Origin of the sequence: Mesorhizobium sp. M1273 (assembly GCF_040318195.1) — a bacterium.
GTDB lineage: Bacteria > Pseudomonadota > Alphaproteobacteria > Rhizobiales > Rhizobiaceae > Mesorhizobium.
Window position 1 is genome coordinate 1 of sequence record NZ_JAMYLV010000030.1, and the last position, 55,625, is coordinate 55,625.

A 55,625-nucleotide genomic window follows, 5' to 3' on the forward strand; every position below is an offset into this window, starting at 1 on the left:
CCGAGGCCACCGGCAGGATCGCCAAGACCGACCGGCTGGACGCCGCCATGCTGGCGCGCATGGGCGCTCTTCTCGACCTCGAAGCACGACCGGTGCGCAGCCCGATCCTCAATAATCTCAAGGACCTGCACATGGCGCGCGAGGCGCTGGTGAAGAACCGGACGGCGGCGAGGAACAGGGCCAAGGCGCTAACCCTTCCCATCCTCAAGCGCCACAATGCCCAGCAGCTCAGGCAGATCGAACGTCAAATGGCTGCTGTCGAAAAGGAGATCACGGCGCTCATCCAGTCCGATCCCGATCTCTCCCGTCGCTTCGCTATCCTCGTCTCGATCCCGGGCGTCTCGGCAATCACCGCCTTCGCGCTTCTCATCGAAATGCCCGAACTCGGCACGCTCGGTCAGGGTCAGGCTGCTTCCCTCGCAGGCCTCGCTCCCGTCGCACGACAGTCCGGCAACTGGATCGGCCGCGCCTTCATCCGCGGCGGGCGAGCCAATGTCCGACAGGCACTCTACATGCCCGCCCTCGTCGCCATGCGCTTCAATCCCGATCTAAAGGCAAAATACCACCAGCTCACGGCCGACGGCAAAGCCTCAAAACTCGCCATCACAGCCATCATGCGAAAGCTCATCATCCTCGCAAACGCACTATTCAGGGACAATCGGACCTGGACACCATCTCTCCCTTGACCAACACGGATACTCTATTTGCCGGCCTTCTCTTCCTTGCCGGCCTTGTCCTCGAGCGAATGGCGCAGGATCAACGGCATTTGGCTTAACGTGAAGACAAGGGTAATGGGAATCGTGCCCCAGACCTTGAAATAAAGCCAGGCTTCCTCAGAAAAGTTGCGCCACACGATCTCGTTCAGCGCAGCCAGAAAAAGGAAGAAGAGTCCCCATCGGAAAGTGAGCTTGCGCCAGCCTTCGGCGTCGAGATTGAAGGCGGAATCAAAGACATAGCCCAACAGCGATCTGCCAAACGCCAACCCGCCAAGCAACGTGATGCCGAACAGGCTGTTGATGATTGTCGGCTTCATGAAAGCGAAGGTCTTGTCCTGCAGCCACAGCGCCAGCGCGCCAAACACAAACACCACGATGGCCGAGACCAACGGCATGATCGGCCAGCTGCGCGTCAAAATCCACGAAACGCTGAGCGATAGCGCCGTCGCCACCATAAAGAACGCTGTGGCAATCAGGATAGGCTCGCCGATATGGCCGAGGATCGGAAACTTCCCGACAAGCCACGCGCCGCGGATGGTGGTGAAAAAGAACACCAGGCCAGGCCCGAGTTCGAGCAGGAATTTCAGGCCGGGGTTCAACGCCCTGCGTCGCGGATCGGACGGGTCGCCTTCGAGGATGGGTGGGTTCATAGCGTCCTTCTTACGCATGATCCAATCCAAAGAGCCTGCAACTTTTCGGAATCATGCTCGTCAAGCCACTCCAGCGATCGCCCTGGCGAATTCGCTTGCGGAAAAGGGTTCGAGGTCGTCGACCTGTTCGCCGACGCCGATGAAATAGACCGGCAATTTGTGCTTTGCCGCGATCGCCACCAGAATACCGCCGCGCGCCGTGCCGTCCAGCTTGGTCATTACCAGGCCGTTGACGCCGGCGACATTGCGGAAGATCTCGACCTGGTTGAGCGCATTCTGGCCGGTGGTGGCATCGACCGTCTGCAGCACGGTGTGCGGCGCTTCCGGATCGAGCTTGCCCAGCACCCGGACGATCTTTTCCAGTTCCGCCATCAGTTCGGTCTTGTTCTGCAGCCGCCCGGCGGTGTCGATGATCAGCACGTCGGAGCCGGCCTCCTTCGCGCGCTCGAATGCATCGTAGGCGAGGCCGGCGGCATCGGCGCCGAGCTTCGAGGCAATGACCGGCGAGTTGGTACGCTCGCCCCAGATCTTCAGCTGCTCGATCGCGGCGGCGCGAAAAGTGTCGCCGGCGGCGAGCATCACCGAGAGGCCGCCATCGGTCAGCTTTGCCGCCAGCTTGCCGATGGTTGTGGTCTTGCCGGTGCCGTTGACACCGACGACCAGGATGACATGCGGCTTGTGGCTGAGATCGAGTTCCAGCGGCATGGCGACATGGGTCAGCACCTTCTCCACCTCGGCCGCCATGATGGCCCGGACTTCGGTGTCGGAGACGTCCTTGCCGTAGCGGCTGGCGGAGAGCGCGTCGGTAACGCGCAAAGCCGTCTCCATGCCGAGATCGGCGCGGATCAGCACATCCTCCAGATCCTGCAGCGTGTCCTCGTCAAGCTTCCGCTTGGTGAAGACGCCGGCGATGTTGCCCGACAACTCCCGGGAAGACCGGGCAAGCCCGTCTCGCATGCGCTGGAACCAGGAACGCCTCGGCGCCGGTTCGGGCGCCTTCTGCGGCTCGGCTTTCTGCTCGACCTTCTTGGTTACGGTGACTTTGCCGGGGGCGGGCTTTGGCTCCGGCGCTGGTTGCGGAACGGCTTCCGGCTCGGGCTTTACCTCCCCCCCGATGGGAGGGTGGGGCGCCGGCACGACCTCCGGTTCGGGCGCGATCTCGGTCAAGATCGGTTTCGTCTCGGCCGGCGCTGGCTGGCGGATCGGGGGCGGTATTTCGGCGGGCGGGACTTCGTGCACTGGCGCTGCCGAGGGAGCCTCGGTGGGCACTACCGGCGCTTCGACGGGTGCAGGTTCCGGCTGGGAGGGGACGATTTCTGGCTGCTGCGGCTCGGCCCGGATCTCCTCCGGTTCCTCAGCAGGCGTTTCCGGCTCGGGTGGAATGGTCGGCGGCGGCTCAGGCTTCAGCTCTTCCGGCGCCGGTTGCGGTGCCGGAGGCAACTCTGGTTCGACTGGAGGTACGGCTTCGACTTCGGGCCGCGATTCTTCGCGTTTCAAAAACTCCGGGACGGCCTGCTCGGCGGCCGGTTTCAGCGCCTCCAGTTCGTCCCATTTGATCGGCGGCAGCGGCGCGGCCTCGTCGGGCCGCTCCTCGACGACTTCCTTCTTGCCGAACGAAAATATCTTCTTGAAAAACCCAGCCATGTCTTGCGCTCTCAGGCGGCGCGGGCGGCAAGCGGCGCGGCGATCAGTCGGATACCGTCATGGCCGGCGATATCAGCCTCGACAATGTCGCCCGGAGCGCCGGCAGAGACCGCGGCCAGCGTAAACCCTTCGGTGCGGCCAAGGCCGTCACGCTCGACCAGGATCGACTGATGCGTTCCAGCGAGCGAGGCAAGATGGCGGCGATAGGCGGCCTCGCCGGCGGCGCGCAGGCGTGCCGCGCGTTGCTTGACGACGTCGCGGCGGAGCTGCGGCATGCGCGCGGCGGGCGTGCCATGGCGCGGCGAAAACGGGAAGACGTGGAGATGCGTCAGGCCGCATTCCTCGACGATCTCCAGCGAGTTTTCGAACATGGCGTCCGTCTCGGTCGGGAAGCCGGCGATGATGTCGGCGCCGAAAACAATGCCGGGGCGCAGTTTGCGCACATCCTCGCAAAAGCGGATCGACTGGTCGCGGCTGTGCCGGCGCTTCATCCGCTTCAGAATCATGTCGTCACCCGATTGCAGCGACAGATGCAGATGCGGCATCAGCCTCGGCTCGGTGGCGATGGCGTCCAGCAGATCGTCGTCGGCTTCGATCGAGTCGATCGAGGAAAGCCGCAGGCGTTTCACGTCTGGCACCTGCTTCAGGATGGTCTTGACCAATTTGCCGAGCTTCGGTGCGCCCGGCAGATCGGCGCCAAAACTGGTCATGTCGACGCCCGTCAGCACGATCTCGGCATAACCATTGCCGACGAGTCGCTTGATCTGCTCGACCACGGCGCCCATCGGCACCGAGCGCGAATTGCCGCGACCGTACGGAATGATGCAGAAGGTGCAGCGGTGGTCGCAGCCGTTCTGCACCTGGACAAAAGCGCGCGCCCGGCCCTCGATGGCGTCGACCATGTGGGCGGCCGTCTCGCGCACCGAAAAGATATCGTTGACGCGCGCCTTCTCAGTGTCGTTGACGCCGAAATCCGGCAGCGCGCGATAGGAATGCGCCTTCAGCTTTTCCTCATTGCCGAGGACGAGATCGACCTCGTCCATGGCGACGAAATCCTGCGGGCCGGTCTGCGCGGCACAGCCGGTGACGATGATGCGGGCGGCCGGGTTCTCACGGCGGGCTTTTCTGATCGACTGCTTGGCCTGGCGTACAGCCTCGCCGGTGACGGCGCAGGTGTTGAAGATGATGGCGCCGCCTTCGAGGCCGCCGAGGCCCGCAATTTCGGCTTCACGCCGCATCACCTCGGATTCATAGGTGTTCAGCCGGCAGCCGAAGGTGACGACCTCGATACCCTTGTTGCCAAGAGGAGCCATCAGGCGGCGCTTTCGGTGTCGCGCGCCCACGCCCCGGTCGACGGATCGAAGCTGCCGGAAAATTCCCATTCGGCGGCACCGGTGAGGATGACGTGGTCGTCGTCGCGCCACAAAACATGCAGCGAGCCGCCGCCGGGCGTCATCAGCGTGACGCCGCGGCCGGTACGCCGGGTGCGGGACGCGGCGACTACAGCGGCGCAAGCAGCCGTGCCGCAGGCCTTGGTCAGGCCGGCGCCGCGCTCCCAGGTGCGGATGGCCATGGTCTCCGGCGAGGTCACCTGCGCGATGGTGATGTTGGCGCGCTCGGGGAAGATCGGGTGGTTTTCGAGCAGCGGGCCGAAGCGCTCGAGCTCGTACGACCAGACGTCGCGGTCGACCCAGAAGATGGCGTGCGGATTGCCCATCGAGACGACCGACGGCGAATGCAGCACCGGAGCATCGATCGGGCCGATCTGCAGCTCGATCATGCGGGTGTCGCGGAATTCCTCGGCCAGCGGGATGTCCTGCCAGCCAAAGCGCGGCCTGCCCATGTCGACCGAGATCATTCCGTCGGCATGTTCCTCGGCATTGAGGATGCCGGCGACTGTTTCAAAGGCAAATGTCTTCTGGCCGGTCTCGGCGGCGAGCGCCTGGACGACACAACGCATGCCGTTGCCGCAGGCTTGCGCCCTGGTTCCGTCGGAATTCAAGATGTCGATGAAAAAGGCGGTGCCCGGCGTCCTGGGGTCGTGGATCGCCATGATCTGGTCGAACCTGGTCGCCGCATCGGCATTAAGCGCGACGGCTGCCGCAGGCGTCACGCGATCGGCACGGCCACGCATATCGGCAACGATGATTTCGTTGCCAATGCCGTTCATCTTGGCGAAAGGGGCCGCGCTTGCCATCGATCGAAAGGTCTCTTGCCGTTTGGCGCCTATATGGCGGATAGCGGCAGAAATTACCAGCGCGGCGTGATTTTCAAGTCACCGCGAAGACGCCAAGCACGATCAACAGGAAGATGATCAGCACGATGCCGATGAGGATGCGCGCGCCGGTGGCGGCGGCTCCGGCCAGTGCCGGCATGCCGAGCAGGCTCGCCGCGGCCGCGATAATCAAAAGAATGATGATCCACCTGATCATGAGAGACACCTCGCAGGCGACAAGTTTGAACACCTACAAACGTCTATGTGATGCCTTAGGTTCCGCCGCGCTAGACCGCCGGCACGTCCCAGACTTCGCCCGGCCGCAAGGCGCGAAAACGTTGCCGCGGCAGGCCGGCAGCATCGAGCGCTTCGCCGAGCTTTCTGGGCGGCTCGTCGATCGGCTCGTTGGTGAGCCGGAACGTGCCCCAGTGACAGCCGGCTGCATAGGCGGCGTTGCACAAAAGCATGCCTTGCACCGCCTCCTCCGGATCCTGGTGATGTGGCGCCATGAACCAGCGCGGCTCGTAGGCGCCGATCGGCAGGATGGCGAGGCGGAAGCCGCCGTGCTTTTGCGCCATCAGCCGGTAATTGACGCCACCGTGGAAGCCGGTATCGCCGGCGAAATAGATCTTTGCGTCGGGTGTCTCGACGACGAAACCCGCCCACAGCGCCATGCGCCGGTCGCGAGTACCGCGGGCCGACCAGTGGTGCACCGGCTCGACATGGACGGCGACGCCATCGCCGATATCGACCCGGTCGCCCCAGTCATGCGCGGAAAGCCTCATACGGGGCACGGCAGCGCCGATGATCGTGTCGTTGCCGAGCGGCGTCAGCAGCAGCGGGTCGTGTCTTGTCTTCAGGCGCTTCAGCGTGGCGAGGTCGAGATGGTCGTAATGGTTGTGACTGACCAGCACGAGGTCGATCGGCGGCAAATGCGAAAACGCGATGCCCGGCGGATTGACGCGTTTCGGCCCGGCGAAGGAGAGCGGCGAGACGCGTCGCGACCAGACCGGGTCGGTCAGGATGTTCAGGCCGGCTGTCTGGACGAGCAGCGAGGAATGACCGACCATGGTGAGGCGCAGCGCAGAACCATCGATGCGCTCGACCGGTCTTGCCGGTGGAAACGGGCTCGGATCCGCCGCCGGCCATTTCGAGCGCTCGCGGCTCAATTGCCATTTCAACAGATCGGCAAAGCGACCGGGCGGCCGTCCGTCGGGATTGAAGAACAAGGTGCCGTCGAAATGATCGCTGGGCGGCCCGCTGTAATAGCGGTTGGCGGCTCTCTTTCTCGCGGCCAAGAAATCGGCTCCCTGCAGTTTGCTGATCGCCAAGAGATAATGCCGGCGCCGGCCCGCACAAGCATTTGAGGTGAACGCCAGGGATTTGGCGCCAGCGCGCCGTATCGAAATCAACCGGAGGTGTCGGCCAAACGGCCAAGGCGTAACGCAATTTCAGGCAATGTGCATTTTGCGACAAATTTGCAACATTACCGGCGCAAACCGTATTTTAACCATATCGGGTTGAAATTTCGCCACCTTCTCCATCTTGGTGAGGGGGACATTGCGCGGACGGCACCCCCAGCCCGATCCGACGGAGGTTGAAGAATGAAATTTTCGAAAACCGGCCTGCTGGCCGTATCGCTGGCCGCGCTCGTTGCGAGCGGCTGTTCAACCTCACGGTTCACATCGATGGACGAGCAGCAGCCGGCGCCGCTGGAAGCTGCGCCCGCCGGCAAGGTGACCGCAAACCAGCTGCCGCCGCCGGCGACACCCGGCCCGGCCGATCCGTCGAAATTTCCGACCGCGCCGCAGAACACCCAGGTCGCCTCGCTGCCGCCGGACGGGACGGCGCCGGCCGGTGCGGCCGACCTTACCGCGTCCAGCGTCGCCGGCGTGTGGAAGGCAAGCGTGTCCGGCCAGAGCTGTCAGGTGGCGACGCCGCAAACCAAATTCGGTTCGGGCTACCGCGCCGGACCGCTGCATTGCCCGGCGCCGCTCGATGGCATCAAATCCTGGAACGTCGCCGGCAAGCAACTGACGCTCTACGACGAGAATGGCGGCACGCTGGCACGGCTTTATTCCTCAGGCGGCGAGAAATTCGACGGCCAGACTTCCAACGGCCTGCCGATCTCGCTTACAAGGTAAGAGAACGGCCCCCCATTGTTACGCAATTCCGGACAGAAAACCGCTGCACACTTTTCTTGGAATTGCTCTCTTTTGTTTTTTACGCAATTCCGGACAGAAAACCGCTGCACACTTTTCTTGGAATTGCTCCGGAACGACGTGACCAATGCATCTGCGTGACGGCCTCCAGACTCATGCGACCGTCAAGCAGCGCTATGACCATCTAGTCGAGACGGGCGCCATCGGGCGCGATCCGGCGCAGGAGCGGATCGCCGCTGCGCTCGACCGGCTGATCGAAGAGATATCGGCAAAGCGGCTGGCGCAGAAATCAAGCGCGCTGGGGTGGTTGTTCGCCCGCAAGCGCGAGGTGCACGAGGCGGTCAAGGGCCTTTATATCCATGGCGGCGTCGGCCGCGGCAAGACCATGCTGATGGACATGTTTTTCGAGCTGCTGCCGGTGCGGCGCAAGCGCCGGGTGCATTTCAACGACTTCATGGCCGACGTGCAGGACCGCATTCAGAAGCACCGGCAGGCTCGCAAGAACGGCACGGCCAAGGAGGACGACCCGATCCCGCCGGTGGCGCGCGCGCTGGCCGAGGAAGCCTGGGTGCTATGCTTCGACGAGTTCTCCGTCACCGACATCGCCGATGCGATGATCCTGTCAAGGTTGTTTTCGGCGTTGTTTGCCAATGGCGTGGTGCTGGTTGCCACTTCCAATGTCGCGCCGCAGGATCTCTACCGCGACGGCCTGAACCGTCAGTTGTTTTTGCCGTTTGTCGCTATCCTGGAGCGCCACGCGCAGGTGCTGGCGCTGGACGCCGACAAGGATTACCGCCTCGACAAGCTCAGCCGCATGCCGGTCTACATCACCGCGGCCGATGCCGCCGCCGACCATGCGCTCGACGACGCGTGGGCGGTGATGACGCATGGCAGGCCGACGGCCGAGACGATGCTGACGGTGAAGGGCCGGCACGTCATGGTGCCGCGGGCTGCAGGGGAGGCTGCGCGGTTTTCCTTCGCCGATCTCTGCGAGAGGCCGCTCGGCGCCCGCGACTATCTTGCCATTGCCGCCCGCTTCTCGACCATCTTCATCGACCATGTGCCGGTGCTCGGCGAAGGCAAGCGCAACGAAGCCAAGCGCTTCATCCTGCTGGTCGATACGCTCTACGATCATCATGTACGGCTGGTGATGAGCGCCGCGGCACCGCCGGCGCAGCTCTATACGGCCAAGCGCGGCAACGAAGTCTTCGAGTTCGAGCGCACCGCATCGCGGCTGATCGAGATGCAGAGCCACGACTGGCTGGAGGACTGGGCGAAGAGGCAGAGGGCGCAGGGATCATCGACGGAGGCACGGCAGGCACAGGCGTGAGGGATAGTACCGAAGCGGGCGCTGCCGCCGGCGCCTATAATCGATAAACATACATGACAAACCCCTCCGCCGGCCCATGCGGCTCTTTTCGCGACTCGTAAAGTGCGCGAGCAGCGACATTGTCCGGCTCGGTGCCGACCCACGCCTCCTCACAGCCATGCTCGCGACCGAGTACCAACATGGCGCCAAGCATCCTCGTCGCAACGCCCAGGCGTTGAAAGGCCGGCGCCACGCCGACCTCGTCTATGTAGAGTTCGCTCACCTTGTCCGGGTGGCGGTGGATGACGGCTGCGCATTGGCCAACGACGATGTCGTCGGCGAGGGCCACGACCATGAAATGACCGGGCTCCGCGAGATAGGCGGAGAGCCGATCCGGCCTGACCGGCTCGTCGAAGACTTCGTCGGCAACCCGCATCACAAGGGCGTCATCGCCAGGAAACAGCCTTCTGATTTCCAGTGCCATTGTGTAGAATTCCTCTAGTCGGCTTCAGAATTTTGACGTTTACGTAATTCCCATTGTTTCTAACCGATTGAAATTACTCACTCCAAAATAATCGTTTGAATTTTTGTGCGGCCGGGGCTATTGCGTGCGGCGAATTTCGCGGTTCCGCAGCATTCCGGCCTCTTCCTCCGACGCCGTCATCAAATCGTCAAGGATTTGGGCGCCGTCATAGTCAAAGGGAAAACATCCTGACATGGCACGCAACAAGATAGCGCTCATCGGCTCGGGCATGATCGGCGGCACCCTCGCCCACATGGTCGGCCTCAAGGATCTCGGCGACGTCGTGCTGTTCGATATCGCCGAAGGCATCCCGCAAGGCAAGGGACTGGACATCGCGCAGTCGTCGCCGGTCGATGGGTTCGACTCGAGGCTGACCGGCGTCAACGACTATGCCGGCATCGAGGGCGCCGATGTCTGCATCGTCACCGCCGGCGTGCCGCGCAAGCCCGGCATGAGCCGCGACGATCTTCTAGGCATCAATCTGAAGGTGATGGAGCAGGTCGGCGCCGGCCTCAAGAAATACGCGCCGAAAGCCTTCGTCATCTGCATCACCAATCCGCTCGACGCCATGGTCTGGGCGCTGCAGAAGTTTTCCGGCCTGCCCAAGAGCCATGTCGTCGGCATGGCCGGCGTGCTCGACAGTTCGCGCTTTCGTTATTTCCTGGCCGAGGAATTCAAGGTCTCGGTCGAGGACGTCACCGCCTTCGTGCTCGGCGGCCATGGCGATTCCATGGTGCCGATGATCCGCTATTCGACGGTTGCCGGCATCCCGCTGCCCGACCTCATCAAGATGGGCTGGACCTCGAAAGAGCGGCTCGACCAGATCGTGCAGCGCACCCGCGACGGCGGCGCCGAGATCGTCGGCCTGCTCAAGACAGGCTCCGCCTTTTATGCGCCGGCCGCCTCGGCCATCGCCATGGCCGAAGCCTATCTCAAGGACAAGAAGCGGGTGCTGCCCTGTGCGGCGTACCTCTCCGGCCAATATGGCGTCAAAAACACCTATGTCGGCGTTCCCGTGGTAATCGGCGCCGGCGGCGTCGAGCGGATCATCGAGATCGAGCTCGCGAAGAGCGAGCAGAAGATGTTCGACAATTCGGTCGCGGCGGTGCAGGGCCTGTGCGACGCCTGCGTCAAGATCGCTCCGCATCTCGCGGCCAAGTAAGCCGGTAATCAAGCCCGCCAAGCAAGCTGGAGACATAGCGCATGAACATCCATGAGTATCAGGGCAAGGCGCTGCTGAAAGGCTTTGGCGCACCCGTGGCCGAGGGCGTGCCGGTGTTCAAGGCGAGCGAGGCGGAAGCTGCCGCCAAGGCGCTGCCCGGCCCACTCTATGTGGTCAAGAGCCAGATCCATGCCGGCGGCCGCGGCAAGGGCAAGTTCAGGGAGCTCGGGCCCGATGCCAAGGGCGGCGTCAGGCTGGCGAAGTCGGTGGCCGAGGTCGTCGCCAACGCCAAGGAGATGCTCGGCCATACGCTGGTCACCAAGCAGACCGGCCCGGCCGGCAAGCAGGTCAACCGGCTCTATATCGAGGACGGCGCCGACATCGAGCGCGAGCTCTATCTGTCGATCCTGGTCGACCGCTCGGTCGGGCGCGTCGCCTTCGTCGTCTCGACCGAGGGCGGCATGGACATCGAGGCGGTCGCCCACGACACGCCGGAAAAGATCATTACCGTCGCCATCGACCCGGAAAAGGGCGTGACGGCCGACGATGTGAAGAAGCTCAACGCCGCACTGAGACTCGACGGCGACGCCGCCAGGGATGGCGCGACCCTGTTTCCGATCCTCTACAAGGCGTTTGTCGAGAAGGACATGAGCCTGCTCGAGGTCAACCCTTTGATCGTCATGAAGAGCGGCCGGCTGCGCGTGCTCGACGCAAAAGTGTCGTTCGACAACAATGCGCTGTTCCGTCACCCGGACGTGCTCGAATTGCGCGACACCACCGAAGAGGACGAGAAGGAGATCGAGGCATCGAAATACGACCTCGCCTATGTCGCGCTCGACGGTAATATCGGCTGCATGGTCAACGGCGCCGGCCTTGCCATGGCGACGATGGACATCATCAAGCTCTACGGCGCCGAACCCGCCAACTTCCTCGATGTCGGCGGCGGCGCGTCGAAAGAAAAGGTGACGGCGGCGTTCAAGATCATCACCAAGGATCCGGCGGTCAAAGGCATCCTGATCAACATCTTCGGCGGCATCATGAAGTGCGACATCATCGCCGAGGGCGTCATCGCCGCGGTCAAGGAGGTCGGCCTGCAAGTGCCGCTGGTGGTGCGGCTGGAAGGCACCAATGCCGAGCTCGGCAAGAAGATCATCAACGACAGCGGGCTGAACGTGGTGTCGGCCGATGACCTCGATGACGCAGCCAAGAAGATTGTCGCGGCGGTGAAGGGCGACTGATGCATCGGTTGCTGGCCATAGCGCTCTGCGGCATGGCCTTTTGGGCCAGCGCTGCTGCGGCCGCGGATAGTTCGAAGTCGCCCGCCTGGATCGGCAAGAGGGTCAATCTCTTCATGAACTTATGTCCGGCAACGGCGCCCAGCTTCGGCCGGTTCAACGCGGTTGCCCGGCAAAGCGGGTTCAAGGCCGGATCCGACGGGCTACAAGTCTACAAGGCTACGGAAATCGTTGCCTCAATCAAGAGTTCGAACGGTCGCTGCGACTGCCTGGTCTCCTTCGGCACCAACGATCCGAAGCTGGCCGCCAACATGATCCTGAAAAGGCTTCTGACCAAATATGGCAGCAGTTTCCAAGCCGATGATGACCCCAAGTCCCTTGGTGAATTGAGAACGTCTGGCGGCAATTTATCGGTGCAGATCGTGACGATCCGGCGCGCCGGGGGCCGATGGATCGGTGCTGTCGTTCACGGAAACCAAAAATGCCCAGCTTGAAAACAGAACTTCAGGGTCAAGGTTGATAGGCGATGCCTCCGCACAAGATAAACCTCGTCGAGGCGGCGGATCAGAAGATCAAGAAGGTCTTCGATCCGCATATCGCCGGCGACGTGAACGACAGCCAGGTCAAGATCGCCAAATTCGGCGATGTCTTCGACTGGCACGCGCATGACAATGAAGACGAAGCATTCTTGGTGCTGCGCGGCCGCATCGCCATCGATTTCCGCGACGGCACGGTTGAGCTTGGCAGCGGCGAGTTCATCGTTGTGCCGCGCGCCGTCGAGCACCGGCCGCGCTCGCTCAGCGAACAGCCGGTGGTGCTGATGTTCGAGCCGGCGACGACGCTCAACACCGGCAACGCTAAGAGCGACCTCACCGTCGCCGATCTCAAGCGGCTCTGACCATGAACGCTGCGCCCTTCTCCTCACTCTCGGCCGATCACCAGCGCCTGCGGGCGCTGGTCGGAGCGTGGCGCGGCGAGGAAGAGGTGTCGGCCACGAAATGGGCCGACGGCGGAACAGCGAGTTCGGAAATACTGGCAGAGGCACAGTTCGGCGGCCTGTTCGTAGTGCAGCGCTATCGCCAGCGCCGCGACGGCACGGTTTCGTTCGGCGCGTACAGCGTGTTCGGCTTCGACCAGCAAAACAAAATCGTCACCATGCACCAGTTCGATTCGATGGGTTTCGTGCCGATGTCGCCGGCCAAAGGCAGCTGGAACGGCACGGAGCTGGTTCTGGAGCGGTCGTCGCAGCGCGGCTCCGCGCGTGTGACTTATATTTTCGACAATGCCGATGCCTTCGGCATGCGACTGCATTTCAAACCTGCCGGCGGCGATGGCTGGCAAGACATGGTGAGCGGCGTCTACCGGCGCGTCTCGCCTTCCTCGATCAATGGTTTTTAGAAAAGGGCTCCGATGTCCATTCTCGTCGACAAGAACACCAAGGTGCTGGTGCAGGGCCTGACCGGCAAGACCGGCACGTTCCATACCGAACAGGCGCTCGCCTATCACGGCACAAAGATGGTCGGCGGCATCCACCCCAAGAAGGGCGGCGAAACCTGGACCGGCGCCAAGGGCGAGGCGCTTCCGATCTTCGCCACCGTAGCCGAAGGCAAGGCCAGGACCGGCGCCAACGCTTCGGTCGTCTACGTGCCGCCGGCGGGTGCTGCCGAAGCGATCCTGGAAGCGATCGAGGCCGAGATCCCGCTGATCGTCTGCATCACCGAGGGCATACCGGTGATGGACATGATCAAAGTCAAGGCAAGGCTCGACCGTTCGACATCGCGGCTTATCGGCCCCAACTGCCCCGGCGTGCTGACCCCCGATGAATGCAAGATCGGCATCATGCCCGGCAACATCTTCCGCAAGGGCTCGGTCGGCGTTGTTTCCCGCTCGGGAACGCTTACCTATGAGGCGGTGTTCCAGACCACGAATGTCGGCCTCGGCCAGACCACTGCCGTCGGCATCGGCGGCGATCCGGTCAAAGGCACGGAGTTCATCGACGTGCTGGAGATGTTCCTCGCCGACGACGAGACCAAGTCGATCATCATGATCGGTGAAATCGGCGGTTCGGCCGAGGAAGACGCCGCGCAATTCCTCAAGGACGAGGCAAAGCGCGGCCGCAGCAAGCCGATGGCCGGCTTCATCGCCGGGCGCACCGCACCGGCGGGCCGCACTATGGGCCATGCGGGCGCGGTCATCTCCGGCGGCAAGGGCGGCGCGGAAGACAAGATCGCGGCGATGGAATCGGCCGGCATCAAGGTTTCGCCGTCGCCGGCCCGGCTCGGCACGACGCTGGTCGAGGCGATCAAGGGTTAGGGGAGTAAGGGAGTACGGGAATAGGGGAGTAGGGAACAAGACGAGGGCATTTGCCCTACTCCCTTACTCCCCTATTCCCTTACTCCCCTCCAACAAAGGAGACGAAGCAAAGGCTTCGACAGTGACATGGCAAGACAAGATCAGGCCAACGACCAATTTTCGCTTACCTCTTTCCTCTATGGCGGCAATGCCGATTATATCGACGCGCTCTATGCCGCCTATGAGGACGATCCCGCTTCGGTCGATCCCGAATGGCAGGACTTCTTCGCGGCGCTGAAGGATGACGCCGGCGACGTGCGCAGGAACGCCAAGGGCGCCTCTTGGGCCAAGCCCACCTGGCCGATGCAGGCCAATGGCGAGCTGGTCTCGGCGCTGGACGGCAATTGGGGCCTGATCGAAAAGCACATCGAAAAAAAGGTCAAGGACAGGGCGGCCGGCAACGGCGCAGCGCTTTCCGACGCCGACGTGCATCAGGCGACGCGCGATTCCGTCCGCGCCATCATGATGATCCGCGCCTTCCGCATGCGCGGTCATTTGCACGCCAATCTCGATCCGCTCGGCATCGCCAAGCCGCTCGAGGACTATAACGAGCTGTCGCCGGAGAATTACGGCTTCACCGAAGCCGATTACGACCGGCCGATCTTCCTCGACAATGTACTCGGGCTGGAATTCGGCACCATCCGGCAGATGCTCGATATCCTGACCCGGACCTATTGCTCGACGCTCGGCGTCGAATTCATGCATATTTCCGATCCCGAGGAGAAGGCCTGGATCCAGGCGCGCATCGAGGGTACCGACAAGGAGATCTCCTTCACCGCCGCCGGCAAGAAGGCGATCCTGCAGAAGCTTGTCGAGGCGGAAGGCTTCGAGCAATTCATCGATGTCAAGTACAAGGGCACCAAGCGCTTCGGCCTTGATGGCGGCGAGTCGCTGATCCCGGCGCTGGAGCAGATCATCAAGCGCGGCGGCCAGCTCGGCATGAAGGAGATCGTGCTCGGCATGGCGCATCGCGGCCGGCTGAACGTGCTGTCGCAGGTGATGGCCAAGCCGCACCGCGCCATTTTCCATGAGTTCAAGGGCGGCTCCGCTGCGCCCGACGAGGTCGAGGGCTCGGGCGATGTGAAGTACCATCTCGGTGCCTCGTCGGATCGCGAGTTCGACGGCAACAAGGTGCATCTGTCGCTGACCGCCAATCCCTCGCATCTGGAAATCGTCGACCCGGTGGTGATGGGCAAGGCGCGCGCCAAACAGGACTATCTGTTCGGCCGCAGCCGCGAGGAGATCGTGCCGCTGGAAGAGCGTGCTAAGGTGCTGCCCTTGCTGCTGCATGGCGACGCCGCCTTTGCCGGCCAGGGCGTGATTGCCGAAATCCTCGGCCTGTCGGGCCTGCGCGGCCACCGCGTCGCCGGCACGCTGCATTTCATCATCAACAACCAGATCGGCTTCACCACCAACCCGCGCTTCTCGCGCTCGTCGCCCTATCCGTCCGACGTGGCCAAGATGATCGAGGCGCCGATCTTCCACGTCAATGGCGACGATCCGGAAGCCGTGGTCCATGCGACCAAGGTGGCGATCGAATTCCGCATGAAGTTCCACAAGCCTGTCGTGGTGGACATGTTCTGCTACCGCCGCTTCGGCCACAATGAGGGCGACGAGCCCGCCTTCACCCAACCGATCATGTATCGCAAGATCCGCAACCAGAAGACGACGGTGCAGATCTATGCCGACCGGCTGATTTCCGAAGGCCACATCACCCAGGCCGAGTTCGAAAAGATGAAGGCCGATTGGCGGGCGCATCTCGAGCAGGAATTCGAGGTGGGCCAGCATTACAAGCCGAACAAGGCGGACTGGCTGGACGGCGCGTGGTCCGGCCTGCGCTCGGCCGACAACCAGGACGAACAGCGGCGCGGCAAGACCGCCGTGCCGGTCAAGATGCTGAAGGAGATCGGCAAGAAACTGACCGAGGTGCCGAAGGATTTCGAGGCGCACAGGACGATCATCCGCTTCCTCGACAACCGCCGCCAGGCGATCGAGTCCGGCGAAGGCATCGACTGGTCGACGGCCGAGGCGCTGGCCTTCGGCGCCATCCTGCTCGACGGCAATCCGATCCGGCTGTCCGGACAGGATTCGGAGCGCGGCACCTTCTCGCAGCGCCATTCCGTGCTCTACGACCAGCGCGACGAGACACGCTACATTCCGCTCAACAATCTGTCGGCGGCGCAGGCCGGCTTCGAGGTCATCAACTCGATGCTGTCGGAAGAGGCCGTGCTCGGCTTTGAATATGGCTACTCGCTGGCCGAGCCGAAGGCGCTGACGCTGTGGGAAGCGCAGTTCGGCGACTTCGCCAACGGCGCCCAGGTGGTGTTCGACCAGTTCATCTCGTCGGGCGAGCGCAAATGGCTCAGAATGTCGGGCCTCGTCTGCCTGCTGCCGCATGGCTATGAAGGCCAGGGGCCGGAGCACTCGTCGGCCCGGCTCGAGCGCTTCCTGCAGCTTTGCGCCGAAGACAATATGCAGGTCGCCAACGTCACGACGCCGGCCAATTACTTCCACATCTTGCGCCGGCAATTGAAGCGGGACTTCCGTAAGCCGCTGATCCTGATGACGCCGAAGTCGCTGCTGCGCCACAAGCGGGCGGTATCGACGCTGCCGGAGATGTCGGGCGAAAGCGCCTTTCACCGGCTGTTGTGGGACGATGCCCAGCTGCTGTCGGGCCAGGCCATCAAGCTCACCAAGGATTCGAAGATCCGCCGTGTCGTGATCTGTTCGGGCAAGGTCTATTACGACCTCTACGAGGAGCGCGAGAAGCGCGGCATCAACGACATCTATTTGCTGCGCGTCGAGCAGCTCTATCCGTTCCCGGCCAAGGCGCTGATCACCGAACTGTCGCGCTTTCGCAATGCCGAGATGGTGTGGTGCCAGGAGGAGCCCAAGAACATGGGCGCATGGTCGTTCATCGACCCGTATCTCGAATGGGTGCTGGCGCATATCGACGCCAAGCATCAGCGGGTGCGCTATACCGGCCGGCCAGCCGCCGCCTCGCCGGCGACCGGATTGATGTCGAAGCATCTCGCCCAGCTTGCCGCCTTGCTCGACGACGCGCTTGGTGAATAGAACAGAACCGAAAGAAACGGACAGGCACAATGGCAACCGAAATCCGCGTCCCGACACTTGGTGAATCCGTCACCGAGGCGACCATCGGCAAATGGTTCAAGAAGGTCGGCGACGCGATCGCCGCCGATGAGCCGCTGGTCGAGCTCGAAACCGACAAGGTGACGGTGGAAGTGCCGGCCGCCGCCGCGGGCACGCTCGCCGAGATCGCCGTCAAGGAAGGCGAGACGGTCGGCGTCGGCGCACTGCTCGGCACGATTTCGGCGGGCGCCGGCGCGGCAGCCAATGCCGCCGCCGCTCCGGCGGACAAACAGGATGCGGTATCGCAGGCTTCGGCTCCCACCGCAGCCTCGAGCGTCAAGCAGGCCGCTGCCGAGACGGCCAAGATCGCCGGCGACGCCGGCGCGATCGAGACGCGCACCATGCCGCCGGCGCCGTCGGCGGCAAAGCTGCTGGCCGAGCACAATCTCGCGGTCGACCAGGTGTCGGGCTCGGGCAAGCGCGGCCAGGTGCTGAAAGGCGACGTGCTCGACCTTATCGCCAGGGGCGCGCCGTCGCAGCCGGCCGAAATGCCGAAGGCAGCGCCTGTACCGGCACCCGTTGCCGCGCGCGCGCCGTCCCCGGCCGACGATGCGTCGCGCGAGGAGCGCGTGCGCATGACCAAGCTGCGCCAGACCATCGCGCGCCGCCTCAAGGAAGCGCAATCGACCGCCGCCATGCTGACCACATTCAACGAGGTCGACATGAGCGCGGTGATGGCGCTGAGGGGCAAATACAAGGACGTGTTCGAGAAGAAGCACGGCGTGAAGCTCGGCTTCATGGGCTTCTTCACCAAGGCCGTCACCCATGCGCTGAAGGAGATCCCGTCGGTCAATGCCGAGATCGACGGCACCGACATCATCTTCAAGAACTACGCTCATATCGGCGTTGCCGTCGGTACAGAGAAAGGCCTTGTCGTGCCGGTTGTGCGCAATGCCGACCAGATGTCCATCGCCGAAATCGAGAAGGACATCGGCAGGCTGGGGCTTGCGGCGCGCGACGGCAAGCTCTCCGTCGCCGATATGCAAGGCGGCACGTTCACGATTTCCAACGGTGGCGTTTACGGGTCGCTGATGTCGACGCCGATCCTCAATGCGCCGCAGTCGGGCATTTTGGGCATGCACAAGATCCAGGAGCGGCCGGTGGTGGTCGGCGGCCAGATCGTGATCCGGCCGATGATGTATCTGGCGCTCTCCTACGACCACCGCATCGTCGACGGCAAGGAAGCGGTGACCTTCCTGGTCCGCGTCAAGGAAAGCCTGGAGGACCCTGAGCGGCTGGTGCTCGACCTCTAGGGGGGCTCCGGTGGCTGAGCCGATCGACCCGATAGATCTGTTCGAACTATTGTCGACAGGCCGTGCTGGCCCAATCGAGCTCGGCAAGAGCGACCGCGAGACGGTTCGCAGCTTGATAGATCCGGAGGATCTGCGGGCGGACAATCATTATCGCCACGGAGACGCCGGATCGGCGTGGTGCATCTATGGTGCCAATTGCGAGTTCTTCTTCAGTCCCGATTTTCGTCTGAGGTCGATTAGTGTCGAGCCTGTCTTCGGAAGACTGGAATCGGGTGGAACGATTGCGACTTGGTACGGCCATCTTAACGTCGATGTGGGCCGGCATCCCGTGACTTTTGCAGGCACACAACCGATTGCCATACATACCTTGCCCAAGGCACTGCAGTTCCTGAACAAGAGCGAGTTCAAGTGGGCAATCGGCGGCGGTCGTGAGCGCGACGTCTATATTGAGCTGGCGGAGAGTTCTCGCATCTTGACCCTCAAATACGAGGTGAACGCGGTTCCGGTCGACAGGAATGAAAACGTAGCGTTTGAGATAGACTATTTTCTTTCGACGGTCTTCATCCTCGATCAAGCTGTTCAAGGCGGATAGCAGTGACGATCCGTTCTTTCTTGTCCGAAAGCCTGTCGACCGCATCGATAGCGGTCGGCGCGGCGATGATCCCGGCGGCCGCGCACGCCGCCTGCCCGCTCGAGCTCGCCGTCTATGGCGATCCTGAAGACGCCGCCGAGATCGATTTCAGGCCGACCGGCGAGTCGGCCGCCGTCACCAACAGCTTCAAGATGGTGCTCGACAAGCGCATCGTGCTCGACGGCATCGTCATGTGGACCGAGAGCGCGGCGCGGCCGCATGGCTCGCTGATGTACAAATGCCCGGCCGGCGACGTCACCGGCGACGAGCTCGCCGCCTGCACCGTGTGGGAGGGCGTCATCTACACTGCCGACGACCAGGGCAATATCGCGTTGCTGCCGGGCGAAGGAAAGGATGCGCCGAAGAAGCTGATCCTGCCCGATCTGGGAGCGTCGTTGCAGATGTCGGCGGCCTACGGCGCCAACGGCTTTTCCAAGGTGCCCTGGGACGTCTTTGCCCTGAAAGGATGTCAGGAATGAGCGCGAGCGGAAAGATCCTGCTGGTGACTGGCGGCAGCCGCGGCATCGGCGCCGCTACATGCAGGCTTGCCGCCAGGGCCGGTTATCGCATTGCGGTCAATTACATGTCGAATGCAAAAGCCGCCGAAACGGTGGTCGCCGACATCGAGGCTGCTGGCGGAGAAGCCTTTGCGGTCAAGGGCGATGTCGGCAGCGAGACGGACGTGTTGGCCATGTTCGAGGCTGTCGATGCCCGTTTCGGTCGGCTCGACGCGCTCGTCAACAATGCCGGCGTGGTCGACCAGAGCGCGCGCGTCGACGAGCTGAGCGCTGCGAGGCTGGAGCGCATGATGCGCATCAATGTGATCGCGCCGATGCTTTGCGCCCGCGAGGCGGTGAAGCGGATGTCGACCAGGCATGGCGGCAAGGGCGGTGCCATCGCCAATGTTTCTTCGATCGCGGCAAGGCTTGGCGGGCCGGGTCAATATGTCGACCACGCCGCCTCCAAGGGCGCGGTCGATTCCTTCACCGTCGGGCTTGCCCGCGAAGTGGCCGGCGAAGGCATTCGTGTCAACGCGGTCAGCCCGGGCATCATCGACACCGAAATTCATGCCTCCGGCGGTCAGCCGGATCGGGCCGAGAGAATGCGCAAGGTGGTGCCCATGCAGCGCGTCGGCACCGCCGAGGAAGTCGCAGCCGCAATTCTCTGGCTGCTGTCGGACGAGGCGTCCTACACAACCGGCGCCAATCTGGAAATCGGCGGCGGCCGCTAAAGCAAAAGGGACAGTATCATGGCCTATGACGTCGTTATCATCGGATCGGGACCAGGCGGCTATGTCTGCGCCGTCAAGGCGGCGCAGCTCGGTCTGAAGACGGCGGTGGTCGAAAAGAACCCGACCTTCGGCGGCACCTGCCTCAACATCGGCTGCATCCCGTCAAAGGCGCTGCTGCATGCGTCCGAGATGTTTGCCGAGGCCGGCCATTCCTTCGAGGCGCTCGGCGTCGAGATCGGCGCGCCCAAGCTCAACCTTGGGAAGATGATGGCACACAAGGATGCGACGGTGACGGCCAACGTCAATGGCGTCGCCTTCCTGTTCAAGAAGAACAAGATCGACAGTTTTCGTGGCACCGGCAAGGTGGTTGCGGCCGGCAAGGTGTCGGTGACCTCCGATGACGGCAAGGTCGAGGAGATCGAGACCAAGAACATCGTCATCGCCACCGGCTCCGACGTCGCCGGCATTCCCGGCGTCAAGGTCGATTTCGATGAGAAGGTGATCGTCTCGTCGACCGGCGCGCTGTCGCTGGACAAGGTGCCGGGCCATCTGGTGGTGGTCGGTGGTGGTGTCATCGGTCTGGAGCTCGGCTCGGTATGGGCGCGGCTCGGCGCCAAGGTCACCGTGGTCGAGTTCCTCGACACCATCCTGGGCGGCATGGATGGCGATGTCTCCAAGCAGTTCCAGCGCCTGCTGTCGAAGCAGGGCTTTGAATTCAGGCTGGGCGCCAAGGTGACCGGCGTCGCCAAGGCCAAGAAGGGGGCGACGGTTACCTTCGAGCCGGTCAAGGGCGGAGCAGCCGAGACGATCGAGGCGGACGCGGTGCTGATTGCGACGGGACGACGGGCCTATTCGGACGCTCTCGGGCTGAAGGAGGCCGGCGTCGACGTCGACGAGCGCGGCCGGGTCAAGACCGACGGCCATCTCAGGACCAACGTGCCCGGCATCTACGCCATCGGCGATGTCATCGCCGGGCCGATGCTTGCCCACAAGGCCGAAGACGAGGGCGTGGCGGTGGCCGAGACCATCGCCGGCCAGGCCGGTCATGTGAACTATGACGTGATTCCGAGCGTCGTCTACACCACGCCGGAAATCGCCACGATCGGCAAGACCGAAGAAGAATTGAAGAAGGCCGGCATCGACTACAAGGCCGGAAAATTCCCGTTCAGCGCCAATGGCCGCGCGCGCGCCATGCTGCACACCGACGGCTTTGTGAAAATCCTGGCCGACAAGGCCAGCGACCGTGTGCTCGGCGTCCACATCGTCGGCTTCGGGGCCGGCGAGATGATCCATGAGGCGGCCGTGCTGATGGAATTTGGCGGCTCGTCGGAAGACCTAGCCCGCACCTGTCACGCCCATCCGACAATGTCGGAAGCGGTAAAGGAGGCGGCATTGGCGACGTTCTTCAAGCCGATCCATATCTGAGCGGTTGAATCGCAGGCGACGGTGGCGATTGGCGAAATAGCCAATCTCCCCCCAAGTGGCCCCAAGTGGGGAGATGTCCGGCAGGACAGAGAGGGGCGCGAAGGATCACCACAGACGGCTTCCATTCTCAACCGCAGATGGATTCCAGGGTCTCCGCGATGTCGCTTCGCTCCTGCTCCGCGCTGGATGACGAAGATGAAGTTAGCCCATGGCTAATCGCAGCTCAGAGCATCGACGGCTGCTCTCAAAAAAACGGCCCGCCTTTCAGCGGACCGTTCATATATTAAATCAGCAGTCTGATCACTGAGCCGGTGCCGGCGCTGGTGCTGGTGCCGGGGCCGGGGCCGGGGCCGGGGCGGGCGCAGGGGCCGGAGCCGGAGCCGGAGCGGGTGTTGCCGGAGCTGGCGCAGGAGCCGGTTCGGCTGGTTTCATCGGCTCGGCGGGCGCTGGGGCGGGAGCCGGTGTGCTGGCTGCGGGCGGTTCGGCAGGCGTAGGTGCCTCGCTACGTCTTCCAAAAACATAATAGGCGACAATTGCCAGGATAACGACGACCAGGGCAATCAGCCAGCCGCTGCCGCCGCCGCTTGGCCGTGCGGAGCCCGGCGAGGTGAATGGGTCGTTCGGATTGGGTGTGTTCGCCATAAAAGTGTCCTCCGTGGATGAAAAACATCAAGTAATAGCCATCAACGTACAATCGTTGAATCGGTTTCACATTAGGCGTTGAAAACGCCGAAAACAGGGCAATTCTGATCCGGAATCGCTCGCAGGCATGCATTTCCACCGCAAAATGGGTTCGATCGAGCCAAACCGAACCTTTTTCGGTTTCTTGGCACGAAGCGCGGCTGGTCCGCCGTCGCGCCACGCGTAAGGGCTGATCCCGCCTCGGCAATGATTCGGTGTGCAACTCCGCCGTGTCGTTCAGTTGACGGCGGTCACCGTATAGCCGGTCTTGCGGAAACCCTCGACCAAGCCTTGCGCTCCGGGAAGGTGCATGGCGCCGACCGCCATGAAGACATTGCCGTGGGCGAGGATCGGCGCTGCACGATCGACCATCACCTTGTTGCGGCTGGTGATCATGGTCTGCTCGAATTCGGCGTAACCCGATTCGTCGTCGACCTGATCGGGGACGACAGCCCGAAACAGCGGTACATACATGCCAGTGTCGCCACGCCGGTAAAGCACGATCATGGTTTCGTTGACGTCGTTCACCTTGTCGCCAAGCTTCAGCGTATCGACCAGCCCCTTCAGGTGAAAGGCGATCGGCAGCGAAGCCATGGCGCGCAGCTGGTCGGCGATTGTCTCCAGCCCCTCGACCGATTTGCCCGAAGCCTCGGCGTCCTTGGCAAGCTTGACGTCGAGCACCGGCGCACCGCCAGCCTGGCGAGCTACTTCGCATGCAGGTAGCGCGACCATCGCCGACAGCAACCAAGGTTTCATCTTGGCGACGGTCGCTGGCGGGATGCCACGCGCATCGAGCGCCTTGTTGACCACCGCCGCATCCTCCGGCGACAGCAGCGACGAAAGCGTCGTCTTGTCGGTGAACATCATCAGATCCGGCTCTTTCAGCATTGCTGCCATCATCTTCTGCTTGTCGAGCACTTCGGTGGTCTCGATGATGACGGTGCCAGCCGCATCGAATGCCTTCTGCGCGGCGGGTGGCAGCGTGGTGACGCGCGGGTCGGTAACGTGCATGGTGCCGAACAGGAAGGACGGTTTTTCGCCCGATTTTTCGAGCTTCCACAGCAGGCCCTTGCCGTTCGGCGTCGCTGCCGCCTCCGCCTCGATCTTGCGGTAGGCAGCCGGGTCGTCCTTTTGCAGCGCGCTCAGCATATCGCTACCGGTGCAGGCCGAAGTCTCGGCGCGTGCCTTGCCCGCCGCGAGCAGCGCGACGATGAGGAAAGAGAGGAAAAACAGGGCGTTCAGCGCGACGAGCAGCTTCAGCGACACATGGGTCGCGCGGTCGGCGATGGCGATGAGGCGTTTCATGCTGCGGTTCTAGGCGCAAAAAGCGGCAAAACGGTTAACCGGCGCATCAAAATTGTTGCGAGATGGCCACCGACACATGCATCGATCACGCACGAGGATGAGCTGCTTCGTAAATCTCGAGCAGCCTGGCGGTGTCGACGCCGGTGTATATCTGGGTTGTCGACAGGCTGGCGTGGCCGAGCAACTCCTGGATGGTGCGCAGGTCGCCGCCGCGCCCTAGCAGATGCGTGGCGAAGGAATGGCGCAGCGCATGCGGCGTCGCCGTGTCGGGCAGGTTGAGCGCCGAGCGCAGCTTGGCCATGTCGCGCTGGACGATTGCCGGGTTGAGTGGGCCGCCGCGGGCACCGCGAAACAGCAGGCCCTTGGGATCGAGATGCCAAGGGCAGAGGCGGCGGTATTCGGCAATCGCCCGCAGCGCCACCGGCAGCACCGGCACAAGCCGGGTCTTGCCACCCTTGCCGGTGACGCGCAGCACGGTATCACCAGGTGAGGAAAGATCGGCGCTCGACAGGCCGAGCGCCTCGGAAATCCGCAAACCGGACCCATAGAGCAGGGTCAGCACGGCGGCGTTGCGCGCGGCAATCCACGGCTCCTCCGCCAGTTGGCCTTCCACCGAGACGACGTGTTTTGCATCGCTTGCGGTCAGCGGCTTGGGCAGCGATTTCGGCTGCCGCGGCGCGCGCAAGGCTGTCGCACCTGCCGCATTGGCGAGGCCGCGCCTTTCCAGGAAACGCAACAGCGAGCGGATGCCGGCCAGCCCGCGCCCGAGCGTACGGGCGCCGGCGCCCTCGGCACGGCGGGCAGCGAGAAAGCCGCGCAAATCGGCGGGGCGCAGATCGGCGATGTCGGAAATGCCGGGCGAGCCGCCGCAATGGCCGGTCAGGAAATGCAGGAACTGGCGTGTGTCGCGCTCATAAGCCTCGACGGTTTCGGGCGATAGCCGGCGTTCGCGCGCCAGCATCTTCAGCCAGGCCTCGCGCGCCGCCTGCAGGTCGGGTTTTGCCGATATGAGGAATTCCTGCATTGCACTCTTCCAGTTCCCCGCCATCTTCCGGCACGCGGGTTAGGAAGCGGTGAAGAGCGGCGTCATTGAAATGACGACGGGCTGGGGTTAGAGCAAAGCAAAGGATTTTCCGCAGATGAGCAAGCCGCAAAACCCCGTCCAGATGGCCGTGATCGGTGCCGCGCACGGCATCAAGGGCGAATTGCGCGTCAAGAGCTTTACCGGCGACCCGCTGGCGCTGGCCGATTACGGTCCCCTCTACGCCAGGGACGGCCGCGCCTTCCAGATCGTTGACATCAGGCCCGCCAACACCGTGGTGGTGGTGCGCTTCAAAGGCGTCAACGACCGCAATGCCGCCGAGGCGCTGGCCGGCACCGAATTGTTCGTCGATCGTTCGGTGTTGCCCGATGAGGGCGAAGAGGATGAATTCTACCATGCCGACCTCGTCGGACTGGAGGTCAAGGACGACACCGGTGCGGTCGTCGGCAAGGTCGTCGCCGTGCACAATTTCGGCGGCGGCGACATTCTCGACGTGACGCTGGCGGGGCGCAAGGGCGTGCTCATCCCGTTCACTCAGGCCGCCGTTCCGGAAGTGTCGATCGCCGGCGGCTTTGTCCGCGTTGATCCAGCCGCCGCAGGTTTGGTCGAGGATGAGGACGGCGAGCCTCCCGCTGACGACGGTTTCGACCCCAGGGGCAGGCCGCGCGGGCCGAGGGACGCCGGAGGCAACCGGTGAGTTTTTCGGTTTCGGTGCTGACGCTCTATCCCGAGATGTTTCCCGGCGCGCTTGGCCTGTCGCTGGCCGGCCGCGCCCTCGAGACCGGCATTTGGTCGCTCGAAACGATCCAGATCCGCGACTTTGCCAGCGATCGTCACCGTACCGTCGATGACACGCCGGCCGGCGGCGGCGCCGGCATGGTGATGCGGGCAGACGTGCTGGCCAGCGCCATTGACCATGCCTCGCCGGCAGCCGATCCACGTCCGCGCCTGCTGATGAGCCCGCGCGGCAAGCCGCTGAACCAGGCACGCGTGCGCGAACTCGCCGCTGGGCCGGGTGCGGTGATCGTCTGCGGCCGCTTCGAAGGCGTCGACCAGCGGGTCATTGAGGCGCGCGGCCTCGAAGAAGTTTCGATCGGCGACTTCATCCTGTCCGGCGGCGAGCCGGCGGCACTGGTGCTGCTCGACGCCGTGGTGCGCCTGCTGCCCGGCGTCATGGGCAATGCGGTATCGGGCGAGGAAGAGAGCTTTGAAAACGGCCTGCTCGAACATCCGCATTATACGCGGCCGCAGGAGTTCGAGGGCCGGCCGATTCCCGAAGTGCTGATTTCGGGCAATCACAGGAAGATCGCGGCGTGGCGGCGGGCCGAAGCGGAGAGGCTGACGAAGGAGCGACGACCGGATCTTTCAGCCGCTCAGCCCTTATCGAAATAGTAGAAAGCCAGGAACAGGCCGACGGCGATGACGAAGCCGCGCACCGCGTTCTGCGGCACGCGCCTGGCGATCCAGACGCCGGCATAGCCGCCCAGCGCGCCACCCGGGATCATGATGATCGCCTGCAGCCAGGCAATGACGCCGCCCGAGACGAAGACGAGGATGGCAACCGCAGCGATGACTACGGCCAGCATGTTCTTCAGTGCGTTCAGCCGGTGATAGTCGCCGGACTGGGTGAGACCGAGCGTCGCCAGCATCATGACGCCCATGCCGGCGCCGAAGAAGCCGCCATAGACGGCGGTGGCGAACTGCGCCAGCGACCCGACCAGCGAACCTACCGCGGCCTCATGCCCCGGCTTGGGCGCCGGCTTCAGCCATGGCCCGGCAGCGAACAATGCGGTTGCCGCCAGCAGCAGCCACGGCACCAAGGCGCGGAACAACGGGTTGTCGAGCCCTAGAAGGATGAGCGCGCCAGACAGCGCACCGAGAGCCGAAATGAGGCTGAGCAGCAGTGCGCCACGCCAGAAATGCTTGATGTCGTGCCAATAGGCGAGCGTCGAGGTGATGTAGCCAGGAAATTGCGTCACCGACGATGTCGCATTGGCGACGATCGGCGGCAGGCCGGCCAGGGTCATGGCGCCAAAGGTTATGAACGTGCCGCCGCCGGCAACGGCATTGACCGCGCCTGATAGAAAGCCGGCGAGAAAGAGCAGGACCGCGTCCAAGATTGGCATGAGGGTGTCGTCGCTGGAGGAAAATGCTTATCTTCCGGCTTAGGAAGCTTGACGCGCGGGCGCAACCCCCTGGACCACAAGCGATCACGGGATTGCCACAGCGGCCTCAGCCAAAAAGAAACAGCGCCAAAAAAGAAACAGCGAAGACGTGACAAAGCGCCGAAATAGCTGTATGTGCGCGCCGAACCGGAAGAAAATATGCCAAGAGCGATCTTCTGGCCCGTCAACAATGACGGTGTAGTCGCCCCTGCCCGATGTTCTCGAACAGACGTTCTCGAACGAAGGGCATAGCCGAGCGGTCGATGCGACTGCAAGGCGAGTGTCGGACGCTCTGACTGTCGGAAGAACAAGAAGTGGATTATTGAGATGGACATCCTCCGTCAGCTCGAGGCCGAGCAGGCCGCCAAGATCGAAGCCAAGCGCAAGCTCCCCGAATTCCAGCCCGGCGATACCGTGCGCGTCCAGGTCCGTGTGACCGAAGGCACCCGCACCCGCGTCCAGGCCTATGAGGGCGTCGTCATCGCCCGCGCCGGCGCCGGCTTCCAGGAAAACTTCACCGTCCGCAAGATCTCCTACGGCGAAGGCGTGGAGCGGGTGTTCCCGGTCTATTCACCGATGGTCGAAGGCGTCGAGATCGTGCGCCGCGGCAAGGTGCGTCGCGCCAAGCTGTACTATTTGCGTGACCGTCGCGGCAAATCGGCCCGCATTTCGGAAAACACCGGCGTGCGCGCCCGCAAGCTGAACGACGAAGAGCGCGATGCGCTGAACGCCGAGAAGGCGCGCATCGAGGCCGAGAAAGTGGCCGCCGCCCAGGCGCTGGCCGCCGAGAAGGCCGCGCAGGACGCCGCCGAGAAGAAGGCCGCCGACGAGGCCGCCAAGGCCGCGGAAGCAGCTGCCGCCGAATAAGGCTCTTCAAGAACGTATTTTCGGAAAGGCGGCTTCGGCCGCCTTTTTGTTTCGCGAGGCGGATTCTATTTTGCCGGGCTGCATCGGCCGCAATCGATACGGATCGTTCCGTAATGCCGCCGTTGAAAGCATTGAAATCCATTTTCGTGCCGAACGCCGCATCGGAGCGGCTTGCAAGGCGCCGGCGGAAAGCTAAAGTCGGCGCCGGATTTCCTGCATGCCTCGGCCGATCGAGGCGGTTCAGTTCCTGGGGAGCATCGTCATGATCAATTCGAAACTGCTGCTGGCCGGCCTGCTGGCTTGCCTTCTCGTGCCTGTCGCGGCTCTGGCGCAGGCGCTGCCCGACCTCGGCGGCAAGAAAGTGGTGGTGGTGACCGAAAACGCCTATCCGCCGCTGCAGTTCATCGATGCCAAGACCGGCAAGCAGATCGGTTGGGAATATGACGCGATGAACGAGATCGCCAAACGGCTGAATTTCAAGGTCGAGTACCAGAATACCTCCTGGGACGCGATGATCCAGGCGGTTTCCGACAATCAGTACAACATCGGCATGACCGGCATCACCATCAAGGACGACCGCAAGCAGAAGGTCGATTTCTCCGATCCGTATATGCGCTCGGAACAGTTCATGCTGGTGCGCGGCGACGAGAAGCGCTTCACCGATGCAAAGACGTTCGCCGCCTTCAAGGACGGGCTGATCGGCGCGCAGGCCGGCACCACGCCCTTCTACACCGCCGTCTACAGCGTGCTCGACGGCAACGAGCAGAACCCGCGCATCAAGCTGTTCGAGACATTCGGCGCGACGGTGCAGGCGCTGAAGGCCGGCGACGTCGACGTCGTGCTCACCGACGGCACTGCCGGCAAGGGCTATGTCGATGCGTCCAATGGCGGCCTTAAGCTGATCGGCGGCCCACTCGGCACCGAGGATTTCGGCTTCATCTTCCCCAAGGGCTCCGACCTGGTGAAGCCGGTCAACGCGGCAATCGCCGCGCTCAAGGCCGACGGTACGCTCGACGCGCTCAACAAGAAGTGGTTCCTTGATTACAAGATGGGGCAGTAGGCCCGCTTGTTGCGCGCATTTCATGACGATTGTGCGCGGGAACTCGCGCTGACTCTGCGCTCGTACACCCCCCTCTGTCCTGCCGGACATCTCCCCCTCAAGGGGGGAGATCGGATTTCGCATCGGCTTTCGCCAATTTTCAGTGTTGCAGAACGGGCCGCGAGGTCAAAGCTGCCGATCTCCCCCCTTGAGGGGGAGATGGCCGGCAGGCCAGAGGGGGGTGTGACAGAACGCTGCCTTCGTGACTCTGTTATCGGTACCGCTTGATGCCGTCGGCGCCTCTCGCCTCAGCCAAATCCGACTTCCCGTGGTGGCTTGCCGTGGCCGTGGCGATCGCCTTGGCCGCCGCCATCTTCATCGCTGCCAGCGACCTCTATGCCCAGGTCTTCGCAACCGTCGCCAAGGGCATCGGCGTCACCATCTTCGTCACGGTGGTCGCCTTCGCGCTGGCTTGCGCGATCGGGCTCGGCGTCGCGCTGATGGGTCTGTCGGGCTCACGCTGGCTCAGCCAGATCGGCCGCTTCTACGTCGAGATCATCCGCGGCGTGCCGATGCTGGTGCTGTTGTTCTGGATCGCCTTTGCCGGGGCGCCGGCCTTCGTCGCGGCATGGAACGCGCTGACGGCGCCGCTGCAAAGCGCCGGCCTCGTCGGTGAGCTGCTGGTACGCGACGTGTCGTTGCTTTGGCGCGCCGTCATGGCGCTGACCATCGGCTATTCCGCCTTCATCTCGGAGGTGTTCCGCGCCGGTATCCAGGCGGTCGAGAAGGGGCAGATCGAGGCGGCCAAGGCGCTCGGGCTGACGCGCACCCAGCGCTTCCGGCTGGTCATCTTTCCGCAGGCGATCCGCACCATCCTGCCGCCGCTCGGCAATGATTTCGTCGCCATGGTCAAGGATTCCTCGCTGGTCTCGGTGCTGGGCGTCGCCGACATCACCCAGATGGGCAAGATCTACGCCGCCGGCTCGTTCCGCTTCTTCGAAACCTATTCGATCGTCGCCTATATCTATCTCATCCTGACCGTTGGCCTGTCGTTGGCCTTGCGGGCGCTGGAGAAGCGGCTCCGCCACCAGCATGGGGAATAGAAGGCAGGCGAAAACGGCGCTACCATCGAGCGGACGCGACCGGGGAGGACCCATGATCATCGACAAGGCCAATGCGGCGCTGGAAGCGGTCTATACGGCCGACACGCCCGAGACGCTCGCCAAGGCCTATGCGCAATGGGCCGCGACCTATGACGGCGAAACCGCGGCGCTCGGCTATCTCCTGCCGTTCCTGATCACCGCCTGGGTGGCGCGCCATGTGCCGCCGGGCGAAGGGCCGCTGCTCGACGCCGGTTGCGGCACCGGCCTGTCGGGGCCGTCGCTCAAGGCACTTGGCTACCACGATATTGCCGGGCTCGACCTGTCGCAGGACATGCTGAAAATCGCCGGCAGCCGGCAGGCCTACAGCGAGCTGAAACAGGCGATGCTCGGCGGGCCATTGCCTTGGGCGGACGGGTATTTCCGCGCCTTTTTCTCGACCGGCGTGTTCACCATCAGCCACGCACCGGCGTCGGGCCTGCATGAACTGATACGCATCACCAGGACGGGCGGCCACGCCATCTTCACGGTCCGCGACCAGGTGTTTGAAAACGGCGGGTTCAAGGCCGTGTTTGGCGAACTGGAGCAGGCGAAAAAATGGCGGCCGGTCGAGGAGAGCCCGTGGTTCCGCTGCTATGCAATCGCCGAGCCCGACGCGCTGGTGAAGACCTTCGTGTTCAAGGTGCTGTGAAGCGCCTGCGAAGGCAGACGCGATTGCTGAAAAGCCAAAACATTGATATGAGCAGCGCCATGGAAGAGCTTTTTGGCGATCCGGCCTATAAAGGTTTCGTGCTGCAGGACAGGAAACGCCTGCCGTCGCGATTTTCCGCGCGCGTTTCCGGCGCTCTGACCAGCCGACTTCGCTAGGGCAGACTCGCCAGGCTGCTTCGCCGGGCCGACCGGCGTCCTTTTCCCTTTTTAAATCGACGGATTTACGCACATGAGCGCACCGCGCACCCTCTACGACAAGATTTTCGACGACCATGTCGTCGACCGCCAGGACGACGGCACCTGCCTGCTCTATATCGACCGCCATCTGGTCCACGAAGTCACCAGCCCGCAGGCTTTCGAAGGCCTGCGCATGACCGGCCGCAAGGTTCGGCATCCGGAAAAGACGCTGGCCGTGGTCGACCACAATGTGTCGACCTCGCCCGAGCGCAAGTTCGGCATCAAGAACGAGGAAAGCCGCATCCAGGTCGAGGCGCTGGCCAAGAACGCCAAGGATTTCGGTATCGAATATTATTCCGAGAAGGATATCCGCCAGGGCATCGTCCACATCATCGGTCCCGAGCAAGGCTTTACGCTGCCCGGCATGACCATCGTCTGCGGCGACAGCCACACCTCGACGCATGGCGCGTTCGGGGCGCTGGCGCATGGCATCGGCACCTCGGAAGTCGAGCATGTGCTGGCGACGCAGACGCTGATCCAGCGCAAGGCCAAGAACATGCTGGTGCGCGTCGACGGCGCACTGCCGGAAGGCGTCACCGCCAAGGACATCATCCTTGCCATCATCGGCGAGATAGGCACGGCCGGCGGCACCGGCTATGTCATCGAATATGCCGGCGAGGCAATCCGTGCGCTGTCGATGGAAGGCCGCATGACGATCTGCAACATGTCGATCGAAGCCGGCGCGCGCGCCGGCCTGATCGCGCCCGACGAGACCACCTTCGCCTATGTCAAGGACAAGCCGCGCGCCCCCAAGGACGAAGCCTGGGACGCCGCGCTCGCCTACTGGAAGACGCTGCAGTCCGACGAAGGCGCGCATTTCGATAAGGTGGTCGTGCTCGACGCGGCAAAGCTGCCGCCGATCGTCTCCTGGGGCTCCTCGCCCGAGGACGTGGTCTCGGTGCAAGGCATCGTGCCGAACCCGGACGACATCACTGATGAGAACAAGCGCACCTCCAAGCAGCGCGCACTCGACTATATGGGCCTGAAGCCGGGCACCAAGATCACCGATATCGAACTCGATCGCGTCTTCATCGGCTCCTGCACCAATGGCCGCATCGAGGATCTGCGCGCCGCCGCCAAGGTGATCGAGGGCAGACAAGTCAATCCGCGGGTCAGTGCGATGATCGTGCCGGGCTCCGGCCTGGTCAAGGAACAGGCAGAGGCCGAAGGCCTCGACAAGATCTTTGTCGCCGCCGGCTTTGACTGGCGTGAGCCGGGCTGCTCGATGTGCCTTGCCATGAACGACGACCGGCTGAAGCCGCATGAACGCTGCGCCTCGACCTCGAATCGCAATTTCGAGGGGCGCCAAGGCTTCAAGGGCCGGACGCATCTGGTGTCGCCGGCAATGGCCGCGGCGGCGGCGATCGCCGGCCATTTCGTCGACATCCGCGAGTGGAAATAGGGCAGGCGCGCGCAGTCGGATATGAGGAGCCCGAGCCGCAATGCGGTTCGGGCATTCTTCAGTCGGGCCGCCTGACGAATTCGTGGAATCCCTCACGGCGGCCGGGTTGGTCCTTTGCGACGACCAGCGCCAGTTGGCGCTCGTCGAAGAGTTTGAACCATTCGTCCCATTCGACCAGTTCGTAGCCGCCGGCATTGACCGGGCGTTCGGCCTCATCCTGGTCCTGGTAGGCATGCTGGCCGAAGACCAGCCTCAGCATGGGCTGCGTTCCGGCTTCGGGCGACACGTCGACGATCGCCGGAAAGCCGGCGCGTGCCGCGGCCCATGAGCGAATTGCATCGTGATCGGTCAGCATGATCGTGTCGGCCATCGGAGCGTCTCCTGGTTGCCGTCGTGAAACGCCGCTCGCCGTTCGCGGTTCCGCCCAGCGGCTTTGTCGACGCACCTGTCGTATATTCGCTTTCGCTTAACCGCTTGTTTGGGCTTCCGCTCTAAGGTCCTCCAAGGGAAGCGAGGGGAAATTACAGCGCTTGGACACCGGCCTGCTCATAGCGCTGCTCAATCCAGGCATCGCCCTCACACTCGGCGCGGCATTTCTCGTGCTGTGGTTCTATCAGCGCCACCGTCCCTATCTGGCTGTGCTGGCGGCGGGCTACTCGGCCTCGGCCGCAGGCTTCCTGCTCCAGTATTTCACGCTGCCGGTCGGCATGGCACCGACCAAGCTCATCTCGATCCTGTGCTTCACCTTCGCCACCTGCTGTCTTGCCGGCGCGGTCATTGCGCGCTATGGGCGGCGCGTGCCTTACCCGGCGGTCGGCATTCTGGCCTGCGGCGGCCTGGCCGCGTTCTCGTGGTTTCTTTTTGCCCGGCCGGATCTCACCTGGCGCATCCTTGCCATCAATTTCAGCTTCGGCGGCATCAGCCTGGTTGTCGCCGCCGAGTTGCGCGTGGTGCGCAACAACGGCCCGACAGAAATGATCCTGTTCGTGCTGTCGCTGCTTTCCGGCCTGAACTTCCTGGGGCGGACGCTTGCCGTCGTCATCGCGCATGGGCCGTTCACCAGCTATGAAGGGCTTTACTCCTCGTCCTACTGGACGACGGCTCTGCTGTCGCATGCATTGCTGTCGCTGCTTATTGCGCTTTGCCTGTTCGGCGCCGCCGCGCTCGATGTGATGAAGGCCCTGAAGACCGAAACCCTGACAGACCCGCTGTCGGGCCTGCTCAACCGCCGCGGCTTCGAGGAGCGCGCCATGCTTGTCCTGCAGCACTGTGCCACGGCGCAATTGCCGGTTGCTCTGGTGCTGTCCGATCTCGATCATTTCAAGGCGCTCAACGATCAACATGGCCACGCGGCCGGCGATCGCGTCATCGCCGATTTCGCCGCCAAGCTTCTGTCGGCTGCAGGTACGCGCGGCGTTGCCGGCCGCATCGGCGGCGAAGAGTTCGCCGTGCTTTTGCCGCTCAGCGACCTTGGCGCGGCAAGACTGTTTGCCGAAACCATTCGCACGCTCTATTCGGCGGACAGAATCGACGGGCTTCCGCCCGAGACAAGAGTGACCGCCAGCTTCGGCGTGGCCGCCCGCGCCAGCGACGAAGGGCTGGACCCGCTGATGCGCCGCGCCGACGAAGCGCTCTACAGAGCCAAAAGGAGTGGCCGCGACAGCGTATGCCTGTCCTATCAGCGGCCTGAGACGGTCGTCCTTCCCAATAGGACCAGTGCTGGCTGAGCGTCAGCGACGGCTTCGAATTAACGTCTTTTTCGCGCGTTGGTGATTTGCTGTTCGGGGGAGTGCCAAAACGCCATGGGCAGCGCTAATTTCATCCTGCTGATCAACCTGTTCGTTGCCGGGCTGCTGGCGGCGGCCTTCATGACGATCGCGGTCTATGACGCCGGCCGGGTGTCGGCACGCTGGCTGGCGTTCGGCTATGTGCTCGGCACGGCTTATTTCGCGATCGAGTTCAGCATTCCTGCCTTCGACAATGCGCGCCCCGTGGTTGTCGCCGCCTTTGCCGCCTTCCTTGGCGCTACCGTCGCCTTCAATGGCGGGCTTGCCCATAAATACCGCGTTTCGCCGCCTTGGCCGCCGATGCTGTTCTTCCTGGTCTTCGCCACCCTCGCGGTCTACTTCGTGCAGGACCTGCCACGCCAATCGTTCGTGCGAATGGCGGCCTACCAGCTTCCCTATGCGGCCATGCAGTTCACCGGGCTGGCGATCGTCTTGTCGTCCAGGCAAAGACGCGAGCGGCTCGACTATATGCTGATGGCTGTCCTTGCGGCCAGCACCTTGCAGTTCGCCAGCAAACCCTTCATCGCCCATGCGCTTGGTGGCTGGGGCGCCAACCCGCAATCTTATGCGCAGACCAGCTATGCGTTGGTGTCGCAGTCGGTCGGCACCGTGTTCGGCCTGGCGCTTGCGCTGGTGACATTGGCTATCCTGGTCCGCGACGTGCTCGCCGAGGCGACGTCGAAATCGGAAACCGACACGCTTTCGCGGCTGCTCAACCGTGGGGGCTTCGAGCGCCATGCCGAGATCGCACTGCGTGACGCCATGCGGCGCGCCGTTCCAGCGGCACTGGTCATTGCCGATCTCGACCATTTCAAGCGCATCAACGATACTTACGGCCACGCGTCGGGCGATCGGGTCATCGAGACCTTTGCCGGTTTTCTCCGCGATGCCGCGGCCGACCATCATGTCGCCGGCCGCATCGGCGGCGAGGAATTCGCGATTTTCCTGCCGGGGACCAATCTAGCCGCCGCCCGGCTCTTTGCCGAGGGTACGCGGAGCGCCTTCGGTGCCACGCCGATCGACTGCCTGCCCGCGGATCACCGCTGCAGCGCCAGCTTCGGCGTTGCCGAGCTTGGTCCGGGCGAAAGCTTTTCCGACCTGTTGCGGCGCGCCGACAAAGCGCTCTATCAGGCGAAGGGCAGCGGTCGCGATTGCGTGCGTGTCTCGGTGGGGCCGGCTGTTGCCCTGCCGGCGCCGTCAACCAAGGGCGGCGTGGCCGTCAGCGGCAGGGGCTGAGCTCCGGCATTTCGCCGTCGGAGAGGCCGTACATATAGCTGCGGCCCTTGACGAAAACCGGCGGCCTATAGCAGTCGCCGCCGCGGACATCGTCCGATTCGTTTTCGTAGATCACGTCGGGCTGGCCGGCGCTGGTGTAGTCGGACAATTCCTTGGCCAGCTTGCCCTCGCCAACGAGGATACGCTTGTAGCCGGCGGCGCTGTCGATGACGAGATTGCCGAAGGAATCGGCATAGACGCGGTCATGATGGCGCGTCCCGGCGAATGCCGGTGCGACGACGCCGACGGCGAGCGCCGCCAATAGGAACCAGGGAAGGCGCGATCCTGCTGAATTCGAATGCATGGCGTGCTGCTCCAGTTGCTGAGAGGCAAGCCTCCTCGAATCAGAAGTTAACCTTTTATTAACCTTTGTTAAGAGGGCAACCGCAGCACGGGCGAGGTCTCGGAAAATATGGTTAATACCCGATCGCCCACCGGCCATCATTCGGCCATGCCTTGTTCCCACCATCCCCAGCATCGGGCGCGACTCAAAAAGCATGAAATCCGGTGGCTTGCCGGAGCATCGCGGCGGGCTCGATGCGCGGGGAAAGCAGCATGAGATTACGCCGCACGTTTCGGATGGCGCTGGCCATTCCGCCGCTGCTGGCTGCAGCCGCCTGCGCGCCGCAGACCAGCGCGCCCAAGCTCGGCAACACGGCCGCCGCTTCCGTGTCGCTTGCTCCCGCCGCTAGTGAACCGACGGCACCGCAGCCGCGCACAGCTACTTACAACTGCGCCGACGGTAGCGTGATGACCATCGAGAATCTCGGCACGTCGGTGCGCGTCGTCGGCCAGAACGGCGCCAGCGCCGAGCTGCCGGCGTCACCGGCCAATCAGACCAGCCGTTACGGCGAGGCGCATGACGCAATCGTGATCGATGGGCGTGAGGCGCTGGTGATGAAGGGCGGTGCACCACCGCTGGCCTGCAAGCGCTGATCCGCCCCTTGCGCCAGCCATATTTTGCAGTGCGGCGACATTGTGCCGGCGCAAGGCGACAGCCCTAATCGATTGAAGCTGAAAGCCTCGCTTTCATCAGACTAAATTACGTTTTCGAAACGGTTTTCCGGCTTTGACGCGGTGCAAAAAGAGCATTAGAAACCGGCTGTCCGAAGTCGCAACCGGAAGCGGTAATGCCGCATTCCCACCTGAGGCTCCAGAGACGCCGAACTGGGGGAGCCATGAGCAAATCACCAGCCACCCGCGAATTTGCCAGGCGTGAACGGCCGCTTTCGCCGCATCTGACCGTCTATCGGCCGCCGATCACCATGACGATGTCGATCGTCCACCGCATCACCGGCGGGGCGCTCTATTTCGGCACGCTGCTGGTCGCGCTGTGGCTGATGGCGGCGGCGAGCTCGGAGGCGACCTTCAACGCCGTCAACTGGGCCTTCGGCTCGTGGCTGGGACGGCTGGTGCTGTTCGGCTACAGCTGGGCGCTGATGCACCACATGCTGGGCGGTGTGCGCCATCTTATCTGGGACACTGGGGCAGGGCTGGAAAAGCATACGGCATCGAGGATCGCCTGGGCGACGCTTGCCGGCTCGGTCGCGCTGACGCTGCTGATCTGGATCGCCGGCTACATGGCGCGGGGAGCCTGACATGAACGGCAAGAACCCCGACATGCGCACGCCGCTGGCCAAGGTCCGTGGCCTCGGTTCCGCCCGCGAGGGCACCGGCCATTTCTGGCGCCAGCGGCTGACGGCGATCTCCAACATCCCGCTGGTCCTGTTCTTCGTCGGCTTCCTGATCGCACTCAACGGCGCCAGCTATCTCGAGGTGCGCGCCGCACTTGCCAATCCGTTCGTTGCACTGGTGCTGGCGCTGGTGCTGTTGTCGGTGCTCTACCACATGCGGCTCGGCATGCAGGCGATCATCGAAGACTATGTGCATGGCGAAGGCACCAGGCTGGCGCTGCTCGCCCTCAACACATTCTTTCCCGTAGTCGTCGGCGTCGCTTCGGTCTTCGCCCTGCTTAAACTGGCATTTGGAGGCTGATTTTTTGGCCAAGGACGCGAAGAACGCCAACACGGCTTCCGCCTATAGCTATGTCGATCACAAATTCGACGTCGTGGTCGTCGGCGCTGGCGGCGCCGGCCTGCGCGCCGCGCTCGGCATGGCCGAGCAGGGCCTGCGCACCGCCTGCATCACCAAAGTGTTCCCGACGCGCTCGCATACGGTTGCGGCGCAGGGCGGCATCGCCGCCTCGCTCGCCAATATGGGTCCCGACAACTGGCAGTGGCATCTCTTCGACACCGTCAAAGGCTCAGATTGGCTGGGCGACACCGACGCTCAAGAATACATGGTGCGCGAAGCGCCGGCGGCGGTCTACGAGCTCGAGCACTACGGCGTTCCCTTCAGCCGCACCGAGGACGGGAAAATCTACCAGCGGCCGTTCGGCGGCATGATGATGAATTTCGGCGAGGGGCCGCCGGTGCAGCGCACCTGTGCGGCCGCCGACCGCACCGGCCACGCCATGCTGCACACGCTCTACGGCCAGTCGCTGAAGCACAATGCGCAGTTCTTCATCGAGTATTTCGCGCTCGACCTGATCATGGAGCCGGACGGCACCTGCACCGGCGTCGTCGCCTGGAACCTCGACGACGGCACCATCCACCGTTTTTCGGCCAAGATGGTGGTGCTGGCGACCGGCGGCTATGGCCGCGCCTATTTCTCGGCCACCTCGGCGCATACCTGCACCGGCGATGGCGGCGGCATGGCCGCACGCGCAGGCCTGGCGCTGCAGGACATGGAGTTCGTGCAGTTCCACCCGACCGGCATCTACGGCGCCGGCTGCCTGATCACCGAGGGCGCGCGCGGCGAGGGCGGCTATCTCGTCAATTCCGAGGGCGAGCGCTTCATGGAACGCTACGCGCCGTCGGCCAAGGATCTGGCTTCGCGCGACGTGGTCTCGCGCTGCATGACGCTGGAAATCCGCGAGGGCCGCGGCGTCGGCCCGAAGAAGGATCACATTTTCCTGCATCTCGACCATCTCGACCCGGCCGTTCTGCACGAGAGGCTTCCGGGTATTTCGGAATCGGCAAAGATCTTTGCCGGCGTGGACCTGACCAAGGAGCCGATCCCGGTGCTGCCGACGGTCCACTACAATATGGGCGGCGTGCCGACCAATTACTGGGGCGAGGTGCTGAACCCGACGGCGTCGAATCCGGACCAGGTGTCGCCCGGGCTGATGGCGGTCGGCGAAGCCGGCTGCGCCTCGGTGCACGGCGCCAACCGGCTTGGTTCGAACTCGCTGATCGACCTGGTGGTGTTCGGCCGCGCGGCGGCAATCCGGGCCGGCCAGGTGATCGACCGCACATCGGCGATCCCTTCGCCCAACGAGACCGCCGTCGAAAAGATAATGGACCGCTTCGACCGGCTGCGTCACGCCAACGGCTCGACGCCGACAGCGGTTTTGCGCGAAAAGATGCAGAAGGCGATGCAGGAGGACGCGGCGGTGTTCCGCACCCAGGAATCGCTGGAAAGCGGCTGCAGGCGCATTTCGCAGATCTGGGGTGAACTCGGCGACGTCAAGGTGTTCGACCGCTCGATGATCTGGAACTCCGACCTGGTCGAGACGCTGGAGCTGGAAAACCTGATGGCCAACGCCATCACCACCGTCTACGGCGCCGAGGCGCGCAAGGAAAGCCGCGGCGCGCACGCGCGGGAGGACTTTTCGGCCCGCGACGACGCCAACTGGCGCAAGCATACGCTGGCCCGGCTCAACGAGGCCGGCGAGGTGGCGCTCACCTACCGGCCGGTGCACACCGAAACGCTGCTCAAGGAAGCAGACGGCGGCATCAACCCGGCCAAGATCGCGCCGAAGGCCAGGGTGTATTGAGATGAGGCTGCTGGCGGTTGCGGGATATTCCGGCACGCCCCTTCCGGCCAAGCTCGGCCTGAAGGACGGGATGATTGCCGCTTTCGTCGCCTTGCCGGCCGAACTCGAGGATTTGGCCGAAGCCGTGGATTTTGCCGAGCTCGATCGGCTGGCCAACTGGTCGGCGATTTCGGGCGTTCATGAGAAATACGATGCCGTACATGCTTTCACCCGGCAGCGTGTCGAGATCGAGGACCGTCTTGGCGACGTCGAAGCGGCAATCAAGCGGGACGGCATGGTCTGGGTGTCATGGCCGAAGAAGGCATCGAAAGTGCCGACCGACGTCACCGAGGACGTTATCCGCACAGAGGCGCTGAAGCTCGACCTTGTCGACGTCAAGGTCGCCGCCGTGAACGAGATCTGGTCCGGGCTGAAGCTCGTCATCCGAAAGGACCTGAGGTAATGGTCGAACTCACGCTTCCGAAAAACTCGAAGATCATGGCCGGAAAAACTTGGCCGAAGCCGGAGGGCGCGACCAACCTGCGCGAATATCGCATCTACCGCTGGTCGCCGGACGATGACGAGAACCCGCGCATGGATACGTATTTCGTCGACATGGACGATTGCGGGCCGATGGTGCTCGACGCGCTGCTCTGGATCAAGAACAAGATCGATCCGACGCTGACGCTGCGCCGCTCCTGCCGCGAAGGCATTTGCGGCTCGTGCGCCATGAACATCGACGGGTCGAACACGCTGGCCTGCACCAAGGGCTGCGACGACATTTCCGGCGCGATCAAGGTCTATCCGCTACCGCACATGGCCGTGGTCAAGGACCTGGTGCCCGACCTCACCAATTTCTACGCCCAGCACGCCTCGATCGAGCCGTGGCTGAAGACGGTGTCGCCCGAGCCGGCCAAGGAATGGCTGCAGAGCCATGAGGACCGCGAAAAGCTCGACGGGCTCTACGAGTGCATATTGTGCGCCTGCTGCTCGACCTCCTGCCCGAGCTACTGGTGGAACGGCGAGCGCTATCTCGGCCCGGCGACGCTGCTGCAGGCCTATCGCTGGCTGATCGATTCCAGGGACGAGGCGACGGGCGAGCGGCTCGACAATCTCGAAGACCCGTTCCGGCTCTATCGCTGCCACACCATCATGAACTGCGCCCAGACTTGCCCCAAGGGGCTCAACCCGGCCAAGGCGATCGCCGAGATCAAGAAGATGATGGTGGAGCGACGGGTTTAGGCGGCGGGCGGGTTGCAGCCGAGATCGTCTCGTCCGCAGCGATCCTTCGCGCCCCCCTCTGTCCTGCCGGACATCTCCCCCCTTGAGGCCCCTTGAGGGGGGAGATTAGCAGCTTGGAGGACAGCGCCCTTTCTGCAGCCTTGAAAAGTGGCGAAGCGGTGATGACAGCCAATCTCCCCACTAGAGGGGGAGATGTCCGGCAGGACAGAGGGGGGCGCTGTCCCGCCGAGTTCGAAAGGATAGCAAACTTATGACCGATTCCGACCTTCCCATCCTCTCTCCCATCGAAGCCCGCGTGCTCGGCTGCCTGATCGAGAAGAAGGAGCTGACGCCGGACGTCTATCCGCTGACGCTCAATGCGGCACATGCGGCGGCCAACCAGAAGACGGCGCGCGAGCCGGTAATGTCGGTCGAGCTTGCCGAGGTCAGGCGGGCGCTTGGCCAGCTGGAGCAGAAGGGCCTCGTCAGGCAAGTGTTCGCGTCGCGCGTCGAGCGCTACGAGCATGTGGTGGCGCAGCGCTTTTCCATGACCTCGGCGCAGATCGCGCTGCTCGGCCTGTTGCTGCTGCGCGGCCCGCAGACGGCCTATGAATTGCTGGCGCGAAGCGAGCGCATGGCGCGGCTGCCGTCGATCGACGAGCTTCGCGGCAATCTCGATCTGCTGATCGGCCGCCGGCCACCGCTGGTGCAGCAGATCGATCGCGGCCCAGGCCAGCGCGAGGATCGCTACGTCCATCTGCTCAGCGGGCCGCCGCAGCTGTCGGCTGCCGCAGCACCCCTGCAGTCGTCCTCGCCGGCGTCGGATATGGAAATGCGCGTGCGGGCCCTCGAGGAGGAGGTCGCGGCATTGCGCGCCCGCCTCGACGCGCTCGTTGGCGAAAAAAGCCAATAATCATTCGAGAGGGGGCGCGAAGGATCGCCCGCTTTTCGCAGACCAGCTCTCACCCGAGCCTGGCGTCGAGCGATACTTTGATGGCGCCGAGCGCTTTCGAGACCGGGCATTCGGCCTTGGCCTTCTCGGCCAATTCCTTGAACTTGGCGGCATCGATGCCCGGTACCTTGCCGACCAGCGTGATCGCGCTGCCGGTGATGCCGGTGCCGGGGACCAGCGTTACTACGGCCTTGGCGTCGAGCTCGGCAGCCGGAGTGCCGTTCTCGGCGAGAAAATGCGAAAGCTGCATGGCGTAGCAGCCGGCATGGGCGGCGGCGATCAGCTCTTCCGGGTTTGTGCCGGATTTGCCGCTTTCATCCTCGAAACGCGTCTTGGCCGAATAGGGTGTGCCCTTCAGCACCCCGCTCTGGGTTTCGAGCGTGCCCTTGCCTTCCTTGAAACTGCCTTTCCAAACGGCGTTGGCGGTGCGGTCCATCAATTCCTCCTTGATTGTCGTGGCTGAGCCCGTGATCGGCATCCAGTCGACTATAGCGCGCGCGGGAGCGAAGGCCACCCGCGCTTTCGTATCGGCCGCAGCGTGACACATCGTGGTCAGGCAAAAAATCGCTCGGGAAAAAAATCGCGAAAAAAATATGCGTGCAAAAATGTCGACTTCCATCTGTCCCGGCCGTCCTGCGGGCGGCCATGGAATTGGTGGCCGGATGGAGGACCACATGAACAATCTGTTTTCTGCTCACTGGACAAGCACCGGCCACAGGGCCGGTGAACAGCAAGCCGACTGGTCGCGCCTGCAGCCTTCCGGCTTTGGCCGGCTGCTTGCGGCGATTGCCATCATTGGGATTGCGGTATCTCTTCTCGACTATGCTGCGGCCGGTCTCGATTCTGCGGCAGGCAAGGGCTCCGCGGAGATTTCCGTAGCCTCGTCTTCGGCTTCAAGCCAGGAATGGAGATAGAAATGAAGTATGTTTGCCTGGTCTATGGTGCAGAAAAAGATCTCTACGCAATGACCCCCGAGAGGCTGGCCAAGCTCGACGCCGATTCGATGGCCCATGACCGGTCATTGGACCAACGCGGGATGCTGATCATCGCGCAGGCGCTGCAATCGGTGAAAACGTCGAAAACCGTTCGCAGGCGCAAGGGCAAGCGGCTGGTCACCGACGGCCCCTTCGCCGAAACCAAGGAGCAGTTGCTCGGTTTCGTCATGATCGAGGCCGAGAGCCTCGACGAGGCGCTGGGGATCGCGGGCGAGATTCCGCTCGCCGAAATCGGCACGATCGAGGTGCGGGCGATCTACAAGGTGCCCGGGTCATAGAGATGTCTCGATAAGTTCCTCCGCGGAGCGGTGGCGACCAACGACTGGCGCAGGCTGTCGTTTTCTTCAATCGGCGCAACTTTTGCGTGTTGAAGCGAAGCAATACTTCTCCTATCGTCGCCCGAGATTGGGGGATCTTGGGCATGCATATATTGATTGCTGCAATCGGCCTGCTGGGGGCGGCGGCGTTCTGGTGGTACCGGCTGAAGACCATGAACGACGCGGCGCGTGAGGTTGCCGACGTGGTTGGCCGCGTCCAGGGCAACGTCCGCCGCAAGAAACTACGCAAGCAGGCGGCGCTCTCGCCGCTGACGGCGATCGACGATCCGGTCGTCGCCGCCGCGACGCTGATCACCGCCATCGTTTCCGAACATGGTCCTGTGCTGCCGCAACGCGAAGCTGCCATTCGATCGGTGATCTCGGAGATTGCCGACAAAAAACAGACCAATGAAGCGGTGATCTACGCCAAATGGGCGGCATCGCAAATCGACGACGCCACGGTGGTCATCGACAAGCTGGCACCGTTCCTGCGCGAACGGCTCGACGCGGCCGAAAGGAGCGATCTGCTGCGGATGGTCAGCCGTGCGGCGGAAGCCGGCGGTCAAAACCTGCAAATTCCCGACCAGCGCATGCTGCGGCTGCGCCAGAAGCTGGGCTTCGAGGTCAACTAAGTTCCCTGACACGGAAATTTGGCAGACCGCATGGCGATCAAGCCGAGACGCCTGATCGCTTCGTCATCCTGGGTTCTTCTCTCCGCTTCGCGTCGCTACGCCCAGGGATGACGAAGTTGGGGAAGCTTCAGGGCCTGTTTAGATCGCCTCGCCCTTCAACAGTTTCGGCGTGTCGCCGGACAGACCCGACGCCTGGCGGATGAAAAACCCCTTCAGCCGGGGCATGCGCTCGACGAGGCCGAGGCCGATGTCGCGCAAAGTGCGCAGCGGGCCGAAATCGTTGGAAAACATCCGGTTCAGCACATCGGTGGTGATGCCCATCTGCACCGTGTCGAAACGCCGCCATTGCTGGTAGCGCTCGAGCACGTCGAGCGCGCCGATGTCCTGGCCGAGCCGGTCGGCCTCGACCACCACTTCGGCCAGCGCCGCCACGTCCTTGAAGCCGAGATTGAGACCCTGGCCGGCGATCGGGTGGATGCCGTGGGCGGCGTCGCCGGCCAAGGCGATGCGCGGCGCGACGAAGGCGCGCGCAATGATCAGCCCGAGCGGCCAGGCACGCGGCTTGTCGGCGAGATGGATTTCGCCGAGTTTCAGGCCAAAGCGCTGCTCGAGCTCATATTCCAGGACCAGCGTGTCGCCACTGACCAGTTTCTCGGCATCCTGCGACCGTTCGACCCAGACGATCGACGAGCGGTTGGTGCCGTCCTTGCCCGGCTTGAGCGGCAGCGTGGCAAACGGGCCTGCGGGGAGGAAATGCTCTTCGGCGCGGCCGTTGTGCGGCCGCTCGTGCGCCACCGTGCAGACGATGCCGGACTGGCCATACTCCCATTTCACCGTCTTGATGCCGGCCATGTCGCGCAGCTTCGAATTGACGCCGTCGGCGGCAACCAGCAGCCGCGCCTTCAGCGTCGCGCCGTCGGCAAGATGCACGGTGATGCCGGCGCCGTTGATGTCGAAGGCGCTGACGGCGACGCCTTCGATGATGCCGATGCCGAGTTGTTCGGCGCGCCGGCGCAAGGCGCCGTTCAAATCCTTGTTGGCGACCATATGCGCAAAGGGTTCGCCGGGCGCGACCTCGCCGTCGAAGGTGAGGAACACCGGGCGGACCGGATCGGATGTGCGCGAATCGGTGACGATCATTTCGGTGATCGCCTGCGCCCCCGGCGCGATCTCGTTCCAGACGCCGAGCTGGTCGAGCATGCGGCACGCGGCGGCGGCAATCGCCGAGGCGCGGCCGTCCTTCTGCCAGACCCTGGCGGGTGCCGCATCGACGACGGCGACGGCGAGGCTCGGCCGCGCCTGCTTCAGCGACACGGCGGCGGCTAGGCCGACATAACCGGCGCCGGCGACCAGAACGTCGAGCGAATTCTTGCTGTCGACCATGGCAATTCCTTTCGCAGCCTGACTGTTGCCGGGCATTCCGCCCTTGACTGCCCGCTGTTCCTGTCGGAAACCGCCATGGTAATTTTGCGGCGAGGTCAAGATGACGGCAGCCATGGACGAGCTTCTCGGCATTCTCGACCTCGAGCAGCTGGAACACAACCTGTATCGTGGTCGCAGCCCCAAGCTCGATTGGCAGCGCATCTTCGGCGGCCAGACCATCGCCCAGGCGCTGGTCGCCGCGCAGCGAACGGTCGAGCCCGAGCGCCACGTGCATTCGCTGCATGGCTATTTCATGCGGCCGGGCGACACCAAGGTGCCTATCATCTACGAGGTCGACCGCATCCGTGACGGCGGCTCCTTCACCACGCGCCGCGTCGTGGCGATCCAGCACGGCCAGGCGATCTTTTCGCTGGAAGCCTCGTTCCAGCAGGATGAGGTCGGCCTGGAACATCAGGTGCCGATGCCGCAGGACGTGCCGGCGCCCGACACGTTGCTGTCGCAGCGCGAATTGCTGGGCAAGTTCGGCGAAGCGGTGCCCGACGGCATCAAGCGCTATTGGGAGCGCGACCGGCCGATCGAGATGAAGCCGGTGATGCTGAAGCATTATACCAGCCGGGAAAAGCTCGAGCCGAAGCAGAACATCTGGATCCGCACCACCGGCCCGGTGCCGGCCGACCGCGCCACGCAGGCGGCCGTGCTCGCTTACCTCTCGGATATGACGCTGCTCGACACCTCGACCTTTGCTCATGGCCGCGCTATTTTCGATCGTGATATCCAGGCAGCCAGCCTCGACCACGCCATGTGGTTCCACCGCAGCCATCCGCTCGACGACTGGATGCTATACACGCAAGACAGCCCGTCGACGCAAGGATCGCGTGGCTTTACCCGCGGCTCGCTGTTTGCCCGCGACGGCACCTTGATCGCCTCGGTTGCCCAAGAAGGACTCATCCGGCTGAAGCGGCCGCCTGCGGAGTAGGCATTTTTCGAAATTTGCCTATTTTTTAAGCATATGCACTGCCGCGCCTGTGAACAGGCAGCTGCCAGACCTTCTCGATTTCGTTGTTTAACAACAGCTTAACACCCTGCTTCGGCAATTGGCACGGAGCTTGAATCCTAGCGGGCACTCTCCGGCTCTCATGGGGATCGGCGAAGTCGTGCAAACGCGGGGACCCGCAACAGCAAAGGGTGAAACCTTATGAAGATCGTGATGGCAATCATAAAGCCGTTCAAGCTCGACGAGGTGCGCGAGGCGCTCACCGCAGTCGGCATCCAGGGCCTGACCGTCACCGAAGTAAAAGGCTACGGACGTCAGAAGGGTCACACGGAAATCTATCGCGGGGCGGAATACGCGGTCAGCTTCCTGCCGAAGATCAAGATCGAAGTCGCGGTCGCTGTCGACATGGTCGACAAGGCCGTCGAAGCCATCACCGCGGCGGCCAAGACCGGCCAGATCGGTGACGGCAAGATCTTCGTTTTCGGCATCGACCAGGCGGTGCGCATTCGCACCGGCGAAACAGACACCGACGCGCTTTGAGCTGCGGATACGCATTCCAATGGAGAGTTCAATGAATATTCCTTCCACCTTGAAGATAACGGGACGCACGGCCGTTTTAGGTTCGCTCGCTCTCGCTGCACTGGGCACGGTTGCTGCGTTCGCGCAGGAAGCGGCACCGGCTGCCCCTGCGCCCGCGCTCGACACCGGCAACACAGCCTGGATGCTGACCTCGACGGCGCTGGTGCTGATGATGACCGTACCGGGCCTGGCGCTGTTTTATGGCGGCATGGTGCGCAAAAAGAACGTGCTCGCCACCATCATGCAGAGCTTTGCCATCACCTGCCTGGTGACGGTGCTGTGGTTCATGTTCGGCTACTCGCTGGCCTTCTCGGATGGCGGCGGCATGAATGCCTATCTCGGCGGCTTCTCGAAGTTCTTCCACAACGGCATCACCACCTCCTCGCTGTGGCTGCCGGGCGTGGCGAACATTCCTGAGTTCGTCTTCTCGATGTTCCAGATGACCTTCGCCATCATCACGCCGGCGCTGATTGCCGGCGCCTTCGCCGAACGCATGAAGTTCTCGGCGCTGCTCATCTTCATGGGCGCGTGGCTGCTGGTGGTCTACGCCCCGATCGCGCACTGGGTGTGGGGCGGCGGCTTCCTCGGCACAGCCGGCGTTCTCGATTTCGCCGGCGGCACGGTCGTTCACATCAATGCCGGTGTTGCCGGCCTGGTCTGCGCGCTGGTTCTCGGCAAACGTGAAGGCTACGGCACCACCAACATGGCGCCGCACAACCTCGTCTACTCCGTCATCGGCGCTTCGCTGCTGTGGGTCGGCTGGTTCGGCTTCAACGCCGGCTCGGAACTGGCCGCCGACGGCCTTGCCGGTGCCGCGATGCTGAACACCCAGGTTGCCGCTGCCGCTGCGGCGCTCGCCTGGATGTTCGCCGAATGGATCGTCGCCAAGAAGCCGAGCGTGCTTGGCATCATCTCGGGCGCCGTCGCCGGCCTGGTCGCGGTGACGCCGGCTTCCGGTTTCGTCAATCCGACCGGCGCCTTCATCGTCGGCATCGTCGCCGGCGTGCTCTGCTACGTCTCGGCCGTCAAGCTCAAGCACGCGTTCGGCTATGACGACTCGCTCGATGCATTCGGCGTGCACGGCATCGGCGGCATCATCGGTGCATTGCTGACCGGCGTGCTCGCCGATCCGGCGATCAACAGCCTTGGCTCGGGTGCCTCTGTCGGCAAGCAGCTCTACGGTATCGTCTTCACCATCCTGTGGACGGCGATCGCGAGCTTCGTGATCCTCTATATCGTCAAGGCGCTGGTCGGCCTGCGTCCTTCCACCCAGGAAGAGGTCGAAGGCCTCGACATCAGCCAGCACGGCGAAGTGGTGCCGTGAGGTTTATTGGCTGGCACCGGCGTTTTGCCGGTGCCGGGAAGATCCCGTCGTGATGCTCCCGAAAGGGCTCACGCCTTGAGGCCCGGAAACCTTCCGGGCCTCTTTTTTGTGTGCAGGCGGCCGTTATGGCTCGATCATACAATCGCTTGATCAAGGTGGCTCGATCCGCCGGCGGCGTGAAACAGCGGCCGCAACGCTCCGAACTGTGGTGGCGGTCGCCCGTTCCGGTGACGCAGAATGCCCATGGTTAATGCGCCCTTAACCTCCCGCCGCTAGTCTGACAGCCGAATCTGCCGTGTTGCGCGTCCGCGCCCGGCCGGGCAACGACAGACGAGGAAAAGCATGCGTTCAGGGGCTTCAGCACCGCTTGCGCTGGCCGATACGGAGCACGGCATCCGGTCGTTCGCGAGGCGCCAGGTCGGGCGGCTGGTCGGTGCCGGGCTGTTTGCTCTGGTTGGTTTCGGCGTCGCCGCCCTAGCCACCTGGAACGTCGCCGATCCGAGCTTTTCGCACGCCACCGACAATATCGTCACCAATGCAATGGGTTATGCCGGCGCCGTCTTTTCCGACATTGCCATGCAGTTCTTCGGACTTGCCGCCGTTGCGGCGCTGGTGCCGGCGGTGATCTGGGGATTTCTGCTGTTTACCGCGCGCGGCGTCGACCGGCTGCCGAAACGGGCACTGGCCTGGTTCGGGTTTTCGCTGCTTGGCGCGGCAATTGCCGGCTGCGTGGTGCCGCCCAAGACCTGGCCGCTGCCGACCGGCCTCGGCGGCGTCTTCGGCGACATGGTGCTCAATGTCCCGGGCCTGGTCATCGGCGGCTATCCGACCGGCCTCGTCGCCAGCGTGCTCGCCGTGCTCCTGGCAGCGCCGGCGCTGTGGGTATTCTTGTATGGCTCGGCGCTGATTTCGCGCAAGAACGGCTTTGCCGTCCTCGAACAGCCCGCAGTGCCCGATCCGCAGGACGACCTGCTTTTCGACAATGAAGAGGACGAGGGCGACGAAGGTATATTGGCGCTTGGCGCCATCACCCACTGGTGGCTGTCGCTGCGGGCCTATCTGCGCCGCCGCGCCGCGCGCCGGCGCGAGCGCGACGATTTCGAGCCGGAGATGGAACCGCGCCCCAGCGCCTGGCGGCGGGCGGCCGAACGGGTCGAATCGGCCGAGTTCGCCGAGGCGCGGATGAGCCCGGGCGGGCGCGCCCGCGTCGAGCCGGAATTCTTCGCCGCCATGGTCAACGACCGCAGTGCCTCGATCGACCCTGACGATGCCGACGTCTTCGATAACGACGACAATGACGACGACATGGATTTCGCGCCCGAGCCGGCCGGCCAGCGCCGCGCTGCGCCAACCGCCAAGGTGCAGAACTTCCGTTCCGACGCCGCGACGCGCGTCGAGGCGCCGGCGCCGCGGCCGGCCCCCGGCGCCCGCGTCCAGCGCGAGGCGCAGACTTCGCTGATCGGCTCGGAAAAATTCGAGATGCCGTCGCTGCACTTCCTGTCGGAACCAAAGAACGTGGTGCGCGACGCCAGCCTGTCCAAGGACGCGCTGGAGCAGAACGCCCGCCTGCTTGAGGGCGTGCTGGAGGATTTCGGCGTCAAGGGCGAAATCATCCATGTGCGTCCGGGTCCGGTCGTCACGCTCTACGAGCTGGAACCGGCGCCCGGCATCAAATCGTCGCGGGTCATCGGCCTGTCCGACGACATCGCCCGCTCGATGAGCGCCATCGCCTGCCGTGTCGCCGTGGTGCCCGGCCGCAACGCGATCGGCATCGAATTGCCGAACGCCAGGCGCGAGACGGTCTATTTGCGCGAGATCATGGCCAGCCGCGATTTCGAAACCACCAAGGCCAAGCTGGCGCTGGCGCTGGGCAAGACCATCAATGGCGAGGCGGTGATCGTCGACATCGCCAAGATGCCGCACGTGTTGGTCGCCGGCACCACCGGCTCGGGCAAGTCCGTCGCCATCAACACCATGATCCTGTCGCTGCTCTACCGGCTGACGCCGCAGGACTGCCGGCTGATCATGATCGATCCAAAGATGCTGGAGCTCTCGGTCTATGACGGCATTCCGCATCTTCTGACGCCGGTCGTCACCGATCCGAAGAAGGCGGTGGTGGCGCTGAAATGGACCGTGCGGGAGATGGAGGACCGCTACCGCAAGATGTCCAAGGTCGGCGTCCGCAACATCGACGGCTTCAACGCGCGCGTGCAGCAGGCCGAGAAAAAGGGCGAAAGGATCTCGCGCACCGTGCAGACCGGCTTCGACCGCCAAACCGGCGAGGCGATCTACGAGACGGAGAACCTCGACCTCGAGCCGATGCCCTACATCGTCGTCATCATCGACGAGATGGCCGATTTGATGATGGTCGCCGGCAAGGACATCGAAGGCGCGGTGCAGCGCCTGGCGCAGATGGCGCGCGCCGCCGGCATCCATGTCATCATGGCGACGCAGCGGCCGTCGGTCGACGTCATCACCGGCACCATCAAGGCGAATTTCCCGACCCGCATCTCCTTCCAGGTGACATCGAAGATCGACAGCCGCACCATCCTGGGCGAGCAGGGCGCCGAACAGCTGCTCGGCATGGGCGACATGCTCTACATGGCCGGCGGCGGCCGCATCCAGCGCGTGCACGGTCCCTTCGTCTCCGACGACGAGGTGGAGAAGATTGTCGCGCATCTGAAATTGCAGGGCGTGCCGGAATATCTCGACGCCATCACCGAGGACGACGACAAGGATGACGATGAGCCGACGGGCAAAGGCAGTGGCGGCGGCGACGGCGGTAATTTCGAGGATTCCGACGATCCCTACGACCAGGCGGTCGCGGTGGTGCTGCGCGACGGCAAGGCCTCGACCAGCTACATCCAGCGCCGGCTCGGCATCGGCTACAATCGCGCCGCCTCGATCATCGAGAAGATGGAGAAGGAAGGCATTGTCGGCCCGGCCAACCATGCCGGAAAACGCGAAATCCTGGTGCCGACGGAGGACGACAAGTTCTAGAGCGCGTCCGCGCCGGCAACTTTGAACCTTTTGGCGCGTTGCAACGACGGGCGCCGTGCGGCCGCCAAACTTAAGCCCAACTGGGGGGCCAGACCAATATAACGAGCAAGCAATCAGATGATGGTGACCGGCATGAAAAACGCAACTCTCGCCCCAAGCAGGGATTTCGCCCCAACCCGCCGGCAGGTCCTCGGCCTCGGCCTGGTCCTGGCCGGTGCGGCGGCCGCCAACCTCGTGCCCGGCGTCCAGTTGCTGGCGTCGGCGCAAGCAGCGGTTCCGGCGACGGCGCAGAAGATCGCCGATCATTTCTCCTCGGTCAAATCGATGAGCGGCGAGTTCGTGCAGTTCGGACCCAAGGGCGAGCAGACCGGCGGCAAGTTCTTTCTGGAACGGCCGGGCAAGATCCGCTTCAATTACGACGGCGCCTCGAATTTCAGAGTGATTTCCGATGGCAAGTCGGTGGTCATCCTCAACAAGAAGCTGCGGACCTCCGACCTCTATCCGCTGTCGAAGACGCCGCTGAAGCTGCTGCTCGACGACAAGATCGATCTGTCGGGCGGGCGCGTCAGAAGCGTCAAGGAAGAGGACGATCTCACCACCATCCAGCTTGCCGACAAATCGGTGTTCGGCAATTCGAAGATCACCATGATGTTCGATCCGAAATCTTATGAATTGCGGCAGTGGACCATCACCGATGCGCAAGGCAAGGACACGACGGTGATGATCTTCAACACCAAGGAGGGCGTCAGCTTCGCCCCCGACACCTTCGCCATCGACTATACGGCGAACCGCGAGCTGAACACCAAGACGCGGTAACTTCCTACTGCTGCGGGATGGTTTTTCCGCGTTGGTGCGGCCGGCTTGTTTTTGCGGTGCGCGGCTGGCAGTAGTTTCCGCGATTGACTTCCGTCGGAGCCATCCGGCGGATATTGCGTTGTCCGGAACCCCACATGCCGTTTTCCGTCGCTACCTGGAACATCAACTCCGTCCGGCTGCGCATGCCGATCGTCGAGCGCCTGCTGGTCGAGCAGGCGCCGGACGTGCTCTGCCTGCAGGAAACCAAGGTTCCGGACGAATTGTTTCCGGAGAAGGCGTTCCGCAAGCTCGGCTACGAGCACATCGCCTTCCATGGCCAGAAGGGCTATCACGGCGTTGCCACCATAGCGCGGCGGCCGATCGAGGTGGTCGAAAAGCGCCGCTTCTGCGAGATCGACGACAGCCGGCATCTGTCGGTCACCGTCAACGCCGGCGGCAAAACGATCCTGCTGCACAATTTCTACGTTCCGGCCGGCGGCGACGAGCCCGACCCGGCCGTCAACCGCAAGTTCAAGCACAAGCTCGATTTCGTTGCCGAGATGAACGCCGTGCGGGCCGAGCATGACGAGCACTCCGGCTCGATCCTGGTCGGCGACCTCAACATCGCGCCGCTCGAGCACGATGTCTGGTCGCACAAGCAGCTCCTCAATGTCGTCAGCCATACGCCGGTCGAGACGGAAAACTTCGAGGCAATGCGGCTCGCCGGCGACTGGATCGACCTGATGCGGCTCAATGTACCTTACGAGGAGAAACTCTACACCTGGTGGAGCTATCGCGCCCAGGATTGGCAGGCCTCAAATCGCGGCCGCCGCCTCGACCATGTCTGGTCGTCGCCAAACCTGGTGCCGCATTTTGCCGGCTATGAAATCCTGCGGCCGGCGCGCGGCTGGGAACGGCCCTCGGACCATGTGCCGGTGATCGGGCGTTTCAACCTGGATTAGCTTTGTCTCGCCTCAGCGAAACCTGAAGCTATCCGCGATGTAGTCGGGACGGGCATTCAGCGTGGCGAAAACGTCCTCCAGGTCAGGCGCCCCCGCCAATATGCCCGACAGGACCAGCGTCGTCGCGACACCGACGCCGTTGCCGCCGGCGATGTCGTGCTCGACGCTGTCGCCGACGCAGACCACGCTGTCGCGCTCCGGGTGGCCCGCCAGTGCCAGCGCTGCCTCGAATATCTGCGGATTGGGCTTGCCAATGCGCACCACGCTGCCGCCGAGGCTCTCATAGAGATCGGCGAGCCGGCCGGCGCCGAAGCGAGGGCCGACGGCAGTCAGCATGATCTTGTCGGGATTGGTGCAGAAGCATGGCACCCGCCGCGCCGCCGCCGGACCAAGAAGCCGGCGATAGTGGTCGAGGTCGTAGCGATCGCCCTCGCTGGCGGAAATCAGCACCAGTTCGGCATCGTAGCCGTCCTTGGCCAGGACGAACGGCAGGCCGTCGACAGCCGAACGGTCATTGTCGCGGCGGATCAGCAGGCATTTTGTCTGCGGGCGCAGGGCTCCGGAGGCTGCCATTTGGTGGAAGGAGCGCCACGCCACCTCGCCGGAGGAGACAAAGTGATCCCAGCTTCCCGGTTCGAAGCCGAGCTTCAGCAGGCGGCGCTCATTGGGTTGCGCCCGCTTGCCGGAATTCGAGATCAGTACGATGGTCTTGCCGGCGCGCTTGAGTGCCGACAACGCTTCGACAGCACCTGGATAGGCGCTGGTGCCGTCGTGCAGCACACCAAATTGGTCGAGCAGGAACACCTGATAGCGGTCGGTCAGCGCGGCGATGCCGTCGAGGTGTTGAATTGCCTTGGTCGTCATAAAAGCCCCGCTGCGCTTGCGCCCATCAGCGCCAGCCGCGCCGTGCCGGCAGCGGCCTCCTCCGAAAGAGCCGGCACGAGAGCGACGCCAAGCTTGCGCTGCCGGATCGCTGTCCAGGCCGGATTGGCCGCACCGCCGCCGACGCTCCTGACCGATGTCAGCCGGGGCGCGCCGAGTTCGGCAAGCCGGCGATAGCCGAGCGCTTCGATCGCCGCAATACCCTCGAACATCGCTTTCAGATAGTCGGCATCGTCGGCGGGCCGCGGCTCGAGGCGCGGCGGCAGCGCCGGATCGGCTATGGGGAAGCGTTCGCCCGGCGCCGGCAGCGGGTAATAATCGAGGCCGGTCTTCGTCGCCGGGTCGATTTTTTTGCTGAGTTCGACAATGCGGGCGACGGGGAAATGCTGGGCCAGCACCTTGCCGCCGGAGTTCGAGGCGCCGCCCGCCAGGTAGGTGTCACCCAGCCGATGGCTGTAGATGCCGAATTGCGGCGCCGAGATCGGCCGGTCGCAGAGCATCTTGATGGTCAGCGACGAGCCGAGCGCGGTAACGCCGTCGCCCGCGGCACTGGCACCGGTCGCCAGGAATGAGGCGCAGCCATCCGTCGTGCCGGCAACGGCAACCACGTCACGCGGCAGGCCGAACATTTTCGCAGCGCTGGCGGTGAGCGTGTCCGTGACATCGCCCGGCCGCACGACGCGGGGCAGGAATTCCATGCGCATGCCGGTCGCCGCGATCCAGTCCGGCCAGCGCCGGGCCCCGACGTCGTAGCCGGTCTTCAGGGCGTTGTTCTCGTCGCTGACATCGAAGCGGCCGGAAAACTGTCCGGCGATCCAGTCTGCCTGGTGCAGCACAGTGGCGACGCCGGGCAGGTGCTGGAAAGACAGCGCCTTGGCGAGACCGGAGGTCGCCCCAAGTGCAGCGCTCGTTGCCGGTGCCGCGCCGGCTATTGCTGTCAGGATAGTGTCGTCAGCGACCTTGTCGTTGTACATCAGCGGTTCGGCCAGCGGCCGCCCGGCGCCGTCGACCGGCAGCAGCGTGCCCGACGTACCGTCGACGGCGATCGAGCGCACTGCCGCGCGATCGATACATTTGAGCAGTTCCGCCAACGTCGCGCCGACCGCCTCCCACCATATTGCGGGGTCACGGCCGTTCGGCCCAAATCGCTCGAGGGCAATAGCGGAATGCGCGGCAACGGAAAAATCCGGACGCATGGCGACGGCGCGCGCGCCGGATGTGCCGATGTCGATGCCGATGGCAAGCGTACCAGACGAACGCGGCATGTCAGCTGCCTCCGGCATTGAGTTTCTGGCGATATTTTTCGGCGTCCCAGTTGATCAGCTCGTCATTCTCCGCCGCTGTCAGATAATTCAGCTTCGCCGCGACATCGATCCGCGCCGTCACGTCGGAAAGGCAGCGCTGCATGGCGTCGGCACCGGCGCCGGCGTCGCCGCGCATCAGCACGCCGAGTCCAGGAAACAGGATCGCCACGGGTGCGGCGCCGCAGCGCTCGATGACGCGCTTCACACCCTCGTCCGGTCTCGCCACGACCGAGCCTTCGCCGAGAAAGATGACGTGGTCGGGGTAGAGGCTGCCACCCGAAGCCATGCGGCAGCTTTCGGGGTCGATCGCCACCGCATGCGCCTCAACGTCCGCCGGCAATCTGTAGTCGCTGTCGCCGGCGCGCGCCGTCAATGCCGCGATGTCCGGTTCCGCCACCTGGCGCGGCGGCCGCGCCAACAGTCGTGTCACGCGCCGCAGCAGCATGTCGGCCGCGGCGACGGTCTCGGCTGCAACGACCAGGCCGTGATTGCCGAGGATCAGGATATCCACGCCTGGCCGAAGGCGCTCGGCGATACCCTGCGCGAGCGGCAGTCCCGGCCGGCGATAGGGAACATACGCCCATTGATGGCCGTCGAGCCGCCTGGCGGCCTCGGCCTCGCAGTCGGCCTGCACGGCCAGCGAAATGGTCTCGACGCAGTGAACATGCAGAACGATGCGCTGCGGCATCAGCGCATGCACGGTGGTCTCGATCGACGGGCGCAAGCCGCGCGCGTTGAGGGCGTCGACAGTGAAGGCCTGCGGCTGTTCGGCGGCCGGGTCGCGCCGTTTGATGGCGTCGAGCAATGGCGGGATGCCGACCGGCACCATGATGTCGGCGATGAGCGCGTCCTTCAGCCAGGTGCCGGAGGCCTTGATCCAGAGCGTGTCGCCGGCTTTCAGCGAGGTGTTGCCGCCGGCGGCCTGGGTCAGATGCGGGTCGCTGCCGATGGCGGCCGAAAGCGACCGCAGCGCTGCCAGTTCCTGCGCATCCGCACTGATCGTCATCGAAATTCCTCTACAATCCGGCCGCGTGGCCCACGGCTTTGGACGTCCCGGTGCCGGGACGAAGACCCATGCTGGTATCGCAGATGCGAGTAAGTTACGTCAACAGTGATGTTATCGCGTCAAATCACGCTTGCAATCCGAGGGCCGTTGAGTAAGTTGCACCAATTGCCATGCAAAACGGCAATGCCGT

At 63.7% G+C, this 55,625-nt stretch carries 57 protein-coding genes; 40 read left to right on the forward strand and 17 right to left on the reverse strand.

Going from position 1 to position 55,625, the window contains the following annotated elements; translation table 11 throughout:
* Positions 1-686 (forward strand): transposase (locus NKH30_RS24960; protein WP_352997416.1); only part of this gene is annotated, 686 nt, incomplete at its 5' end.
* Between the two features lie 14 nt (positions 687-700).
* On the opposite strand, the gene NKH30_RS24965 is transcribed toward NKH30_RS24960, so the two are convergent.
* From NKH30_RS24965 to NKH30_RS24990, 6 genes are all read right to left on the reverse strand, one after another.
* Positions 701-1,366: a septation protein A gene (locus NKH30_RS24965; RefSeq protein ID WP_352493215.1), complete on the reverse strand. Its 666-nt coding sequence runs from the start codon at positions 1,364-1,366 to the stop codon at positions 701-703.
* A 60-nt stretch (positions 1,367-1,426) separates the two neighbouring features.
* Positions 1,427-3,010, reverse strand: coding sequence for a signal recognition particle-docking protein FtsY (gene ftsY, locus NKH30_RS24970; RefSeq protein ID WP_352493194.1), 1,584 nt, complete (start codon positions 3,008-3,010; stop codon positions 1,427-1,429).
* A gap of 11 nt (positions 3,011-3,021) precedes the next feature.
* Positions 3,022-4,323: a tRNA (N(6)-L-threonylcarbamoyladenosine(37)-C(2))-methylthiotransferase MtaB gene (gene mtaB, locus NKH30_RS24975; protein WP_352493195.1), complete on the reverse strand. Its 1,302-nt coding sequence runs from the start codon at positions 4,321-4,323 to the stop codon at positions 3,022-3,024.
* The gene (gene dapF / locus NKH30_RS24980) at positions 4,323-5,207 is read right to left on the reverse strand and encodes a diaminopimelate epimerase (RefSeq protein ID WP_352470815.1); all 885 of its coding nucleotides are present in this window, start codon (positions 5,205-5,207) and stop codon (positions 4,323-4,325) included. Before dapF ends, mtaB begins: the two co-directional genes overlap by 1 nt.
* Before the next feature lie 73 nt (positions 5,208-5,280).
* Positions 5,281-5,442 (reverse strand): DUF1328 family protein, encoded by a 162-nt coding sequence (locus NKH30_RS24985; protein WP_031195454.1) that lies wholly within the window; start codon positions 5,440-5,442, stop codon positions 5,281-5,283.
* Between the two features lie 70 nt (positions 5,443-5,512).
* Complete coding sequence (locus NKH30_RS24990; protein ID WP_352493196.1) at positions 5,513-6,523, reverse strand: MBL fold metallo-hydrolase; 1,011 nt, start codon at positions 6,521-6,523, stop codon at positions 5,513-5,515.
* A gap of 306 nt (positions 6,524-6,829) precedes the next feature.
* On the opposite strand from NKH30_RS24990, the gene NKH30_RS24995 reads away from it, so the two are divergent.
* Both NKH30_RS24995 and zapE read left to right on the forward strand, forming a co-directional pair.
* On the forward strand, positions 6,830-7,369 hold the full coding sequence (locus tag NKH30_RS24995) for a protease inhibitor Inh/omp19 family protein (protein ID WP_352493197.1): 540 nt from the start codon (positions 6,830-6,832) through the stop codon (positions 7,367-7,369).
* A gap of 145 nt (positions 7,370-7,514) precedes the next feature.
* Entirely contained in the window at positions 7,515-8,717 is a 1,203-nt protein-coding gene (zapE, locus tag NKH30_RS25000) for a cell division protein ZapE (protein ID WP_352997417.1), read from the forward strand.
* 34 nt (positions 8,718-8,751) lie between these two features.
* On the opposite strand, the gene NKH30_RS25005 is transcribed toward zapE, so the two are convergent.
* Positions 8,752-9,180 (reverse strand): GNAT family N-acetyltransferase, encoded by a 429-nt coding sequence (locus NKH30_RS25005; RefSeq protein WP_352997418.1) that lies wholly within the window; start codon positions 9,178-9,180, stop codon positions 8,752-8,754.
* A gap of 232 nt (positions 9,181-9,412) precedes the next feature.
* On the opposite strand from NKH30_RS25005, the gene mdh reads away from it, so the two are divergent.
* The 12 genes from mdh to lpdA all read left to right on the forward strand — a co-directional run bounded on the left by mdh (position 9,413) and on the right by lpdA (position 21,661).
* Entirely contained in the window at positions 9,413-10,381 is a 969-nt protein-coding gene (mdh, locus tag NKH30_RS25010; RefSeq protein WP_352456335.1) for a malate dehydrogenase, read from the forward strand.
* 41 nt (positions 10,382-10,422) lie between these two features.
* Entirely contained in the window at positions 10,423-11,619 is a 1,197-nt protein-coding gene (gene sucC, locus NKH30_RS25015; protein WP_352997419.1) for an ADP-forming succinate--CoA ligase subunit beta, read from the forward strand.
* Positions 11,619-12,110: a hypothetical protein gene (locus tag NKH30_RS25020; RefSeq protein ID WP_352540825.1), complete on the forward strand. Its 492-nt coding sequence runs from the start codon at positions 11,619-11,621 to the stop codon at positions 12,108-12,110. The genes sucC and NKH30_RS25020 overlap by 1 nt, the downstream gene beginning before the upstream one ends.
* A 32-nt stretch (positions 12,111-12,142) precedes the next feature.
* The gene (locus tag NKH30_RS25025) at positions 12,143-12,514 is read left to right on the forward strand and encodes a cupin domain-containing protein (protein ID WP_352615464.1); all 372 of its coding nucleotides are present in this window, start codon (positions 12,143-12,145) and stop codon (positions 12,512-12,514) included.
* 2 nt (positions 12,515-12,516) lie between these two features.
* The gene (locus tag NKH30_RS25030; RefSeq protein WP_352540827.1) at positions 12,517-13,014 is read left to right on the forward strand and encodes a DUF1579 family protein; all 498 of its coding nucleotides are present in this window, start codon (positions 12,517-12,519) and stop codon (positions 13,012-13,014) included.
* Between the two features lie 12 nt (positions 13,015-13,026).
* Positions 13,027-13,929, forward strand: a complete 903-nt coding sequence (gene sucD / locus NKH30_RS25035) for a succinate--CoA ligase subunit alpha (protein ID WP_352450172.1) — start codon at positions 13,027-13,029, stop codon at positions 13,927-13,929.
* A gap of 126 nt (positions 13,930-14,055) precedes the next feature.
* Positions 14,056-17,043 carry a 2-oxoglutarate dehydrogenase E1 component gene (locus tag NKH30_RS25040; protein ID WP_352770262.1) on the forward strand — a complete coding sequence of 996 codons (2,988 nt, stop codon included), beginning with the start codon at positions 14,056-14,058 and terminating at the stop codon, positions 17,041-17,043.
* A gap of 29 nt (positions 17,044-17,072) precedes the next feature.
* On the forward strand, positions 17,073-18,374 hold the full coding sequence (odhB, locus tag NKH30_RS25045) for a 2-oxoglutarate dehydrogenase complex dihydrolipoyllysine-residue succinyltransferase (protein WP_352470805.1): 1,302 nt from the start codon (positions 17,073-17,075) through the stop codon (positions 18,372-18,374).
* A gap of 10 nt (positions 18,375-18,384) precedes the next feature.
* Complete coding sequence (locus NKH30_RS25050) at positions 18,385-18,966, forward strand: hypothetical protein (protein ID WP_352770260.1); 582 nt, start codon at positions 18,385-18,387, stop codon at positions 18,964-18,966.
* A 65-nt stretch (positions 18,967-19,031) separates the two neighbouring features.
* Complete coding sequence (locus NKH30_RS25055; RefSeq protein WP_352770460.1) at positions 19,032-19,484, forward strand: hypothetical protein; 453 nt, start codon at positions 19,032-19,034, stop codon at positions 19,482-19,484.
* Positions 19,481-20,236 (forward strand): SDR family oxidoreductase, encoded by a 756-nt coding sequence (locus NKH30_RS25060; RefSeq protein ID WP_352770258.1) that lies wholly within the window; start codon positions 19,481-19,483, stop codon positions 20,234-20,236. The genes NKH30_RS25055 and NKH30_RS25060 overlap by 4 nt, the downstream gene beginning before the upstream one ends.
* 18 nt (positions 20,237-20,254) lie before the next feature.
* Entirely contained in the window at positions 20,255-21,661 is a 1,407-nt protein-coding gene (gene lpdA / locus NKH30_RS25065; RefSeq protein WP_352770257.1) for a dihydrolipoyl dehydrogenase, read from the forward strand.
* Between the two features lie 918 nt (positions 21,662-22,579).
* Here the strand turns inward: lpdA and NKH30_RS25070 are convergent.
* Both NKH30_RS25070 and NKH30_RS25075 read right to left on the reverse strand, forming a co-directional pair.
* The gene (locus tag NKH30_RS25070; protein WP_352615453.1) at positions 22,580-23,647 is read right to left on the reverse strand and encodes a TraB/GumN family protein; all 1,068 of its coding nucleotides are present in this window, start codon (positions 23,645-23,647) and stop codon (positions 22,580-22,582) included.
* Positions 23,648-23,732: 85 nt separating this feature from the next.
* A complete protein-coding gene (locus NKH30_RS25075) occupies positions 23,733-24,671 on the reverse strand; it encodes a tyrosine recombinase XerC (RefSeq protein WP_352470801.1) in 939 nt (312 codons plus the stop codon).
* A gap of 115 nt (positions 24,672-24,786) precedes the next feature.
* Here NKH30_RS25075 and rimM point away from each other — a divergent pair, with 115 nt between their 5' ends.
* Together rimM and trmD are read left to right on the forward strand one after the other, a co-directional pair.
* Positions 24,787-25,386, forward strand: coding sequence for a ribosome maturation factor RimM (gene rimM, locus NKH30_RS25080; protein ID WP_352685328.1), 600 nt, complete (start codon positions 24,787-24,789; stop codon positions 25,384-25,386).
* Positions 25,383-26,081, forward strand: coding sequence for a tRNA (guanosine(37)-N1)-methyltransferase TrmD (gene trmD, locus NKH30_RS25085; RefSeq protein ID WP_352997420.1), 699 nt, complete (start codon positions 25,383-25,385; stop codon positions 26,079-26,081). The genes rimM and trmD overlap by 4 nt, the downstream gene beginning before the upstream one ends.
* Here trmD and NKH30_RS25090 read toward each other — a convergent pair.
* Complete coding sequence (locus NKH30_RS25090) at positions 26,063-26,815, reverse strand: sulfite exporter TauE/SafE family protein (protein ID WP_352997421.1); 753 nt, start codon at positions 26,813-26,815, stop codon at positions 26,063-26,065. The genes trmD and NKH30_RS25090 overlap by 19 nt on opposite strands.
* Before the next feature lie 366 nt (positions 26,816-27,181).
* Here NKH30_RS25090 and rplS point away from each other — a divergent pair, with 366 nt between their 5' ends.
* The 5 genes from rplS to leuC all read left to right on the forward strand — a co-directional run bounded on the left by rplS (position 27,182) and on the right by leuC (position 32,210).
* The gene (gene rplS, locus NKH30_RS25095; RefSeq protein WP_254817835.1) at positions 27,182-27,721 is read left to right on the forward strand and encodes a 50S ribosomal protein L19; all 540 of its coding nucleotides are present in this window, start codon (positions 27,182-27,184) and stop codon (positions 27,719-27,721) included.
* 262 nt (positions 27,722-27,983) lie between these two features.
* Positions 27,984-28,781: a transporter substrate-binding domain-containing protein gene (locus NKH30_RS25100; protein ID WP_031212709.1), complete on the forward strand. Its 798-nt coding sequence runs from the start codon at positions 27,984-27,986 to the stop codon at positions 28,779-28,781.
* Positions 28,782-29,047: 266 nt separating this feature from the next.
* Positions 29,048-29,863: an amino acid ABC transporter permease gene (locus tag NKH30_RS25105; protein WP_352770253.1), complete on the forward strand. Its 816-nt coding sequence runs from the start codon at positions 29,048-29,050 to the stop codon at positions 29,861-29,863.
* Positions 29,864-29,915: 52 nt separating this feature from the next.
* On the forward strand, positions 29,916-30,551 hold the full coding sequence (locus tag NKH30_RS25110; RefSeq protein ID WP_352770250.1) for a class I SAM-dependent DNA methyltransferase: 636 nt from the start codon (positions 29,916-29,918) through the stop codon (positions 30,549-30,551).
* A 249-nt stretch (positions 30,552-30,800) separates the two neighbouring features.
* Entirely contained in the window at positions 30,801-32,210 is a 1,410-nt protein-coding gene (gene leuC / locus NKH30_RS25115) for a 3-isopropylmalate dehydratase large subunit (RefSeq protein ID WP_352770247.1), read from the forward strand.
* A 58-nt stretch (positions 32,211-32,268) separates the two neighbouring features.
* Here the strand turns inward: leuC and NKH30_RS25120 are convergent, their stop codons facing one another.
* A complete protein-coding gene (locus NKH30_RS25120; RefSeq protein WP_023679773.1) occupies positions 32,269-32,580 on the reverse strand; it encodes a hypothetical protein in 312 nt (103 codons plus the stop codon).
* A gap of 160 nt (positions 32,581-32,740) precedes the next feature.
* Between NKH30_RS25120 and NKH30_RS25125 the strand changes: the two genes are divergently transcribed.
* Together NKH30_RS25125 and NKH30_RS25130 are read left to right on the forward strand one after the other, a co-directional pair.
* On the forward strand, positions 32,741-33,937 hold the full coding sequence (locus tag NKH30_RS25125) for a GGDEF domain-containing protein (RefSeq protein WP_352770244.1): 1,197 nt from the start codon (positions 32,741-32,743) through the stop codon (positions 33,935-33,937).
* A 75-nt stretch (positions 33,938-34,012) separates the two neighbouring features.
* Entirely contained in the window at positions 34,013-35,233 is a 1,221-nt protein-coding gene (locus NKH30_RS25130) for a GGDEF domain-containing protein (RefSeq protein ID WP_352470793.1), read from the forward strand.
* Here the strand turns inward: NKH30_RS25130 and NKH30_RS25135 are convergent.
* Positions 35,217-35,576, reverse strand: coding sequence for a hypothetical protein (locus tag NKH30_RS25135; protein WP_352450158.1), 360 nt, complete (start codon positions 35,574-35,576; stop codon positions 35,217-35,219). The genes NKH30_RS25130 and NKH30_RS25135 overlap by 17 nt on opposite strands.
* Before the next feature lie 251 nt (positions 35,577-35,827).
* Between NKH30_RS25135 and NKH30_RS25140 the strand changes: the two genes are divergently transcribed.
* The 7 genes from NKH30_RS25140 to NKH30_RS25170 all read left to right on the forward strand — a co-directional run bounded on the left by NKH30_RS25140 (position 35,828) and on the right by NKH30_RS25170 (position 41,223).
* The gene (locus NKH30_RS25140) at positions 35,828-36,208 is read left to right on the forward strand and encodes a hypothetical protein (RefSeq protein WP_352770239.1); all 381 of its coding nucleotides are present in this window, start codon (positions 35,828-35,830) and stop codon (positions 36,206-36,208) included.
* Positions 36,209-36,450: 242 nt separating this feature from the next.
* A complete protein-coding gene (gene sdhC, locus NKH30_RS25145; RefSeq protein WP_352770237.1) occupies positions 36,451-36,870 on the forward strand; it encodes a succinate dehydrogenase, cytochrome b556 subunit in 420 nt (139 codons plus the stop codon).
* A 1-nt stretch (position 36,871) separates the two neighbouring features.
* Complete coding sequence (gene sdhD, locus NKH30_RS25150) at positions 36,872-37,267, forward strand: succinate dehydrogenase, hydrophobic membrane anchor protein (protein WP_023679767.1); 396 nt, start codon at positions 36,872-36,874, stop codon at positions 37,265-37,267.
* A gap of 4 nt (positions 37,268-37,271) precedes the next feature.
* Entirely contained in the window at positions 37,272-39,110 is a 1,839-nt protein-coding gene (gene sdhA / locus NKH30_RS25155) for a succinate dehydrogenase flavoprotein subunit (protein WP_352470791.1), read from the forward strand.
* 1 nt (position 39,111) lies between these two features.
* Positions 39,112-39,552 (forward strand): DUF3052 family protein, encoded by a 441-nt coding sequence (locus tag NKH30_RS25160; RefSeq protein ID WP_352470790.1) that lies wholly within the window; start codon positions 39,112-39,114, stop codon positions 39,550-39,552.
* Complete coding sequence (locus NKH30_RS25165; protein ID WP_292663232.1) at positions 39,552-40,331, forward strand: succinate dehydrogenase iron-sulfur subunit; 780 nt, start codon at positions 39,552-39,554, stop codon at positions 40,329-40,331. Before NKH30_RS25160 ends, NKH30_RS25165 begins: the two co-directional genes overlap by 1 nt.
* 250 nt (positions 40,332-40,581) lie before the next feature.
* Entirely contained in the window at positions 40,582-41,223 is a 642-nt protein-coding gene (locus tag NKH30_RS25170; RefSeq protein WP_352770231.1) for a YceH family protein, read from the forward strand.
* A 49-nt stretch (positions 41,224-41,272) separates the two neighbouring features.
* On the opposite strand, the gene NKH30_RS25175 is transcribed toward NKH30_RS25170, so the two are convergent.
* Positions 41,273-41,698: an OsmC family protein gene (locus NKH30_RS25175; protein WP_352470788.1), complete on the reverse strand. Its 426-nt coding sequence runs from the start codon at positions 41,696-41,698 to the stop codon at positions 41,273-41,275.
* 112 nt (positions 41,699-41,810) lie between these two features.
* Between NKH30_RS25175 and NKH30_RS25180 the strand changes: the two genes are divergently transcribed.
* From NKH30_RS25180 to NKH30_RS25190, 3 genes are all read left to right on the forward strand, one after another.
* Positions 41,811-42,176, forward strand: coding sequence for a hypothetical protein (locus tag NKH30_RS25180; protein ID WP_352770228.1), 366 nt, complete (start codon positions 41,811-41,813; stop codon positions 42,174-42,176).
* Between the two features lie 2 nt (positions 42,177-42,178).
* Positions 42,179-42,535, forward strand: coding sequence for a YciI family protein (locus tag NKH30_RS25185; RefSeq protein ID WP_352770226.1), 357 nt, complete (start codon positions 42,179-42,181; stop codon positions 42,533-42,535).
* Between the two features lie 143 nt (positions 42,536-42,678).
* Positions 42,679-43,206 carry a hypothetical protein gene (locus tag NKH30_RS25190; RefSeq protein ID WP_352770223.1) on the forward strand — a complete coding sequence of 176 codons (528 nt, stop codon included), beginning with the start codon at positions 42,679-42,681 and terminating at the stop codon, positions 43,204-43,206.
* Positions 43,207-43,344: 138 nt separating this feature from the next.
* Here the strand turns inward: NKH30_RS25190 and NKH30_RS25195 are convergent, their stop codons facing one another.
* Entirely contained in the window at positions 43,345-44,589 is a 1,245-nt protein-coding gene (locus NKH30_RS25195; RefSeq protein WP_352708011.1) for a ubiquinone biosynthesis hydroxylase, read from the reverse strand.
* 100 nt (positions 44,590-44,689) lie between these two features.
* On the opposite strand from NKH30_RS25195, the gene tesB reads away from it, so the two are divergent.
* The 6 genes from tesB to NKH30_RS25225 all read left to right on the forward strand — a co-directional run bounded on the left by tesB (position 44,690) and on the right by NKH30_RS25225 (position 52,243).
* Positions 44,690-45,565, forward strand: coding sequence for an acyl-CoA thioesterase II (gene tesB / locus NKH30_RS25200; protein WP_031212697.1), 876 nt, complete (start codon positions 44,690-44,692; stop codon positions 45,563-45,565).
* Positions 45,566-45,784: 219 nt separating this feature from the next.
* On the forward strand, positions 45,785-46,123 hold the full coding sequence (locus NKH30_RS25205; protein WP_023679755.1) for a P-II family nitrogen regulator: 339 nt from the start codon (positions 45,785-45,787) through the stop codon (positions 46,121-46,123).
* Positions 46,124-46,172: 49 nt separating this feature from the next.
* Entirely contained in the window at positions 46,173-47,486 is a 1,314-nt protein-coding gene (locus NKH30_RS25210; RefSeq protein ID WP_352770457.1) for an ammonium transporter, read from the forward strand.
* Between the two features lie 342 nt (positions 47,487-47,828).
* Positions 47,829-50,486: an FtsK/SpoIIIE family DNA translocase gene (locus NKH30_RS25215; protein WP_352818397.1), complete on the forward strand. Its 2,658-nt coding sequence runs from the start codon at positions 47,829-47,831 to the stop codon at positions 50,484-50,486.
* Between the two features lie 132 nt (positions 50,487-50,618).
* Positions 50,619-51,302 (forward strand): outer membrane lipoprotein carrier protein LolA, encoded by a 684-nt coding sequence (locus tag NKH30_RS25220; protein ID WP_352470783.1) that lies wholly within the window; start codon positions 50,619-50,621, stop codon positions 51,300-51,302.
* Between the two features lie 134 nt (positions 51,303-51,436).
* Positions 51,437-52,243 carry an exodeoxyribonuclease III gene (locus NKH30_RS25225; protein WP_352450145.1) on the forward strand — a complete coding sequence of 269 codons (807 nt, stop codon included), beginning with the start codon at positions 51,437-51,439 and terminating at the stop codon, positions 52,241-52,243.
* A gap of 12 nt (positions 52,244-52,255) precedes the next feature.
* On the opposite strand, the gene NKH30_RS25230 is transcribed toward NKH30_RS25225, so the two are convergent.
* From NKH30_RS25230 to NKH30_RS25240, 3 genes are read right to left on the reverse strand one after another with little or no spacing between them, the layout of a single operon-like run.
* Positions 52,256-53,107 (reverse strand): TIGR01459 family HAD-type hydrolase, encoded by an 852-nt coding sequence (locus NKH30_RS25230; protein ID WP_352997422.1) that lies wholly within the window; start codon positions 53,105-53,107, stop codon positions 52,256-52,258.
* A complete protein-coding gene (locus NKH30_RS25235; protein WP_352997423.1) occupies positions 53,104-54,390 on the reverse strand; it encodes an FGGY-family carbohydrate kinase in 1,287 nt (428 codons plus the stop codon). The genes NKH30_RS25230 and NKH30_RS25235 overlap by 4 nt, the downstream gene beginning before the upstream one ends.
* Position 54,391: 1 nt before the next feature.
* The gene (locus NKH30_RS25240; RefSeq protein WP_352997424.1) at positions 54,392-55,435 is read right to left on the reverse strand and encodes a class II aldolase/adducin family protein; all 1,044 of its coding nucleotides are present in this window, start codon (positions 55,433-55,435) and stop codon (positions 54,392-54,394) included.
* Positions 55,436-55,625 lie beyond the last annotated feature (190 nt).

What these genes read in the sequence shown, in the direction of transcription:
- NKH30_RS24965 (WP_352493215.1), bottom strand. Translation starts at nt 1,366, where the DNA reads ATGAACCCACCCATCCTCGAAGGCGACCCGTCCGATCCGCGACGCAGG.
- ftsY (WP_352493194.1), bottom strand. Translation starts at nt 3,010, where the DNA reads ATGGCTGGGTTTTTCAAGAAGATATTTTCGTTCGGCAAGAAGGAAGTC.
- mtaB (WP_352493195.1), bottom strand. Translation starts at nt 4,323, where the DNA reads ATGGCTCCTCTTGGCAACAAGGGTATCGAGGTCGTCACCTTCGGCTGC.
- dapF (WP_352470815.1), bottom strand. Translation starts at nt 5,207, where the DNA reads ATGGCAAGCGCGGCCCCTTTCGCCAAGATGAACGGCATTGGCAACGAA.
- NKH30_RS24985 (WP_031195454.1), bottom strand. Translation starts at nt 5,442, where the DNA reads ATGATCAGGTGGATCATCATTCTTTTGATTATCGCGGCCGCGGCGAGC.
- NKH30_RS24995 (WP_352493197.1), top strand. Translation starts at nt 6,830, where the DNA reads ATGAAATTTTCGAAAACCGGCCTGCTGGCCGTATCGCTGGCCGCGCTC.
- zapE (WP_352997417.1), top strand. Translation starts at nt 7,515, where the DNA reads ATGCATCTGCGTGACGGCCTCCAGACTCATGCGACCGTCAAGCAGCGC.
- NKH30_RS25005 (WP_352997418.1), bottom strand. Translation starts at nt 9,180, where the DNA reads ATGGCACTGGAAATCAGAAGGCTGTTTCCTGGCGATGACGCCCTTGTG.
- mdh (WP_352456335.1), top strand. Translation starts at nt 9,413, where the DNA reads ATGGCACGCAACAAGATAGCGCTCATCGGCTCGGGCATGATCGGCGGC.
- sucC (WP_352997419.1), top strand. Translation starts at nt 10,423, where the DNA reads ATGAACATCCATGAGTATCAGGGCAAGGCGCTGCTGAAAGGCTTTGGC.
- NKH30_RS25020 (WP_352540825.1), top strand. Translation starts at nt 11,619, where the DNA reads ATGCATCGGTTGCTGGCCATAGCGCTCTGCGGCATGGCCTTTTGGGCC.
- NKH30_RS25025 (WP_352615464.1), top strand. Translation starts at nt 12,143, where the DNA reads ATGCCTCCGCACAAGATAAACCTCGTCGAGGCGGCGGATCAGAAGATC.
- NKH30_RS25030 (WP_352540827.1), top strand. Translation starts at nt 12,517, where the DNA reads ATGAACGCTGCGCCCTTCTCCTCACTCTCGGCCGATCACCAGCGCCTG.
- sucD (WP_352450172.1), top strand. Translation starts at nt 13,027, where the DNA reads ATGTCCATTCTCGTCGACAAGAACACCAAGGTGCTGGTGCAGGGCCTG.
- NKH30_RS25040 (WP_352770262.1), top strand. Translation starts at nt 14,056, where the DNA reads ATGGCAAGACAAGATCAGGCCAACGACCAATTTTCGCTTACCTCTTTC.
- odhB (WP_352470805.1), top strand. Translation starts at nt 17,073, where the DNA reads ATGGCAACCGAAATCCGCGTCCCGACACTTGGTGAATCCGTCACCGAG.
- NKH30_RS25055 (WP_352770460.1), top strand. Translation starts at nt 19,032, where the DNA reads ATGATCCCGGCGGCCGCGCACGCCGCCTGCCCGCTCGAGCTCGCCGTC.
- NKH30_RS25060 (WP_352770258.1), top strand. Translation starts at nt 19,481, where the DNA reads ATGAGCGCGAGCGGAAAGATCCTGCTGGTGACTGGCGGCAGCCGCGGC.
- lpdA (WP_352770257.1), top strand. Translation starts at nt 20,255, where the DNA reads ATGGCCTATGACGTCGTTATCATCGGATCGGGACCAGGCGGCTATGTC.
- NKH30_RS25070 (WP_352615453.1), bottom strand. Translation starts at nt 23,647, where the DNA reads ATGAAACGCCTCATCGCCATCGCCGACCGCGCGACCCATGTGTCGCTG.
- NKH30_RS25075 (WP_352470801.1), bottom strand. Translation starts at nt 24,671, where the DNA reads ATGCAGGAATTCCTCATATCGGCAAAACCCGACCTGCAGGCGGCGCGC.
- rimM (WP_352685328.1), top strand. Translation starts at nt 24,787, where the DNA reads ATGAGCAAGCCGCAAAACCCCGTCCAGATGGCCGTGATCGGTGCCGCG.
- NKH30_RS25090 (WP_352997421.1), bottom strand. Translation starts at nt 26,815, where the DNA reads ATGCCAATCTTGGACGCGGTCCTGCTCTTTCTCGCCGGCTTTCTATCA.
- rplS (WP_254817835.1), top strand. Translation starts at nt 27,182, where the DNA reads ATGGACATCCTCCGTCAGCTCGAGGCCGAGCAGGCCGCCAAGATCGAA.
- NKH30_RS25100 (WP_031212709.1), top strand. Translation starts at nt 27,984, where the DNA reads ATGATCAATTCGAAACTGCTGCTGGCCGGCCTGCTGGCTTGCCTTCTC.
- NKH30_RS25105 (WP_352770253.1), top strand. Translation starts at nt 29,048, where the DNA reads ATGCCGTCGGCGCCTCTCGCCTCAGCCAAATCCGACTTCCCGTGGTGG.
- NKH30_RS25110 (WP_352770250.1), top strand. Translation starts at nt 29,916, where the DNA reads ATGATCATCGACAAGGCCAATGCGGCGCTGGAAGCGGTCTATACGGCC.
- leuC (WP_352770247.1), top strand. Translation starts at nt 30,801, where the DNA reads ATGAGCGCACCGCGCACCCTCTACGACAAGATTTTCGACGACCATGTC.
- NKH30_RS25120 (WP_023679773.1), bottom strand. Translation starts at nt 32,580, where the DNA reads ATGGCCGACACGATCATGCTGACCGATCACGATGCAATTCGCTCATGG.
- NKH30_RS25130 (WP_352470793.1), top strand. Translation starts at nt 34,013, where the DNA reads ATGGGCAGCGCTAATTTCATCCTGCTGATCAACCTGTTCGTTGCCGGG.
- NKH30_RS25135 (WP_352450158.1), bottom strand. Translation starts at nt 35,576, where the DNA reads ATGCATTCGAATTCAGCAGGATCGCGCCTTCCCTGGTTCCTATTGGCG.
- NKH30_RS25140 (WP_352770239.1), top strand. Translation starts at nt 35,828, where the DNA reads ATGAGATTACGCCGCACGTTTCGGATGGCGCTGGCCATTCCGCCGCTG.
- sdhC (WP_352770237.1), top strand. Translation starts at nt 36,451, where the DNA reads ATGAGCAAATCACCAGCCACCCGCGAATTTGCCAGGCGTGAACGGCCG.
- sdhD (WP_023679767.1), top strand. Translation starts at nt 36,872, where the DNA reads ATGAACGGCAAGAACCCCGACATGCGCACGCCGCTGGCCAAGGTCCGT.
- NKH30_RS25160 (WP_352470790.1), top strand. Translation starts at nt 39,112, where the DNA reads ATGAGGCTGCTGGCGGTTGCGGGATATTCCGGCACGCCCCTTCCGGCC.
- NKH30_RS25165 (WP_292663232.1), top strand. Translation starts at nt 39,552, where the DNA reads ATGGTCGAACTCACGCTTCCGAAAAACTCGAAGATCATGGCCGGAAAA.
- NKH30_RS25170 (WP_352770231.1), top strand. Translation starts at nt 40,582, where the DNA reads ATGACCGATTCCGACCTTCCCATCCTCTCTCCCATCGAAGCCCGCGTG.
- NKH30_RS25175 (WP_352470788.1), bottom strand. Translation starts at nt 41,698, where the DNA reads ATGGACCGCACCGCCAACGCCGTTTGGAAAGGCAGTTTCAAGGAAGGC.
- NKH30_RS25185 (WP_352770226.1), top strand. Translation starts at nt 42,179, where the DNA reads ATGAAGTATGTTTGCCTGGTCTATGGTGCAGAAAAAGATCTCTACGCA.
- NKH30_RS25190 (WP_352770223.1), top strand. Translation starts at nt 42,679, where the DNA reads ATGCATATATTGATTGCTGCAATCGGCCTGCTGGGGGCGGCGGCGTTC.
- NKH30_RS25195 (WP_352708011.1), bottom strand. Translation starts at nt 44,589, where the DNA reads ATGGTCGACAGCAAGAATTCGCTCGACGTTCTGGTCGCCGGCGCCGGT.
- tesB (WP_031212697.1), top strand. Translation starts at nt 44,690, where the DNA reads ATGACGGCAGCCATGGACGAGCTTCTCGGCATTCTCGACCTCGAGCAG.
- NKH30_RS25205 (WP_023679755.1), top strand. Translation starts at nt 45,785, where the DNA reads ATGAAGATCGTGATGGCAATCATAAAGCCGTTCAAGCTCGACGAGGTG.
- NKH30_RS25215 (WP_352818397.1), top strand. Translation starts at nt 47,829, where the DNA reads ATGCGTTCAGGGGCTTCAGCACCGCTTGCGCTGGCCGATACGGAGCAC.
- NKH30_RS25220 (WP_352470783.1), top strand. Translation starts at nt 50,619, where the DNA reads ATGAAAAACGCAACTCTCGCCCCAAGCAGGGATTTCGCCCCAACCCGC.
- NKH30_RS25225 (WP_352450145.1), top strand. Translation starts at nt 51,437, where the DNA reads ATGCCGTTTTCCGTCGCTACCTGGAACATCAACTCCGTCCGGCTGCGC.
- NKH30_RS25230 (WP_352997422.1), bottom strand. Translation starts at nt 53,107, where the DNA reads ATGACGACCAAGGCAATTCAACACCTCGACGGCATCGCCGCGCTGACC.
- NKH30_RS25235 (WP_352997423.1), bottom strand. Translation starts at nt 54,390, where the DNA reads ATGCCGCGTTCGTCTGGTACGCTTGCCATCGGCATCGACATCGGCACA.
- NKH30_RS25240 (WP_352997424.1), bottom strand. Translation starts at nt 55,435, where the DNA reads ATGACGATCAGTGCGGATGCGCAGGAACTGGCAGCGCTGCGGTCGCTT.